A 57671-nucleotide genomic window follows, 5' to 3' on the forward strand; every position below is an offset into this window, starting at 1 on the left:
GCCGGATGAGAAGCCGGAGGAGGAACTCTTGGGCGGTTCGGGCAGGGTGGAGGCGATGGTGGAGGCCATGGACGAGGAGAAGCCGCCGATGCGGCCGCCGAAATCGCCGGGATGGGAGCCGTGGTACCAGACCGGCTCGTAAGCAGCAGCGCCCGCCGCGGCCGTTGCCAGCCAAGTCTCGAACGTGTGGGTCCAGGGTTTTTCGACGCCGAGCGCCACGGCATAGGGCAGCAGCTTTTCGAAATGCTGCGGCGACATGGTGGGGGCACCGGCCATGTTCATGCGGTCTTTTTCGGCCAGCGTCAGATAGGTACGCAGGCCTTCGATGCCGTCCATCAGCTTGCGGCCGAGCGGCGTCGGGGCGCCCATCAGGAAGAAGAACAGGCCATTCAGGAAGACCACGCCTCCGACGGCGATCGGCACCGACAGCGGCTGATTGCCCTCCAGCTCGACCAGCATCAGGACGACGAAGACGCCGACCACCGTGACCAGCACGAAACCGAAGAAGGCGACCGCGATGATAGACCCGATGCGCGCCACAAGCGATGCACCGCGGCGGATCTTCTTGCCGATGCCGACCACTACGACCGTCAGGACCACGGCCATGACGGCGGGGATCAGCATGAAGGGCACCATGCCGGCATCGACATCGCCAAACACCATCAGGCAAAACAGCAGGACCAGGCTCAAGACCACACCGCCGGCGATGTAGCCGGCATTGCCGCGGTAATATTTGCCGCGATGCTCCTTCTCGATCGCCTGGCGGAAGGCCGTGCCGGCGGACTGGACGCGCACGCCATTGGCCTTGTCGATGGTGAGGTCCTCACCCGGGCCGCCGACCGCGGCCAGGAGGCTTGCTTCGCCGGCCGGCAGCGTGGCCGGCAGGGCCTTGTCGGTGCGACGGATGATGATCGAATCGTCGAGATCGTCAAGCACCACGTAGCCCTTGACCGCCAAGTCGAGGGCGGTTGCCGACAGGGCCGTCCAGCCGGCGCCTGAAAAGCCCTTGTTGTCGATATAATTGACAAGCGCTGGCGAAATACCGTCCGGCGCATCCCAGCGCGGCACCATGACGCCGGCATCGGGATCGCGCCCGACACGCAGCCAGGAGCGCAGATAATAGAGGAAGACGGCGGCAAGGCCGCCATAGCCGAGAATGGCGTTGATATTGTCGCGCAGGAACCACCAGACGCTCTGATCGCTGGAGGGCGCGACGACAGCGCCCTTCGGCATGCCGACGACGATCGTCAGGCCCTCGCCGGCGGCAAGGCGCCGGGTGGTCTCGAAGGTGAGGCCTTCCCCGGTTTCGGTCAGGGTGGCATCCTGACCTGTCTCGCCCAGCGCGCCGGTATAATAGGCCGTGCCGGTCGGCTCGACGCCGGGCGGCAAGGTGACCGTGGCCGAGGCGCTGTTGATCGGAAACAGCCAGCCATTGCCGGTGACGTTCCAGTAGAGTTCGTCGTGGTCCTCGAAATAGCGGATCTGCCGGGCGGTGGTGTAGGTGATGGTGTAGGTGTAGTCGCCGGGTCTAAGATAGACATCGGCAGAGCCGGCATAGATGCGGATGCCGCCGGAAATGCTCTCGGTGTGGTAGGGCTCGGGCTCGCCGTCGCGCTCCACCGAGACGAGGTCGAAATCGACCTTGATGCGGCGGCCATCGGCGTCTTCGGCATAAAGCGGGAAATCGCGGAAAATGCCGCGGCTGATCTGATTTCCTTCGGCGCGCACGGTGATGGTTTCGGCCACCGTCAGCGTGGCATCGGCACCGACCTCGATGGCGGCGTCATAGGAGCGGATCAGTTCCTCGGCCGTGGCGATTCGCCCTGACAGGATGGAGAGGACAAGGGCGACGCCAAGACCGAGGAAGGATTTCATTTATCCGTTGCTTTCCTGATAGCGGACGCCGAGCGAGGCCAGCGCATCCCAATAGCTGGGATAGGTCTTGGCCACGCAGCCGGGATCGAGAATGGTGATGCCGTTGATCTTCAAGCCTGCCAGTGCAAAGCTCATGGCAATGCGGTGATCGGCAAAGGTGTCGATGTCGGCCGGCAGGGTCTGGCCAGAGAGCGCGGGATCGGCATTGACGACCAGATCGTCGCCCTCCTCGCGGGCGAGACCCTCGCGAATGTTGTTGAGCCCGGTCGAGACGGCGCGGATGCGGTCGCATTCCTTGACGCGCAGGTTTGATATGCCGACGAAGCGTACCGGCCTGTTGTTGAAGGCGGCCAGAACGGCAATGGTCGGGATGGCGTCCTGCATCTGGCTGCCGTCGATGACCTCGGGCATATCAGGAAAAGCGGCGATCACCTCATAGGCCTTGGCATCAGGCTGGGTAAATTGCGTCGCCGGCGTGCCGATGTCGATGCTGCCCTTGGTCAACACTTCGGCGCCCCAGAGATAGGTGGCGGCGGAGGCATCCGGCTCGATGTGGAAATCGGCGGCATGATAGCCGGTCGGCTCGACGCGCCAGGTGGCCTGATCGAGCTGTTCGACCCTGGCGCCAAAGGCACGCATGGCGTCGAGCGTCAGGTCGACATAACCGCGCGCGCCGATCTCCGGGCCGGTCAGGGCGACGGTCACCGGCTCGGCATCGGCCGGCGCCAGGGGCGCTGCCATCAGCAAAGCGGAGACATACTGGCTCGACAGGCCGGCGTCGATCTCGACGCGGCCGCTGCCGAAATGGCCATGGCCGCGGATCGTCACCGGCGGGCAGCCGGTCGGGGCCTCGGCATCGATGCCGAGCGATTGCAGAGCCGTTACCAGCGGGCCGATCGGCCGCTTGCGCATATGCTCGTCGCCATCGACGGTGACGGTGCCGTCGACGCTGGCCACGGCCGCCGTCAGGAAGCGCGTCGCCGTGCCGGCATTGCCGAGAAAGAGCGGTGCGGAGGGGGCGGTCAGGCGGCCGGTGCCGGTGACGACGAAGGTGGTGGCATCCGGCTCGTCGATCGAAACGCCCATGGCGCGCAGGGCATCCGCCATGTAGCGGGTGTCGTCGCTTTTGAGCGCGCCGGTCAGCCGGCTGGTGCCCTTGGACAGGCCGGCCAGCAACAGGGCGCGGTTGGTGATCGACTTGGAGCCGGGCGGGCTCACCTTGCCGGACAGCGGATGGCCGGGCGGCAGCAGGGTCAGTTTATCAGTTTTCATGCACTACACTCGTTGGAACAGGCGGTCGCCCATGGCGACCTTAGAATTTGACGGTCGGGACGGCGCGGTCCGCGTCATTGGCGATCTCGAAATAACCGGCTTTGATAAAGCCGAAATTGCGGGCCACCAGGTTGGACGGGAAGCTCTCGACCTTGACGTTCAGATCGCGGGCCGCACCGTTATAGTAGCGGCGCGACATCTGGATTTCGCCTTCGATGCCTTCCAGCGAGCGCTGCAGCTCGAGGAAGTTCTCGTTGGCCTTCAAATCAGGATAGGCTTCGGCCAGCGCCATGACACGGCCCAGCGCCTGGCCGAGCAGGCCTTCGGCGGCAGCACGGCCCTCGATATCGCCGGCCGGCACGCCTTGCGCGCGGTTGCGCAGTTCGACAACCTTTTCCAGCGTTTCGCTCTCGTGCTTGGCATAGCCCTTGACGATCTCGATGAGGTTGGGGATCTGGTCGGCGCGGCGCTTCAGCTGCACGTCGATGCCCGACCAGGCTTCCTCCGTCATCTGCTTGGATTTGACCAGGCCGTTATAAACGATGACCGCATAGGCGGCGGCAAGCGCAAGAATTGCGAGAATGACATACATGGGGATGCTCCGGCCAATGCAAAGATGGCGGGACATTATGCGTTCCCCTGGCGCTTGTCATCAGGCGTTCTGGGGCTGCCCAATTATGGCCAGGGAGGCCGGCTCTTTCGCGGCCTCAAGGGCGGCGAGTTTTGCAAGAGCGATGTCCTGGCCGGGCTTGACCTTCACCAGAAAGGCGAAGGCAACCATCAGCAACAAAATGCCTGTGATCGAATTCACGGCGGCCGTCTGCATCATGGTCTGGGCCGCAGCAAGATCGTTCGTAATGTCATCTGGCATGGACGAGACGATGGGCGACAAACCATACTCTACGACCATCAGGACCATCATGATGCCGGGCAGCCAAGCAAAACCATCCCTCGACGTCTCCTCCTGGACAGCGGAAAATTCCTCAAGGTCGATCAGGGTAAAAAAGGCATCCAGATGACGCACGGCACGAGAAATCCTATCACCGAGACGAAGGCTGTGTAGCGGACGCTGCCCGGCAGCGCCTGCAGGGATAGGCGGACAGACACCCAGACCCAATAGAGAAAGGCAATACCTTCCAGCACGCCGAGCAACAGGACGGAGGCATCGAACGATCGAGCCCCGTCTGCCAACGCAGCAAAGATCGCACTGTCGGCACCGGTGTTGGCGGTGGAACCGGTATGCTCCACGACATAACAAACAAACGCGATATAGAGGTAATAGAGCACCGATGCACAGAGTAAGGGGGCTTCTATGCACGCCAATACCAGCCATAGCCGGCGCGACCTTGCGAGCCTTCGTCCAAGGTAGGCTACCGGACTGGACCGGCCTTGGCTCACGCGGCGTCTTTCTTCCAGTTGGCGCCGCCGGCATCGGTCAGCAGGAAGGCTTCGCCGCAGGCCTTGGCGAGCGTGCGGACGCGCAGGATATAGCTCTGGCGCTCGGTCACCGAGATGACGCCGCGGGCATCGAGCAGGTTGAAGACGTGGGACGCCTTGATGCACTGGTCATAGGCCGGGAAGACGCATTTGTGCAGCATCTGGTTGGCATTGTCGCTCGGTGCGCCGGCGGCCAGGATCGCCTGGCATTCCTTTTCGGCATCCTCGAAATGGCGGTGCAGCATGTCGGTATTGGCGATCTCGAAATTGTGCCGCGAATATTCCTGCTCGGCCTGCAGGAAAACGTCGCCATAGGAGATCTTGTCTTCGCCCTCGCGGCCGTTGAAGTTGAGATCGTAGACATTGTCGACGCCCTGCACATACATGGCAAGGCGCTCGAGGCCATAGGTCAGCTCGCCGGCCACCGGCGAGCATTCGATACCGCAGACCTGCTGGAAGTAGGTGAACTGCGAGACTTCCATGCCGTCGCACCAGCATTCCCAGCCAAGACCCCAGGCGCCGAGCGTCGGGCTTTCCCAGTCGTCCTCGACGAAGCGGATATCGTGCAGCAGCGGATCGAGACCGATGGCCGCGAGAGAGCCGAGATAAAGCTCCTGCAGGTTGGACGGATTGGGCTTCAGGATGACCTGATACTGGTAATAATGCTGCAGGCGGTTGGGGTTTTCGCCATAGCGGCCATCGGACGGGCGGCGCGACGGCTGCACATAGGCGGCCTTCCAGGGTTTTGGCCCAAGTGCTCGCAGCGTCGTTGCCGGATGAAATGTGCCCGCACCCACTTCCATGTCATAAGGCTGCAAAACGGCGCAACCCTTGTCGGCCCAATAGGCATGCAGCGTCAGGATCAGCGCCTGGAAGGAGCGCTTGGGGTCCATATGCGGAGCGAGAGTGGTCATGGCATCAGTCCGGGGTTGAAGTTTGCTGGCCGTCTGGTGCCATGACGGGCTTGAGGGGTCAAGGGGCGGCGCGCAAACGCCGCCCCGCCAGCGGCTAGAGAATGAAGTCGCTGGCACTCAGGGTGAGAGATCCGGTCAGTTCGACCTGGAAATCGGCCACCTTGTCGCCATTGAAGTCGGCACTGACAATAGTGATCTCGTCGTTTTTATTATATCGCAATTCGCCGGCTACACCGCTGAAGCTGCCGGTGCCGAAAAATTTGAAGGCATTGTTTCCGGAAGCCGTCGAGGCGTCGATGGTTGAAAGATCGATCCTGTCTTTCTGGGCATGCGAGAAATCGAGGATCGTATCGCGGCTTGAACGGGTCGATTCCGCTAGGGAATTGAAGTCGAAGACGTCCGCCCCAGAGCCCCCGCTAAGCTTGTCAACTCCCGATCCACCGATGAGCCGGTCGTTTCCGGTACTGCCACTAAGCCCGTCATTGCCGCCGCCGCCGGATAAGATGTCTGAACCGGCAGCACCATTCAGGCTGTTGGAGAGGGCGTTGCCGACCAGATTATCCGCAAAACTCGAGCCGAAAATGCTCTCGATGCTGGCATAGGAATCACCCTTGGCATCGCCGAGATTGGCGGCCACATTGGCGAGATTCGCCGTGACGCCAGCGCCGGCGCCGGCATAGGAAGCCGCATCCCGACCTGCGCCGCCCCAAAGCTGATCCCCGCCTGCGCCGCCGATCAGGGTATCGTTGCCGTCATTGCCTCTAAGGATATCGGCGCCGCCACGGCCATCGAGAACATCATTCCCTTCATTGCCGCGCAATTCATTCGCGACACTACTGCCGCGAATGGTGTCGCCAAGCTGGGTTCCGAAGACATTCTCGACGTTTTTAATCGTCCGGTCGTCCGTGCCCGGGACGCCGGGAGAGCCGTAAATGCCGGAGACCAGATCGACAACCACCCCATAGGTGTAGATATCGCTGAGTTGGAGCCTGTCGACGCCCGCACCGCCGTCTATATCATCGAAGTACCGCCCGGCAGAATAGAACTGGAAAATGTCGTTGCCGGCACCGCCGTTCAGGGTGTCGCGGCCATCGCCGCCATCGAAAAAGTCGTTACCGTCGCCGCCGTTCAGAATATCGTCGCCAAGCCCACCCCACAATTGGTTATTGGCTGCATTGCCGGCGATCCGATCGTTTTCGGATGTACCAACAACATTCTCGACGCCCGATACGGTGTGGGTCCCTTCCTCGCCGCCGACGACATAATATTTCTCGGTTGTCAGATTGACGACCACGCCTCTGCTGAAGGCAAAGAATCCCAACGTGTCCGTGCCGGAGCCGCCATAGACATCGTCGATATAGGTGTCGTAGCGCATCGAGAAGTAGTCATTGCCCGCTTCGCCGTAAAGCGTATCGATGCCGCGGTCGCCGATGATGTCATCATCGCCATCGCCACCGAAAATCGTGTCATTTCCCGTGCCGTTGGTATGAAGCTCGAAATCGCCGAAAATCGTGTCGTTACCGCCGCGACCGTAGATCACGTCGTCGCCGCTATAACCTTCTATGTTGTCATCGCCGTCGGTAACGCCGCTGGTATAGTCGAGCACATCCGGGTTTCCGGTGCCAAAAACATAAGCCATACGTATACTCCCTGTTTGAACAGGGGACATCATCAATTGAAAATTGACAACTTTAAGGCGTATATTATTGATATAGAATACTGAATTTAACGAACATTCACGACGGAATCTGCATTATTCCTTGTCGCGCAGCCGATATTCTCCCGTCTCCGGATCCTTGACCAAAGTCCCGATCGCGCCGGTTTCGCGCTCCTTCTCGGCTGCGCGCGACTTGGCGGCAAGCTTTTCGGCGTCGGAGACGAAACGGCGATAGAGAAGCCAGGCGCCGCCGAGCAGAAGCACCAGAAATAAAAGTTGCGGCATGTTCCCCCCTCGCCTTTTTTCAGAGACCGTATCGGCCCCACATTGCCTTTTCTTCGATCGTTTCGGCAAGGCCGCTGAGCGCTGCTGCGGCGATTTGTTCGCCGCCGCCGGCTGAAAGGCCTACACCCGGCATGCGCCGACCGAAAAAGTCGCGGGCGCCGCTGACCAGTTCCAGCCGCGTGTCGGCGCCATAACGGCGCTTCAGTTCGACCCGCATGTCGCCGAGCCCATCGATCAGGCCAAGATCAAGGCCGCGCTGGCCGGTCCAGAACAGGCCGGAGAAAATCGTCGCGTCATCGGCAAGCTTCGAACCGCGGCGGTCTTTCACCATGTCGATGAAGACTTTGTGGATCTCGAGCTGCAGGGTCTTCAGATATTCGATATCGCCTTCCTTTTCCGGCTGGAACGGATCGAGGATGACCTTGTTCTCGCCGGCGGTATAGACGCGGCGCTCGACGCCCATCTTCTTCAAGAGTTCGGGAAAGCCGAAGCCGCCCGACACGACGCCGATCGAGCCGACGATCGAGGTGGGGTCGGCGAAAATCTCGTCGCCGGCCAGCGCCAGCATGTAGCCGCCGGAGGCCGCCACGTCTTCGACGAAGACCAGAACCGTCTTGTTCTTTTCCTCGGCCAGCGAGCGGATGCGCTGGAAGATCATGCGCGACTGGACCGGCGAGCCGCCCGGCGAATTGATCGACAAGGCAACGGCCGGGCTGTTCTTGCGGGCAAAGGCCTTTTCCAGCATGGGGGCGACGGTTGCCAGATTGAGGGCCGGCTTGAACCGGCTGCCGCCGCTCATGATCTGGCCGTGCAGGCGCACGACGGGGATCACGATGCCTTTCTTGCGAAAGCGTTTAGGGGTCAGCCGTTCCAGAAAATCCGACATCAATGCGTTACCTCTTTGCCATGGTTTACTTGAGCAGAGATGTAAGTTGCGGACCGGCAAACACAATGGCGGGGCTAAAAAAACGGGGGCGGGGCTGAAAAAACGGCGGCAGGGCTGAAAAAGACCGCTCTACCGGCGCCGATAGGCGGCCCGGCCGTTGTTGAGATCGTCGACGAAGGCCGAAAACCTGTGGCTGTCCGGATCGTCATGCATGGTCAGCGGCGCGCGCAATTCCAGCCGGGCGCGCGATCCCTTGATGGCGGTGACCAGGACACGCACGGCACTTTCCCCAGCGCGCGGATAGAGCGGCGTGATTTCCAGACCGCCGAAACGCCGGCCGCAGGCGGCGATAATCTCGGCGATCGACTGCGGCCGGGCGATCAGCGACAATTGCCCACCTGGTACCATGATGGCGCCGGCGGTGCGGATCCAGCTTTCGAACAGGCCATCGGTCATGGCATGGGCTTCGGCCTTCAGCGCATCGGGCGTGCGGCGATCGCCGGCATCGTTGAAGGGCGGGTTCATGATCACATGGTCGAAACTGTCATCGGCAAGGCCGGCGGCGACGCGAGCCCGGCCGGTCAGGGTGACATCGGCCTCGATCACGCCGATGCGGGCCGACAGGTGGGCATTGTCGGCGAGCGCCAGGCTCTTGCGCGCGTAGTCAGCCATCTCAGCCGAGCGTTCGACGAGCGTCACCGCGGCGCCCTCCAGCCGTGCCGCGACCGCCAGGCCCGCCGCACCGGCACCGGCACCGAGATCGGCGAGGCGAAAGGGACCCTGCGCATCGACCAGGCTTGCCAGCAGCATGGCATCCATGCCGGCGCGGTGGCCGCGCCCCTTCGGCTGGACCAGATGGAAGCGGCCGCGATGGAAGGCGTCGACGGTCTCTGAACTCGGCGTAGACATCAACCGCCTCAGTCCTTCGGATCGCACAATTCGTCGGCAAGGCCAGCATCGGAGAGGATCGTGCGGGCCTCGTCCAAGCGGCTCTCCTCCACCAGAAAACGACGCGGCAGCATGCCGAGCGAGCCTTCCATGATGCTCATCGCCTGATCGGCAATCAGGCAGTGAATGCCGGCATCTTTCATCAGGCTTTCGGCAAAGGAGAGCAGAACCGGATCATTTGTGCGAATAAGCTCGTGCATTTGCTGTTAAATCCCATCAAATTGACCGAACGAGACAATTCGCCTCTTGCCGTGTCCTCAGGCCCTTTTTATGGTCGGAACTGACGAATGAACAGGAGTCCGGTGCGTTGGGCGTAGTGATACCGCTTGAGGAAAGCAAAAACAAACAGGCTTCCGTTAAGCCGTTGGTGAACCTTACCAAGGCCGGCATGGAGCGGGTGAACCAGCTTATCCTGTCCAAGGCCGGTTCCGACGTGCAGATGATCCCGGAAGTGGCAAACCATCTGATCTCGTCCGGCGGCAAGCGCCTGCGGCCGATGCTGACGATCGCCTCGGCGGCGATGTTCGGCTACGAAGGCGAGGCCCATATCAAGCTTGCGACCAGCGTCGAGTTCATGCACACGGCCACACTGCTGCATGACGACGTGGTGGACGAAAGCGACCTTCGGCGCGGTAAGTCAACGGCGCGGATGATCTGGGGCAACCAGGCCAGCGTGCTGGTCGGCGACTTCCTGCTCGGCCAGGCCTTTCGCCTGATGGTCGAGGTCGGTTCGCTCGATGCGCTGGACGTGCTGTCTTCCGCAGCCTCGGTCATTGCCGAGGGCGAGGTGCTGCAGCTTTCCGTCGCCAAGAACATGGAGACCACCGAGGACGACTATCTCTCGGTGATCCGCGCCAAGACGGCGGCGCTGTTTGCGGCGGCCTCCGAAGTCGGGCCGATCGTGGCCGGCACCGACAAAGCCAGCCGCAATGCGCTGAAATCCTACGGCATGAATCTCGGCCTCGCCTTCCAGCTGGTCGACGATGCGCTCGATTACGGCGGCAAGGCGTCCGATCTCGGCAAGAATACCGGCGACGATTTTCGCGAGGGCAAGATCACGCTGCCCGTCATTCTGGCCTATCGCCGCGGCACCGAACCGGAACGCGCCTTCTGGCGCGAGGCGATCGAGGGCGGGAAAAGCGACGATGCCAATCTCGACAAGGCGATCGGCCTGATCACCAAGTATAACGGGCTGAACGATACGATCGCCCGGGCCCTGCATTACGGCATGATTGCCCGCGATGCGCTGGCACCCCTTCCCGAAAGCCCGTGGAAGGACGCCCTGATGGAAGTGATCGACTTCTCGATCGCCCGGGTCAGCTGAGCTTGAAAGACCGGCGCTGCTTCAAAAAAGCCATGCTGTTGCCTTTAGGTGGGCAGGCGGACACAGCAGGGAAGACGCGCGGGCGATTCTCATAGGTGGTCCGCCCCGCTTGCTCGAATCGGCTATTCGGTGTTTTTCGTTGGTTGAATGCGAAATCATTGCTATCCGGTAATATCCAACGGCAGTATGGCCGGCACCCCTTGTTGAAAGGCTCCTTCATGCGGCAGACATTTGCCATCGGCTCACTCACCGGCACCGCCCTGATGGTCATGGCCACGTTCGGCATCGGCTATTTCGGCAGCATGGGCGCCGGTTTTGCCCAGGCAACAACGACCGCTGCGCCTGAGACGACCGAGCGTTTCGACGCCAACAGCGTCGATACGTTCTCCGGCGCCTATCTGAGCGGCCGTACCGCCAATGCCGACCGCGATTTCGATACCGCCATCGCCCTTTACAAGAAGGCGCTGGCCATCGAGCCCGGCAATGTCGAAATCCGCCAGAGCCTGATGCTGTCGCTGTTCATGAACGGCCAGTTCGATGAGGGCGTGAAATACGCCCATGAGCTGAAGTCGGATCCGGCCGTCGAGCGGGTGACGTCGATCGCCAGGGGTCTCGATGCGATCCGCAACCGCGAATATGCGTCGGCCGAGAAGCTTTTGGCCTACAAGGGACCGAACGACCTCGACCGGCTGACCAATTCGCTGCTGATCGCCTGGGCCAAGATGGGCGCCGGCCAGGGCAAGGAAGCACTTGCCATGATCGACGGCCTGCAGGGCCCGGAATGGTACGGGGTGTTCAAGAACTACAATGCCGGCGCCATAGCGGCGGCGATCGGCGACGTGGATGCGGCGCGCACGTATTTCAGCAATGCCGTGACCGACCAGGAAGGGGGTGCCACCGCGCCTGACACCTTCCTGCGGGCGGTCTTTGCGCTGGCCGTTCTGGAAGCAGGACAAGGCAACAAGCAGAAAGCCTATGATGCGATTGCCACCGGCGACACGCTGATCAACAACTATGCACCCTTCAAGGCGCTGCGCGAGCGCATCGAAAAGGACAACGTTCCCAAGCAGCAGGTGACCAATGCGCAGGAAGGCGCGGCCGCGGTGCTGTTTGCCATCGGCGGCGCACTCAACCGCGAAGGCGCCCAGGATACCGTGACGCTTTATCTGCAGCTGTCCCATGCGCTCGACGCCAACAGCGCCGACACGCTGATCCTGCTCGGCGGGCTTGCCGAGAATGCCAAGCAGACCGACCGCGCCATCGCCTTCTACGGCAAGGTGCCGGCAACCTCGCCGATGCGGCGCATCTCCGAGCTGCAGCTTGGCCTGGCGCTGGCCCAGACCGGCAAGGTGGACGATGCCCGTAAACATCTCAAAGCGCTGATCGCCTCCGACCCCGCCGATATCCGCAGCTATCTGGCCTATGGCAGCGTGCTGTCGGATGCCAAGGATTATGTGGAAATGGCCGACAATTACGACCGGGCCGTCGACGTGATCGGACCGACGCCGGCCCGCAGCCACTGGTCGGTGTTCTTCCAGCGCGGCATCGCCTATGAGCGGCTGAAGAAATGGGACATTGCCGAGCCGAGCTTCCGCAAGGCGCTGGAGCTCAACCCGGACCAGCCGCAGGTGCTGAACTATCTCGGCTATTCCTGGGTGGACATGAACCGCAACCTCGACGAAGGGCTCGACATGATCCGCAAGGCGGTCGAGCTTCGTCCCGACGACGGCTATATCGTCGATTCGCTCGGCTGGGCCTATTTCCGACTCGGCCGTTTCGACGAGGCAGTCGACGAGCTGGAGCGGGCCGTGCAGCTGAAGGCCGGCGATGCGACGATCAACGATCACCTCGGCGATGCCTACTGGCGCGTCGGTCGCAAACTGGAGGCCACCTACCAGTGGAAGCGGGCGCTGATCTCCGAGCCTGAGAAGGACACAATCCCGAAGATCGAGATGAAGATTGCCGAGGGGCTGCCACCGCTGGAAGCCGGCGCCGGCACAGGCAATGCCGAGGCTGCACCGACGGCGGGCGGCGCCAAGCCGCAGGCCCAGGCCGCCGATGACAAGAAGACCTGACGGCGCGCTCTTGCGCCGAGGACTACCGGACACCGCGATCACCGAGACAGCGCCAGCCAAGATCAATCTGGCGCTGCATGTCACCGGCCAGCGGGCCGATGGCTACCATCTGCTCGACAGTCTCGTAACCTTTGCCCGCGACGGCGACCGGCTGACAATGGCTCGGTCGCCGACCGACCGGTTCAGCGTCTCGGGCCGGTTCAGTGCCCTGCTCTCAACCGAAACCCATGACGGGCCGGCCGACAATCTGGTGGTGAAGGCGCGGGACCTGCTGCGCCAGGCGCTGACGGAGCGGGGCGTGGCGACGCCGCCGGTTGCCATTCATCTGGAGAAGAACCTGCCGATCGCCTCGGGCATCGGCGGCGGATCGGCGGATGCGGCAGCGACCCTGCGCGGTCTCTGCCGGCTCTGGGACCATGCAATGCCGGAGGCCGATCTGCAGGCGATCGCCCTGACGCTCGGCGCCGACGTGCCGATGTGCCTGCGCTCACAGCCGTTGCGGGCCGCGGGGATTGGCGAGGACATCACACCACTTACCACACTGCCGGCCTTCGCGCTGGTGCTGGGCAATCCGCTCAAGGGCGTTTCGACGCCCGAGATTTTCCGCCGGCTATCGACCAAGGCCAATCCGCCGATCGGCGCCCTGCCAGACACGACAGATCGAACGCAGTGGCTCGACACGCTGTCGGGCCTGCGCAACGATCTGCAGCCCCCTGCCCGCGCGCTCTGCACCGAGATTGCGGAACTATCGGGCCTGCTGGAGCAAGCCGGGGCGCGGCTGGTGCGGATGTCCGGCTCAGGCGCCACCTGCTTCGGTATTTTCGACGATCTGGACGCGGCGCGGCATGCCGCCGCAGGCCTTCTCAAGCAGCGGCCCGACTGGTACTTTCACGCCACCGAAACGATGGGCGGAGCGCATTTATGACACCGGCTGGCGAACCACGCCCCTTCATCCCGGTCGGCATCGCGGTGCTGACCGTGTCCGACACGCGCACGCTTGCCGACGACAAATCCGGCGATACGCTTGTCGCACGCATCCTGGAAGCCGGCCACCAGCTGGTTGACCGCGCTATCGTCACCGACGACCGCGACCGCATCTACAATCAGGTCAAGGCCTGGACGCTGTCGGACGAGATCGACGTGGTGATCACCACCGGCGGCACCGGCTTTACCGGCCGTGACGTGACGCCCGAGGCGCTGGAGCCGCTGTTCGAAAAGCGCATGGACGGGTTTTCCGAAGTGTTCCACCGCATCTCCTACGACAAGATCGGCACCTCGACCATCCAGTCTCGCGCCACCGGCGGCGTGGCCAATGCGACGTTCATCTTCGTGCTGCCGGGCTCGCCCGGCGCCTGCAAGGACGCCTGGGACGGCATTTTGAAAGGCCAGCTGGACTATCGCCACATGCCCTGCAATTTCGTGGAAATCATGCCGCGGCTGGACGAACACCTGAAGCGCGGCTGATGCCTGCGTCCCCAGTACCGGATTGACCTCTTTTGACAGGACCCAAGCGGTGTGACGCGCGACAATTGCCGCCGCTCAGCATTGCCTTAAGTTCCATCTTGTCATTCAGGAGATGGACATCATGGGCCAGACATTTCGCGGAACCGCCAATGCCGATCGCTTTGTGCAGGGCACCAACAACGCCAATACGGTGGAGGTGCGGCTTTTCACCCTCGGCGGCAATGATACGATCATCCTCAATCGGGACGACAATCTCGGTGGAGGAAACTTCGTCGACGCCGGGACCGGAAACGACGGCATCAGCAATGTCATCGAGGCCGGCAGCGAGATCCGCCTCGGTGCTGGCAACGACACCTATGTCGGCACCGGCTTCGGTTCGTTCGGCAGCGATATCGGCGATCTCGTGCGCGGCGGCGACGGCAACGACCTGATCGCCGTCACGACCTTCAAGAGCCGCTATTTCGGCGATGCCGGCGATGACCAGTTTGCCTCAGAAGGCTGGCAGAACGTGTTCAACGGCGGCGCCGGCCGCGACCGCATCACCTATGAACCGCGCGACGATTCCTCGACGCTTAGCGGCAGCGGCGTGACGATCGACCTTTTGACCGGGCTGGCGCAGACCGGCGCCAACCGGTTCGAGACCCTGGTCAGCATCGAGGACGCGGCCGGAACAAATGTCAATGACAGCATCAACGGCACCAACGGCACCAATAAGCTGGAGGGGTTGAACGGCAATGACCTGCTGCTCGGCCTTGGCGGCAACGACCAGCTGTTCGGCGGTCTTGGCATTGATCGTCTTGAAGGCAATGAAGGCGCCGATGTCCTGACCGGTGGCCGGAGCCGGGACCTGCTGACCGGCGGCAGCGGCGCCGACCGGTTCGACTTCAATGCCTTCAACGAGAGCGGCAACGGCGCCAACAATCGCGATGTCATCGCCGATTTCAGCCATAGCCAGGGCGACAAGGTCGACCTTTCGACGCTGGACGCCAACGCGGCGCGCGGCGGCAACCAGGCCTTCAGCTTCATCGGCGACGGCGTCTTTACCGCTGCCGGGCAGCTGCGCTTTTCCGACGGCATCGTCAGCGGCGACGTCAATGGCGACGGCCGCTCGGATTTTCAGATCGCCATGAACGACCTGGCCGACATGGTGCGGTCCGACTTCATTCTGTGAACTCGGCGCTGGCCTTACGGGCGACCCGGGCCGGCACCAGTTCGGCCGTCAGCGATTGCATGCGCAGCCCCTTTGGCAAGTCGCCCAGCCGCATGCCGCTCTTGACGATGGCCAGCGCCTGACGCTTGGAAACGAGCAGGCCATCCTCCAGCGGCGCGCTCCTGCGGCCGATTCGGCGGTAGAACGGCAGCCGGTGGTGGCGAGACGGCGAGAACTGCGCCGGCGCCGTGTTGCGCATGACATATTCGGCAATGGCATCGATCCAGCCGCCGGCCGGCCGGGCGCCGGGCTCAACCAGCAGAAGCCATTCACCTCTGGCGGCCCGGACGATATCTTTCAGGTCCCATTGCCCATGAAAGCGGCAACCGGCCGCATCCGCCAGCCGCGAGGTGCCATCCCGCGAGCCGTGATCGAGCACCACGACATCGCAGACAATCCCTTCCACCGCCCCGGAAACCAATGCCGCAAGGGTCTGCGCCAATTCGGTTTCCTGATCCAAGCATTCGATAATCACTGTCAGCATTGCCTATGATTATCGCATTGCACAAAGAATTGCCACCATCGCATTTTTCATTTTGTTCTTGCATTGTTCTCATTTTCGGACTAGGAATTTAGTCACGAGAGGGCGGAAGGACGCCCGTCAGGAGCCCATTATGAACTTGCTGTCTCATATGGGGCAGGCTGCGTTTCAGCCTGCCAATACGGCGGATATTGCCGATGCCTTGATCCAGGCCTCCGGCCTGCGGGTCGATGCCGAGCGGCGGCGCGGCCGGGGCGCCGGGCTCAACCCTTCGGGACGCTTCGAGCCGACGGAGCGCACGACCTTCGATGATGGCTGGACGACGCTGGAGGACATGCCGCCGTTTCGCACCGAAGTGCAGGTGGAAAAGCCGCGCAGCATCATTTCGCGCAACGAATCGCCGGACATTCCCTTCGACCGCTCGCTCAACCCCTATCGCGGCTGCGAGCATGGCTGCATCTATTGCTTCGCGCGGCCGACCCACAGCTATATGGGGCTTTCGGCGGGGCTCGATTTCGAGGCCAAGCTGTTTGCCAAGCCCGATGCGCCGAAACTGCTGGAGCGCGAGCTGTCGAAGCCCGGCTACAAGCCGCGCACCCTGGCGATCGGCACCAATACCGACCCTTACCAGCCGATCGAGCGGGAATGGCGAATCATGCGCCAGGTTCTGGAGGTGCTGAACAAGGCCAACCATCCCGTGGCGATCGTGACCAAGTCAGCGCTTGTCATGCGCGATATCGACATCCTGGCCTCGATGGCTGAGCGCGGACTCGCCAAGGTGGCGGTGTCCGTGACGACACTCGACCGCAAGCTGGCACGCACCATGGAACCGCGGGCCTCGACGCCGTCGCGGCGGCTGGAGGCTGTCAAGGCGCTGTCGGAGGCCGGCATTCCGACCGGCGTGCTGATGGCACCGGTGATCCCGGCGCTCAACGACCACGAGATCGAGCGTGTGCTGGATTCGGCCAAGGCGGCAGGCGCCGTCGAGGCCGGCTACGTGATCCTCAGGCTGCCGCTCGAGGTCAGTCCGCTGTTTCGCGACTGGCTGCTGCAGAACTATCCCGATCGCTACCGGCACGTCATGTCGCTGGTGCGCTCGATGCGCGGCGGCAAGGATTACGATGCCGAATTCGGCAAGCGCATGAAAGGCGCCGGCCCCTATGCCTGGCAGATCAGCCGGCGCTTCGAGATGGCGACCAAGCGGCTCGGGTTGGTTCGCCGCAGCATGCAGCTGCGCGACGACCTGTTCGTGCCGCCCAACCATAGCGGCGTACAGCTGTCGCTGCTCTGAGGCGGACCTTTTTTCAAAGAATCCCGGCGCAAATCCCTGTCCCCTTTTGCGCCGGACAAGTCCCCGGCATCCGCCGCCTTGAAAAGGGGCCGGCCTCGCCGCTCCGTTTCAGTCCGGGGACTTGCAGGAAGTCGGGTTGGTGTGCGAACTCAGCCGCATGAGCTCTCGCACACCACCCGATTCTCCGAGCCTTTTCGAAGCAGCACCACTGGTGCCGGATTTCGAGCTGGAGCGGCTTGCCAGGCGCCAAGGCTTCTGGCCGGTGGCTGGAACCGACGAGGCGGGGCGTGGCCCTCTGGCAGGACCGGTGGTGGCGGCTGCGGTGATCCTCGATCCCGACAACATTCCGGACGGACTGAACGATTCCAAAAAACTGACGGCAGCGAGGCGCGCCGTGCTGTTTGATGTCATTCTGGCTTCTGCCCATGTGTCCATCGCCTCCTCCAGCCCGCTGCATATCGATGTCCGTGACATCCGCAAGGCAAGCCTCGACGCCATGCGGCGCGCTGTGGCCGGCTTGCCGGTCAGGGCGGCCTATGTGCTGGCCGACGGCCGCGACGTGCCGGACGGGCTTGCCTGCCCCGGCAAGGCGGTAATCAAGGGCGACGGCCGATCGCTGTCGATTGCCGCGGCCTCGATCATCGCCAAGGTCATGCGCGACCGGATGATGGAGCGGGCCGGCGTCGTGTTTCCCGGCTACGGCTTTGAACTCCATGCCGGCTATGGCACGCAGGTGCACCGCGACGCGATCGAACGGCAAGGTCCCTGCCTCCTGCACCGCATGAGCTTTCGCCCGCTCAAGCGGGAGTGAGGGAGGCGCCTACGGGCAAACCTTTGTCCCCCAATGCAAAAAGGCCGGACAATCGCCCGGCCTTTTTTCAGATGATATCGCGACAGCGCGCTGCTGCTTAGTTCAACCGGCCCTTGACCTCGCCCAGCGAGGCGGAAAACAGGGTCTGCTGGACATCGGCGCCGGCCTTCTTGACCAGAACCTTTTCGGCCGCGGCAATGGCCAGATCGACGGCGGCGGAGCGAACGGCGTTGACCGCTTCGGCTTCGGCGCGCTTGATCTTCTGTTCGGACAGCGCATTGCGGCGGGCCACGAACTCTTCGGTCTTCTGCTTGGCTTCCGCCGTCAGCATGGCCGCTTCGCGTTCGGCTGCGGCGATGATGCCGGCAGCCTCGGTTTCGGCTTCCTTGCGCTTGCGCTGGTATTCGGCCAGCACATGCTGGGCTTCTTCGCGCAGGCGCTTGGCTTCGGCCAGTTCATCACGGATCTTGTCGGCGCGCTCGTCGAGCGACTTTGCCACCATGCCCGGAACCTTGAGGTAGACGATCAGGGCAAGGAACAGGACAAGGCCGACAAAGGCGAAGAATGTTGCATCAAAAGCCATGATCATGCCTCCTGCTTGGGCGTTACGGCCGCAACCGCCGACTTGACGTCGGCAGCGGTTGCCTTGGAGCCGATCAGCTGCTCGACGATGGCGCTCACCGTGTCGCTGGCAATCGTGCCGACTTCGGCAAAGGCCTGGGCCTTGATCTCGGCGATATGGGCTTCTGCGGCAGCAACCTTCTCCGACAGCTGCGCTTCGATGGCGGCGCGCTCGGCGTCGGCCTTGGCCTTGGCGCTGTCGCGGGCCGTCGCTGCGATCTGCCCGGCTTTCGCCTTGGCAGCGCTCAATTCTTTTTCATAAGTCTCGATGGCTGCATCGGCCTCGGACTTGAAACGGGCTGCTTCATCGAGATCCTGGGCAATGCGATCGTGGCGATTTTCGAGGATCCCGCCGACGCGCGGCACGATGACCTTCTGCATCAGCATGTAGAACAGGCCGAATGTCAGCACCAACCACAGCAGCTGCGAGGGATAGGTCGACTGGTCGAACGGCGGGAAAACGCCTCCAGCATGCCCGGTGTCGTGGGCGACGCCGGTTTCCGTATGGGTCTGGCCTTCTACCGGTGTCTCTTCGGCATAGGCGGGGGTAACGAACATGCTCGCCTCCAGGTGTCCTGCAAATGCAAGGGATCACGGTCCGCGCCCGCGAACCGTGATCCCGATCTCAGCTGTGATTAGACAGCGAAGAGGAGGAGGAGAGCGATGAGCAGCGAGAAGATGCCCAGAGCTTCCGTAACGGCGAAGCCGAATACCAGACGGCCGAACTGGCTGTCAGCGGCAGACGGATTGCGCAGAGCGCCGGAGAGGTAGCTGCCGAAGATGTTGCCGAGGCCGAGAGCCGTGCCGGCCATGCCGAGGCAAGCCAAACCTGCGCCGATGTACTTTGCTGCTTCCGCTTCCATGATTGATCTCCTTAGAATGGTTGTTGCGGCGAATGACTGACGCGTTCTGGCGCCAACGTGGTTATCCCCTAAGCGTGATCCCGTCCGAAGACCGCGTCACACTTTCTGGATCTTGCTTTAGTGCCCACCCGGATGGATTGCGTCGTTGAGGTACATGCATGTCAGTACCGCGAAGACGTAAGCCTGCAGGAAGGCGACGAGGAATTCGAGACCGGTCAGAGCGACGGTCATGATCAGCGGAAGAATGGCGCCGCCGATGCCCAGCGCGCCGAGGCTTCCCAGCGAAGCGACGAAGCCCGCGAAAACCTTGAGAGTGATATGGCCGGCCAGCATGTTGGCGAACAGACGAATCGACAGCGAAATCGGGCGCGACAGGAACGAAATGATTTCGATCGGCACCACGAGAAGCAGAAGCGCCGCCGGCACGCCGGACGGCACGAAGAGCTTGAGGAAGCTCAGGCCATGCTTGTAGAAGCCATAGACCAGCACGGTACCGATGACGAAGATCGCCAGCGCGAAGGTGACGATGATCTGGCTGGTGATGGTAAAGAAGTAAGGCATCATGCCGAGCAGGTTCGCGGTCAGCACGAACATGAACAGCGAGAAGACCATCGGGAAGAACTTCATGCCGTGGCTGCCGGCGCCTTCGCGCAGCATGGAGGCGATGAATTCATAGGACATTTCGGCGAGCGACTGCATGCGGGTCGGGATCAGGCCGCGGCTCGATGTCGAGAAGTACAGGAAGGCCGAGGCACAGGTGACGGTTGCCACCATGAACAGCGAGGCATTGGTGAACGAGAAATCGACGCCGCCAAGCTCGATCGGGACAATCTTCTGGATCTGGAACTGATGGGTCGGATCGTTTGACACCTGATTGTCTCTCTCACTTTGCCTGCCAGCCGGCAGAATTCATCCCGTTCGAAACAGGCAGCCTTTCAGGCGCCGTCCCGCTTGTCACTCTTCGTATCCGTTCCACGATCCGCCGGATGCGGCGCAGCCACGACGCCCGCGGATCTCAGAACATTCAGGACCCCCGCACAGAATCCCAATAGCAGCAGTACGATCAGGCCCCAAGGCGACGTACCGACAAAATAGTCGAAAAGATAGCCCAGAAGTGCACCAACCACGATCGCGGAGATGAATTCGCTCGAGAGCTTCATGGCCTGTGCATAACCTTTCCGGCTTTGCTCGGCCCTTTCGTCCCTCGCCGCTTCATCTCCGGACTCGTCCCGGCGGCCGGCCAGTTCGGCCGCCAACCGCTTGCGACGCAATTCCAGGTTCTTCTCGTGGTCGTCCGTCATGATAGCCCCCGTCCGATCCCGCTCCACAACCGGTCTATAAGGCCTGGAACGGACATGCAAACAGCTCGGATTTCACGCCGTCCGGCCCGTTTTGAAGTCGCGCGCACCATAATTTTGAGAGACCGCATAGTCAAGGCGTTGACCGCGGTTGTTTCACCACAAATTAACCCGGAAAAATCATAGACTTAAGTCGTGGTCGGCGATTTTATGACAATGTCGGCGGGCAAAAGCCGCAACCGCCCCGACCAAACCCTGGGTCCTGAAGAGCCAGTTTCAGATCCAGCCGCCGCCATAGGTGCGGTAGAAGACGTGCAGGCCGATCCGTCCGACCTTTTCCATGGTCCGCGCCCAGGCCGGGCGGACATAGAGGGCGTGGTAATGGGTGGCCGAGCCGACCTCCTTCATCCAGATCTTGCCGGCCGTCACCGCCATCGCCACTTCGCGGGCCACTTTCCAGTGCTGCTGCGAATTGACGCGGTCCTTGATATTGTCGCAGGCAAAGGAAAACTGGCAGCGGTTGCGCCAATCCTCGTTCTGGTAGACGACGCCGCAGATCGTATCGGGATAGGCTGGATTGCGGACCCGGTTGAGAATCACCTGGGCGACAGCCGCCTGGCCCTTCACCGATTCGCCGCGCGCCTCGAAATAGATGCCGGATGCCAGGCATTGCTGCTCGCGGGCCGAAAACACGGTCGCCGGCAGGACGCTCGCCGCCCAGGCATGATCCTTGGGATCGATGCTCGGCACGAAGCGGCCACTCTCCGGCTTGTCGGCCAGGATGGCATCGAAGGGCGACACCTTGGCGAAATCGGGCGCCGCCGGCGCATAGGCGGTGGCCAGCACATCGGCGTCGGGATTGGTAACCAGCCCGGCCAGCATGGCGGGAACCGATGGGTCGACCTTCGGCGCGGTCTTCTTGAAGAAGAACATGGCGAGTTCGACATCCCGCGCCTTGCCCTTCGGCCGGACGAAGGCCGTCTGGTCCTTGGCATTGTCGGGATGGTCGAAGAGCGAACTGGTGCGCTGCAGGATGGAACCGGCGCTGAAGGCTTTTGGCGGTTGCATCTGTTCGATGGCGATCACCCGGCTCTTCTTCTGGCTGCGGGTGACCCTCTCCTCGTCGGGTGTGTAGTTCTTGACCATCTTGTCGTCCATGAAGGCGATCTTGCGGCCATCCGGCAGAACCATGCCCGTGTCGCCGGAAAGGCTTGCCGGTTCAGCCGCGTCGCCGAAATTGAGTTCGGCCGCATGGATTGAGCCGGCAGGCGAAGCGGTCAGCACCATGCGCCACTGGTCGGCGCCGCGATCAAGCCCTGCAATCAGGCCGGCGAGATCGGCATGGGCCGCCATGGACGGAAAGATCAGCCAGGACGCCAGTCCAAACACGAGGGGCGAAGTCCATTTCTCGAAACGGGAAACGGCTTTAGGACGCAAACGGGATCTGGACGGCAAAACCGGCACTCCATACGCAACAAGGCTACATTAGCGAACTATCGCCTGTTAACCTTGATGGATGGTTAATGCCGCAGCGGGATCTGCAACCGCCGGAGGAAATCCAGCGGCCGGCCCGTTCAGATGATCACGTGCGAGCCCAGTTCGACCACCCGGTTGGCCGGCAGGCGGAAATAGTCGGAGGGGTCGGCGGCCGAATTGGCCAGCGTGATGAACAGGCGGTCCTGCCAGTAGGGCATGCCGGACTTGGCGTCAGGCACCAGCTTGCGTCGGCCGAGATAGAAGGAAGTCGACATGATGTCGAACTTCAGGCCGCCGCGGCGCAGCTGGGCCAGCGCCTGGGAAACGTTCTGGCTCTCCATGAAGCCGAAGCGGATCTCGACCCGGCTGAACCGTTCCGACAGGCTTTCGGCGACAAAGCGCTCGGCCGGCGTGGCGCGCGGCCGATTGACCGTCTTGATGGTCAGGATGATGTTGCGCTCGTGCAGCACGTGATTGTGCTTCAGGTTGTGCAGCAGGGCGGCCGGCGCGGTTTCCGGATCGCTGGTCAGGAAGATCGCCGTGCCCGGCACGGAGACCGGCCCATGCTCGCTCTTGCGCTCGATCGAGGTGATGAAGGACTGCAGCGGGATATCCGCATGGCGCGTCTTGGTGAACAGGATGGCGCTGCCGCGCCGCCAGGTCCACATGACGACGGTGAAGCCGCCGGCAAACAGCACCGGGATATAGCCGCCGTCATGCACCTTCAGCAGGTTGGCGCCGAGGAAGACCATTTCCAGCACCAGCAGCGGCAGAAGGAAAACCAGCGACAGCAGCACCGACCAACGCCAGCGGCTGCGCACGAACTGATAGGCCATCACGGTGGTGACCACCATGGCGCCGGTGACGGATATGCCATAGGCGGTGGCCAGCGCCTCGGAACTCTGGAACAGCAGCACCAGGCTGAGCACGCCGAACAGAAGCAGCGTGTTGACCGACGGCAGGTAGATCTGGCCGGTATTGGTCTCGGAGGTGAACAGGATCTCCATGCGCGGCAGGAAGCCGAGGTGAATGCCCTGCCGGACCAGCGAAAAGGCGCCGGTGATCACGGCCTGGCTGGCAATGATGGTGGCTGCGGTGGCGAGGATGACGACCGGCAGCAAGGCCCATTCCGGGAACATCAGGAAGAACGGATCGGAGGCTGCTTCCGGATGCTTCATGACAAGGGCGCCCTGCCCCAGATAGTTCAGCACCAGCGCCGGGAAGACGAGCACGAACCAGGCCCACTGGATCGGCCGGCGACCGAAATGGCCGAGATCGGCGTAAAGCGCTTCGGCACCGGTAACCGTAAGGAAAACCGCGCCCAGCACGACGATGCCGAGAAAGCCTTCGCGCAGCATGAAGCTGATGGCGTACCAGGGATTGAAGGCGGCGAAGATGCCGAAATCATCGGCGATATGCACGATGCCACCGAGTGCCATGACGATGAACCAGACGGCAGTGATCGGCCCGAAGAAATTGGCGACCGCCCCGGTGCCGCGCGACTGCACGGCGAAGATGGCGATCAGGATGACCACGGCGATCGGCACGATGTAATCCGTCAATTGCGGTGCCACGAGCTTCAGCCCCTCGACCGCCGACAGCACGGACAGCGCGGGCGTGATCATTGCATCGCCAAGGAAAAGTGCGGCACCCACCAGGCCCATGACCGTCAGGATCGTCGTGTAACGGCCAGCATTTTTCATCAATAGAGCCAGAAGAGACAGTGTGCCGCCCTCGCCGTCATTGTCGGCGCGCAGCAGAAAAAGGACATATTTGAACGTGACGATGATGGTCAGCGCCCAGATCATCAGGGATATCAACCCGATGATTTCGACGCGTTCGATACCGTCATGACCGATCGGCTTCAGCGCTTCGCGAAACGCATAGAGCGGGCTGGTGCCGATATCGCCATAGACGACACCGACCGAGCCAAGCGCCAGCAGGAAGAGGCTGCGAACGGTTTTCTGTGGTGCAGGCGTGTCACTGTGTTCTTGGGGCATGGGGACCTACAGGCTCGTCAGAGCCAGCCTTTCCAACGGAAAAACAGGAAGGGGATGATCGCCGACAGCAGCATGCCGACCAGCGCGAAGGCATAACCATAGGTCCATGCCAGTTCCGGCATGAAATCAAAATTCATGCCATAGACCGACGCGACCAGTGTCGGCGGCAGGAAGACCACGGAAGCGATAGAGAATATCTTGATGATGGCGTTCTGCTCGACATTGATCAGGCCGAGCGAGGCGTCCAGCAGGAAGGTGATGTTGTTGGAGACGAAACCGGCATGCTCCGACAGCGACTGAACATCGCGCGTGACGATGCGGCAGAGTTCTTCGGCCTCGTAATCCTTGCGCACATCCGGCAGCGACATCAGGAATGTCATCAGACGGGAGAGCGTCACCAGACTGTCGCGGGCCTTGCTGACCAGGCGATGGTGGCTGGCAATGTCGATCAGCTTGTCTTCCAGAAAACGCGGCGGCCGGCGCTTGGCGGCCTTGCGGTCGACGAAGACCTCGGCGGAGAGGGCATCCACCCGCGCCACGGCCACTTCCAGCACTTCGGCCGTGCGGTCGACGATGGTTTCCAGCAGCCGCGCCATCAGCTCCGAGCCGGTCTTGTATTTGCCGGGGATGCGCAACAGGGCGGCGCTGAACAGGGCGAAGGCCTTGGGTTCGCCATAGCGGATGGTGACAAGCCGATTGCCGACCAGAATGAAGGCGATGTCGGTCAGCTCCGGCAGGTCGCTTTCGACCTTGTAGACCAGCGACGCCGTCATGTAGACCCCACCGTTTTCGACGTAGAGGCGGCTGGAGGGCTCGATATCCTTCAAGTCGTCACGGGTCGGGATCGGAATGCACAGCAGGCTCTCGGCCAGATGTTCCTCCGCCCGGTCCGGAATGACGAGGTCTAGCCAGAGAATATCGTCATCCAGTGATGCCGGCGGCTGCCCAGGCAGAATGATCTCCGCGCTCCCGTTGAGCCGATACGCCCTGATCAAATTTAAAACACCTTCAAACGCGTTCGGCCAAGGCGATCTCGCACCAATTGCGATCCAAATAGCATTTGCCGCCGAAATGGCAAGAGTTTGCGGTGGCATCCCCCTTGTACAGAGGGGGTGATCGGACCAGCCTGTTGACACAGGTCAATGCAGCGGCATGCCGCCATCATAATGTGAGACTGGGGTCTAGGGGCCAACACGATGGAGGATCAAATGACTGAGCAGCCGTCAAAGTTACTTCCCAGCCTGTGGTCCGACAGTCCTTTCGCAGCCCTGCGGAAGGAGATGGATCAGGCACTGGAAACATTCTTCAACAATCGCAATCCCTTCTCGGACATCACAGCCGCTGCCGGCGGAGTGATGGCGCCGTCGGTGGATATCGCCGAGAACGATGGCGCCATCACGATGACGGCGGAATTGCCGGGACTTTCGGAGACGGATGTGGACCTGTCGATCCACAACGGACTTCTCATTCTGAAGGGTGAGAAGAAAATGGAAAAAACCGACGAGAAGGACAATTACCATGTCACCGAACGGCGTTATGGCAGCTTTCAGCGGTCGATGCGCCTGCCGCCATCGGTGGATGAGGCCGCCGTCAGTGCCACATTCGACAAGGGTGTGCTGACAATCAGCATGCCGAAGAAACCGGGCACCGCGCCGGTCGAACGCAAGATTGCGATCCAAAAACAATAAGCGATCGCGTCATCCCGCCGTCCCCGGTCCGCCCGGAGGCGGCGGTCGATCTCCGGGTACCGTTTACTCGAAAACGATGGAAGGCGCCGCGCGGCCCGAACGCAGGCCGACCTGCTGCCAGACCTTTTCTGCAATCTCGCGATAGACCTTTGCTTGCGGGCCATCCGGATCGGACACCACGACCGGCGTGCCGGCATCCGACGTTTCGCGGATCGAGATGGTCAGCGGCACTTCGCCGAGGAAGGGAACGCCGATGGCGTCCGCCTCCGCCCTGGCGCCGCCATGGCCAAAAATATCGTAGCGATTGCCGGTATCGGGCGCGATGAAATAGCTCATGTTCTCGACGATGCCGAGCACCGGCACCTCGACCTTCTTGAACATGTTGATGCCTTTGCGCGCATCGATCAGCGCCAGATCCTGCGGCGTCGAAACGATGACGGCGCCCGACAGCGGCACCTGCTGGGCCATGGTCAGCTGCGCATCGCCGGTGCCCGGCGGCATGTCGACGATCAGCACGTCGAGATTGCCCCAGGCGACTTCGCGCAGCATCTGCATCAGCGCCGACTGGACCATCGGCCCGCGCCAGATCATCGCCGTGCCTTCATCGACCAGAAAGCCCATGGACATGGCCTTCAGCCCGTAATTTTCCATGGGCACGATGATGCGGCCGTCGATCTGCTGCGGCCGACCTGATATGCCGAGCAGGCGCGGCATGGAGGGACCGTAGACATCCGCATCGAGAATGCCGACCTTCAGGCCGTTTGCCATCATGGCGAGCGCCAGATTGACCGCCGTGGTCGACTTGCCGACACCGCCCTTGCCGGAGGCCACGGCAACGATGGCGCCGATGCCGGGAATATCGGCTTTTGCAGCGCGCTGGCCGGAGGGGGCCGGCGCCGCCGGCGCGTGGGAATGGCCGGCGTGGCCGTGACCGTGGGAATGGGGGGCCGCGGCCGGCGGCGGGGCCGACTGGCCGGCAGCACCGGCCTTCTTCTCGGCCGTCAGGCTGACCAGTGCCCCCTTGATGCCGGGAATGGCCTTGACGGTGCGCTCGGCGGCCTGGCGCAGGGGCTCCAGCTCACGAGCCCGCTCGGCCGGCACGGTGATCGCGAAATAGGCCTTGCCATCGGAGATGAACACATCCGAAACCATGCCGCTATCGACAATATTGCCGTTTAGATCCGGGCTGCGGACCGACTTCAGCGCTTCCAGTACCTGTTGCCGCGTGACTTCCGCCATGACTACCTCACTGCATTATCCAGACCCGGTAGATAATGGAGCCGCACGCCTTCGCCAACTATAAAAGGGTTGAGATGTCACAATAGGTTGCGACCAATCAGCCAAACGCTGCGCGCGGGACCGCCATGGCACGTTGCCGCCGGGCTCCGAACGCATTGCCGATGCCGATCAGCACCGGTTCATCGACGCCGATCGTCTGCATGGCAGACGGCAGGCCGGCCAGCGTGCCCTGCCAGCGGGTCTCGTTGGCGCGGGTGACCGCCGCCATGACGACGACGGGCGTGTCGTCGCCCATGCCATGCTCGACGAGAGCCGCGCGGATGCGCGCCGCCATGCGGCCGCCCATGTAGAAGACGGTGGTGACGGAGGCATCGGCCAGGCTTTTCCAATCGGTGTTTTCCGGCAGGTCGCCATGGCGCGAATGGCCGGTGACGAAGCGCACCGATTGGGCATGGTCGCGATGGGTGAGCGACAGGCCGAGACGCGAGGCCATGGCGCTGGCCGCCGTAATGCCCGGCACGACATCGACGGCAATGCCTTCCGCCTCCAGCCGGGCGATCTCCTCGCCGGCCCTGCCGAAGATCATCGGATCGCCCGACTTCAACCGTACGACGCGCTTGCCTGATTTGGCCAGCGACACCATCATGTCGTTGATATCCTGCTGCTTGCAGCTCTCCCGGCCGCCACGCTTGCCCACCAGCATACGTTTGGCCTCGCGGCGTGCCAGTTCCAGCACCTCGTCGGAGACCAGATCATCGAACAGGATGACATCGGCCGATTGCAGGGCGCGCACGGCTTTGAGCGTCAGCAGTTCGGCATCGCCCGGACCGGCGCCAACCAGCGTCACCCGCCCGGTAGCGGGCGCTCCACCCAGCTTTTCCGCCTCGCTGAGGAGCGCCCGCGCGGCACCCTCCTCCGGTGCCGTATTGCCCTGGAATGTGCGATCGACGAAACGCTCCCAGAAAGCGCGGCGGGATGCGCCGGGCGACAGCACTTCGTTGACCCGCTCGCGCAGCGACTGGGCAAGCTCCGCCCATTGCTTCAGCGCCGGCGGCAGCAGGGTCTCGATGCGACGACGGATCGCCTGGGCCAGGATCGGTGCGGCGCCATCGGTGGAAATCGACACGATAACCGGCGAACGGTTGACGATCGAACCGAACTGGAACTGGCAGAAGGCCGGCTTGTCGATGACATTGACCGGCACCCCGGCCGCCACAGCGGCGTCGAAGAAGGCCTGGGCGTCGTCATCGGTTTCGCAATCGGCCAAGGCCAGAGCGGCGCCCTGGAAACTGACGTCCGACCAAACCGCGTCATGGTGCACGACGGCGCCGCGCGACGTAGCGTCGCTGCCCCTCATCCGGCTGCCGCCACCTTCTCCCCGTTTTGACGGGGAGAAGGAACCCGTGGCACGGGCGGCGCTCCATACGCCTTCTCCCCGCCCGCGGGGAGAAGGTCCCGGCAGGGGGATGAGGGGCGCGCTACGCCCCTGCCCGATCAAACCCCGCATGACCTCCGACATCTCGTCCTCGGCGCAATAGACATGCACTTCGGCCCCGCAGGCGGCCAGAAGCTCGGCCTTCCAGGCGGCGCCGTCCGAGCCGCCGGCGACGACGACGCGTTTGCCGTCCAGCGACCAGAAAACGGGCAGCTTGGCGAGCGGCGCCATGCGGGCCGGGGCGTGGCTGGATGAGGCTTGGCGGGCCGGTTCACTCAGCAGCAGCGACTTGGCATCCATCGATGATCCCCCTGATTTCGGCGCGGCAGGAGCCGCAATTGGTTCCGGCAGACAAGGTGGCGCCGATCGCCTCGACCGTGCCGCAACCGGCGCGGACGGCGCTGACGATCTGGTTGACGCCGACGGAAAAACACGAGCAGACGGTGGCGCCCGGATCGGCGCGGCCGGCACCCGGACGGCCGGCCACCACGGCAAAGCGGGTGCGGCTGTCGGCATGGGGTTCGGACAGCTGCCCGATCGCCCAGTTGCGCGACACCGCCACCGGCTGGCTGGCCACGAACAGGGCCAGCAGCAGTTGCTCGCCGACGAAGAAGGCGATGCGGGCATCGCCGCTCATGCGGTCGCTATAGCCAAGGCTCTCGGCCTCGGCCGGCAGGGCGAAATGGGTGCGGCACCAGGCTTCGATATCGTCCAGCGGCGTCTCGAAGGCCAGTTCGACCCGCCATCCACCGTTTGCCTTGGCGAGCGCCCAATAGGGCGTGTCGAGGCCCTGCGGCTTCAAGGTGCTGACGGCAAAACCATAGGCTCCGGCGGCAAAGCGCCTGGCACTGACCGCGACATGTTTGGAGGCCGGTTGGCCCGATACCGGATCGGTGAACGACGGCACCAGCGTGTCGACGCGGGCCCGGGCGGCAAACTCGTCCGTCCAGTGCATCGGCACGAACAGGCCGCCTCTGGCCTGGCGCGGGGTGAGCAGGGCCCGCACGATGACGCGGCCGGTCGGGCTGCCGATCTCGACCAGATCGGCATCGCGAATATCGAGAGCGCGGGCATCGTCCGGGTGGATTTCGGCAAACGGCTCGGCCAGATGGCCGGACAGGCGGGCGCTTTTGCCGGTGCGGGTCAGCGTATGCCAGTGATCGCGCACCCGGCCGGTGTTGAGCACCAAGGGATGGGCTTCAGTCACGCGCACCGGCACCGCGGCATCGACCGCCACGAAGCGCGCCTTGCCATCGGCATGATAGAAGCGGCCATCGGCGAAGAAGCGGGTCTCTTGTGGTCCGGCGCCTGACGGCTGCGGCCATTGGAAGGGGGTGAGCGCCGCAAAGCCGGCGGCATCGATCGCCCCATGGGCGCCGATGTCAAAATCGCGGGTGCCATCATTCTCGAAACCCGACAGAGCGGCATGTTCGGCGAAGATCTCGGCCGGCACGCCGTAGGCGAAGGCCTCGGCAAAGCCCAAACGACGGCCGACCTCGGCCAGCTGCCACCAGTCCGGACGCGCCTCGCCGGGCGCGGGCAGAAAGGCGCGCTGGCGCGAGATGCGGCGCTCGGAATTGGTGACGGTACCGTCCTTCTCGCCCCAGCCGGTGGCCGGCAGCAGCACATGGGCGAGCCGCGTCGTGTCGGTGTCGCGCATGATGTCGGAGACGACGACGAAGGGGCAGGCCGCGATGGCTGCCTTCACGGCATCGGCATCCGGCATCGAGACGACCGGATTGGTGGACATGATCCACAGCGCCTTGATGCGGCCATCGGCGACGGCTTTGAACATCTCGACGGCCTTCAGACCCGGTTTGTCGGCGATCACAGGCGCCTGCCAGAAGCGCTGCACCCGGTCGCGATGCTCGGGGTTATCGAGAGCCATGTGTGCTGCCAGCATATTGGCCAGCCCACCGACCTCGCGTCCGCCCATGGCATTGGGCTGGCCGGTCAGCGAGAATGGCCCCATGCCGGGACGGCCGACGCGGCCGGTGGCCAGATGGCAATTGATGATGGCATTGACTTTGTCGGAGCCGCTCGACGACTGGTTGACGCCCTGGCTGTAGCAGGTCACCACCTTTTCCGTCGTCTCGAACAGCTGAAAGAACTGGCGGATCTGCATGGCCGGCAGGCCTGTCGCCTCGATCAGCTCCACCATGGAGAGCGATGCTGCCGCAAAGGCATCGGCAAAACCCTGGGTATGGGTAGCGATATAGGACTGGTCGAGGGCCGGGCTGGCGGCCAGATGGGCGAGCAAGCCGTTGAACAAGGCGACATCGCCATCGGCTGCCACTGCCAGATGCAGGTCGGCGATATCGCAGGTCATGGTGCGGCGCGGGTCGATGACGACGATCTTCATGGCCGGGCGGGCGGCCTTGGCGGCGGCAATGCGCTGGTACAGTACCGGATGGCACCAGGCGAGATTGGAGCCGGTCAGCACGATCAGATCGGCCAGTTCCAGGTCCTCGTAACAGCCCGGCACCGTGTCAGACCCGAAGGCACGGCGATGGCCGGCGACCGAGGAGGCCATGCAGAGGCGCGAATTGGTGTCGATATTGGCCGAGCCGATAAAACCTTTCATCAGCTTGTTGGCGACGTAATAATCCTCGGTGAGCAATTGGCCCGAGACATAGAAGGTGACCGAATCCGGTCCATGTTCGGCAATGGTCTCGGCAAAACGGGTGGCGACCAGATCCAACGCCTCGTCCCAGCCGACCGGCTGCCCGGCGATTTCCGGGGTCAGCACCCGGCCATCGAGATCGATCGTCTCGGCCAGCGCCGATCCCTTGGAACAGAGCCTGCCGAAATTGGCCGGATGATCCGGGTCGCCCTTGACGGACACGGTGCCCGCATTACCGACGCTGGCAATCACGCCACAGCCGACACCGCAATACGGACAGGTGGTTTTGACCTCAATGGACATGGTTGCTCCGGGTTCAAAGTTCCCCCTCTCCCCGCCTGCGGGGAGAGGGCTGGGGTGAGGGGCGAGCCAGAGGCTCCTCATCCGCCCTTCGGGCACCTTCTCCCCGCAAGCGGGGAGAAGGAACTACTCCGCCGCCTGCAGCAGGCTTTCCAGCGCAATCGACAGCATGCCGCCCTCGTTGCGGACGGGGATGGTGCGGACCGCGCCTTCGTCGGCGCCGAGGGCCTTGCCGGTTTCCAGCGAGATCACCCAGTTGTGCAGCGGACAGGTGACCGATGCGCCGTGGACGATGCCTTGGCTCAGCGGCCCGCCCTTGTGGGGGCAATGGTCCTCTATGGCGAAGACCGCGTTGTCGGCGGTGCGGAACACCGCCATCTTGCCCTCCGGCGTCTTGACGCAGCGTGCACCGCGCAGCGGGATGTCGTCGATATGGCCGATTGCGATCCAATTCATGGGGCTGTCCTTTTTTCGAAAACTGTTCCGGGTGGCCACCCTCCCCTTGAGGGGGAGGGTCGGACCGCAGGTCCGGGGTGGGGTGACGGCCGTGTGCGCCAAGGTCACCCCCACCCGCGCGTTCCGCGCGACCTCCCCCCTCAAGGGGGAGGTAAGAATCACTCCGCCGCCGCCGAATAGCCGACGGTGGCCATGGGCTTGAACTCGTGCTTGTCCTTGCCCGAGACACGTTCCGACCAGGGGTCGACCTGGGCAAACTTCTGGGAGAAGACGAAGCGCTCGTAATAGCCCCGGCGCTTCACCTCGTCGGTCATGATCTGGCGGCGGATCTCGTCCAAGCCGACGCGTTTCGCCCATTTGTAGATGCGCTCGAGATAGCGGGCCTGCTCGCGGTACATCTGGGTGAGCGCGACGATATATTCGAGCGCCTCGTCCTCGGTCTTGACCAGGCCCAGCACTTCCGTGCCCTTGATGTCGAGGCCGGCGGCGCCGGCGAAGTGGATCTCGAAGCCGCTGTCCACGCAGATCACGCCGATATCCTTGCAGGTCGCTTCGGCGCAGTTGCGCGGACAGCCCGAGACGGCGAGCTTCAGCTTGGCCGGCGTCCAGGAACCCCACATGAACTTTTCGATGCGGATGCCGAGGCCGGTCGAATCCTGCGTGCCGAAGCGGCACCAGTCGGAACCGACGCAGGTCTTCACGGTGCGCAGGCCTTTGGCATAGGCCTGGCCCGAGACGAAGCCGGCCTTGCCGAGATCGGCCCAGACGGCGGGCAGGTCTTCCTTCTCGATGCCGAGAAGGTCGATGCGCTGGCCGCCGGTGACTTTCACCATCGGGATCTCGAACTTGTCGACGACATCGGCGATGGCGCGCAGTTCGCTCGCATTGGTCACGCCGCCCCACATGCGCGGCACGACCGAATAGGTGCCGTCCTTCTGGATATTGGCGTGGACGCGCTCGTTGATGAAGCGAGACTGGTAGTCGTCGGCATATTCGTTCGGCCAGTCGCAGACGAGATAATAGTTGAGCGCCGGGCGGCACTTGGCGCAGCCGCAGGAGGTCTTCCATTCCAGTTCCTGCATAACGGCCGGGATGGTCTTCAGGCCCTTGGCCTTGATCAGCCGGCGCACGTCGTCATGGCCAAGCTCGGTGCAACCACACATCGGCTGGACGGCGGCGGGATTGTAGGCATCGCCCAGCGTGATGGTCATCAGCTGTTCGACAAGGCCGGTGCAGGAGCCGCAGGAAGCCGACGCCTTGGTATGGGCGCGGACATCGTCGAGCGAGGTCAGGCCCTTGGAGGTGATGGTCGTGACGATCTTGCCCTTGCAGACGCCGTTGCAGCCGCAGATTTCTGCATCATCCGGCAAGGCTGCAACGGCCGCCATAGGGTCCAGCGGGCTGCCCCCCTGATAGGCCTGGCCGAAAATAAGCGTGTCGCGCATGGCCGCGACATCGGTTCCCCGCTTCATCAGGTCGAAGAACCAGGAGCCGTCCGCCGTCTCACCATAGAGCACTGCACCGATGATGCGGTTTTCTTTCAGGATCAGGCGCTTGTAGACGCCGGCCGTGGCGTCGCGCAGCACGATTTCCTCGCGGCCCTCGCCTTCGGCAAAATCGCCGGCCGAGAACAGGTTGATGCCGGTGACCTTGAGCTTGGTATTGACCACCGAGCCATGATACTCGGCCTGGCCGCCGGTCAGCCGGTCGGCGAGAACCCGGGCCGCCTCATAGAGCGGCGCCACCAGGCCGTAGCAGGTGCCGCGATGCTCGGCGCATTCGCCGAGCGCATAGACGCTCGGGTCAGAGGTCATCATGCCGTCATCGACGACGATGCCGCGATTGACTGCAATGCCCGCCTCCTTGGCAAGGCTCGATGCCGGGCGGATGCCGACCGCCATGACCACCATGTCGGCGGAGATCTGGCGGCCATCCTCCAGTTCGATGCCTTCGACCTTGTCGGTCCCGAGGATCGCCTTGGTATTGGCCTTGGTGATGATCTCGATGCCGCGTTCGGTCAGCGCTTTTTCCAGGAGGTAAGCGGCGGCCGGGTCGAGTTGGCGCTCCATGATCGTCGGCATCAGGTGGATGACGGTGACCTCCATGCCCTGGCGCTTCAGGCCGTAGGCGGCTTCAAGGCCCAGCAGGCCGGCGCCGATGACGATGGCGCGGCCCTTGCCCTCGGCGATTTTCAGCATGTTATCGACATCGTCGAGATCGCGGTAAGCCAGCACGCCCGGCAGTTGATGGCCGGGAACGGGGATGATGAAGGGCAGCGATCCCGTGGCGATCACCAGCCGGTCATAGGAAACGGTGATGCCATTGGCCGAGGTGACGGTCTTGGCAACACGGTCGATGCCGGTGACCTTTGCACCCTTGTGCAGGGTCACGCCGTGGGCGGCATACCAGTCATCATTGTGGATGACGATATCCTCATACGCCTTTTCGCCGGACAGCACCGGCGAGAGCATGATGCGGTCATAGTTGACGCGCGGCTCGGCGTTGAAGATCGTGACCTCGAACAGGCCAGGCGCCCGTTCGAACAGCTCTTCCAGCATGCGGCCCGGGGCCATGCCATTGCCGATGATGACGAGTTTTTCGACCATCAGACTTACTCCGCGGCTTCGACGAAGCGGTGACGTTCGTAGAGGAACTTCAGCACGGCTTCGCGGGATTTGAGATAGGTGCGGTCGGAAGCGAGCGCGATGCGGTCGCGCGGGCGGGCGATCGGCACGTCGAGCACTTCGCCGATCTTGGCGGCCGGGCCGTTGGTCATCATGACGATGCGGTCGGAGAGCAGCACGGCCTCGTCGACGTCATGGGTGATCATGATCATGGTATTGCCGAGACGGGCATGGATTTCCATGACCGCATCCTGCAAATGGGCGCGGGTCAGGGCATCGAGTGCGCCGAAGGGCTCGTCGAGCAGCAGGATTTTCGGCTCCATGGCGAGAGCCCTTGCAATGCCGACGCGCTGCTTCATGCCGCCGGAGATTTCGGCCGGGCGCTTGTCTTTCGCATGCCCCATCTGCACCAGATCGAGATTGCGCATCACCCAGTCGTGGCGCTCGGCCTTCGTCTTGGTGGAACCGAACACTTTGGTGACGCCGATATTGACGTTTTCATAGACGGTGAGCCAGGGCAGCAGAGAATGGTTCTGGAAGACCACCGCGCGTTCGGGACCCGGCGCATTGACCTCGCGGTTTTCCAGAAGCACCACGCCGGAGGATACTTTGGTGAGGCCGGCGATGAGGTTGAGCAGCGTGGACTTGCCGCAGCCGGAATGGCCGATGATCGAGACGAATTCGCCTTTGTCGATGGTGAGGTTGATGTCTTTGAGCACTTCGGCGCGCACACCTGCCCGGTCGAAATGCTTGTCGATATGGTCGAGCTTGAGATAGGCGGTCATATGCTCGTCTCCTCAGTTGGCCGCGGTGCCGCGGGTGATGAAACTGCCGACCGCTGCCACCAGCTTGTCGAGCGCGAAGCCGACGATGCCGATATAGGCGAGAGCGACGATGATGTCGGAGAGCCGCGAGGAATTCCACGCATCCCAGATGAAGAAGCCGATGCCGACGCCGCCGGTCAGCATTTCGGCCGCGACGATGGCCAGCCACGACAAGCCGATGCCGATCCTGAGGCCGGTGAAGATATAAGGGGCTGCCGAGGGCAGCATGATCTTCCAGAAGAACTCGACCTGGTTGAGCCGCAGCACCTGAGCGACGTTGCGGTAATCCTGCGGGATGTTGCGTACGCCGACGGCGGTGTTGATGATGACGGGCCAGATCGAGGTGATGAAGATCACGAAGATGGCCGAGGGATTGGAATTCTGGAAGGCGGCGAGCGACAGCGGCAACCAGGCGAGCGGCGGCACGGTGCGGAGAATCTGGAAGATCGGATCGAGACCGCGCATGGCCCAGACCGACTGGCCGATGACGGCGCCCATCAGCACGCCGCAAATGGCGGCAAGCCCGAAGCCGTAGGCCACGCGTTCCAGCGAGATCAGCACGCGCCAGGCAAGGCCGATATCCTGCGAGCCGTAGTTGAAGAAGGGATAGGCGATCAGATCGAAGCTATCGATCCAGACCTGGCTCGGCGGCGGCAGGCTGGAGCCAGCTTGCGAACAGGTCAACTGCCAGATGCCGAGAAGAGCCATGAGAACCACCAGCGGCGGCAGGACATTGCGGGCGATGGCGGCGGCGATCTTACGGGCATCGTATTTGGCGACCGGGCGGGTCGTCATGCGCACCACCTGGCCTTGCGATGTCGGCATCGGCGCGACGGCGACTGTCTGCGTACGTGCTGTTGCGGGCATGGTTTTGTCCTTAAGGTTCTAGTCATTCGTTGGTATTGGCACCCTCCCCTTGAGGGGGGAGGTGGGTTCGTCGGCAAGATCGGGGCTTTGCCTGGCCCGCCCCTCATCCGGCTGCCGCCACCTTCTCCCCGTGAACGGGGAGAAGGGATTTGCCGCTCCGTGTCCGTCCCCTCGCCCCGCTTGCGGGGAGAGGGTCAGGGTGAGGGGCAATCTTCCCTTACGACGCCGCCTTGATGGTCAGGCTGTCGAGATAGGCGGACGGGTTTTCCGGGTCGAAGACCTTGCCGTCGAAGAAGGTTTCCGGCCCGCGCGACTTGGAGGCCGGGATGTCGGCAGCGGCAACGCCGAGATCGGCGGCGGCAGCGCGCCACAAGTCCTCGCGGTTGACCTGGCCGACCAGCGCCTTGATGTCGGTGTCCGGCGCGAACTTGCCCCAGCGGATGTTTTCGGCGATGAACCAGCTGTCATGGCTCTGGAAGGGATAAGACACGCCGTTGGCCCAGAATTTCATCTCAAGGCCGGTTGCCGTCTCGACGCGGCCGTTGCCGTAGTTGATGTCGCCCTTCAGGCGACCGACGACATCCTTCGGCGGCACGTTGAACCATTGGCGCTTGCCGAGGATGGCGGCCATCTCTTCCTTGTTGTCCATGCTGTCGCACCACATCTGGGCTTCCATCACGGCCATCAGCAGCGCCTTGGCGGCATTGGGGTTCTTCTCGACCCAATCGGCGCGCATGCCGAGCGCCTTTTCCGGGTGACCCTTCCAGATTTCGCCTGTGGTGCAGGCGGTAAAGCCGATGCCCTGGTTGACCAGCTGTTCGTTCCACGGCTCGCCGACGCAGAAGGCGTCCATGTTGCCGACCTTCATATTGGCCACCATCTGCGGCGGCGGCACGACGATGGTGGAGACGTCCTTGTCGGGGTCGATGCCGCCGGCGGCCAGCCAGTAGCGCATCCACAGGTCATGAGTGCCGCCCGGGAAGGTCACGGCGACCTTGACCTCGGTGCCCGCAGCCTTCTTGGCGGCAAAGGCTTCCTTCAGCTTGGAGGAATCGATGCCGACACCGGTCGCGGCATATTCCTTGGCAACCGAAATCGCCTGGCTGTCGTAATTGAGGCGCGCCAGCATGGCCATCGGCACGGGAACGTTGTTCTGGGTGACCTTGCCGGTGTGCATCAGATACGGCATGGGCGACAGGATATGGGCGCCGTCAATACCGTTCGACGCACCGCCGAGCACGAGATTGTCGCGCGTCGCGCCCCAGGAGGCCTGCTTCAGGACTTCGACATCCGGCATGCCGTGCTTGGCGAACAGGCCCTTTTCGGCGGCGATCACCAGCGGCGCAGCATCGGTCAGTGCGATATAGCCGAGCTTGGCGCCGGTGACCTCGGGCGAGGCCACGGCGGCATAGGCGCCGGAGGGCAGCAGCGTGCGGGCGGCAGTGATGACGGCGGCCGTTGCCACCGTCTTGCGCAGGAATTCGCGGCGGGTTGCCAGACAGTCGGTGGCGGCAATCGAAATCGGCTTCATGCTCGGTTCTCCTTCAGAGGGACGGCTCTTGGGTGGCCGTCCGGGTGGCAAGATGTCCGAGGGGAAAAACGAAAAAAGCCGCCAAACTAATCCCGGCCCTTGTTCAGGCTTCGGATATCAGTTTGGCGGCTTTGCCTTGAGCGCCCTTCGTTGGACGCGTCTTATTTGGTAGTCCCCTCTGGACTTGCCTATTAACATGCATAAATCGTGCCAAGATGGCAATAGTTTTTATTATCTTATATTTTCAATGACTTGTGGATTTTGATCATTCTTTGTGCAGTCAGAACTCTCCCGCAGGCGCACAGAAATTGTGCGGCGCCTATATTGTGGGCGCAAGACTGTTCATCCGTTAGGCGATCGCCTGGCTGGCTATATAATCATCAATCCGGTCCGGATCGAAAATCCGGCCATCGAAAAAGCCGTCGGGACCCAACATCAGCCGACCAACCGTGGCGCCGATATATTGCGGGGCGGCGAGCGCACCCTCGACCTTGAGATTGGCACCGGGCATGGCCGCGAAAATCGGCTTCAAGGCCTGGCGGTAGATATCGGGACGATAGGAATCGCGGGCAATCAGCACATTGTTAGGCGAATGGCTGCAATGACCCCAGCGCACCATCTGGCTGTAGAACCACAGGGCATGGCTCTGCCAGGGGAAATTGGCCGCCTTGCGGTCGAGCACGAGGAAATCCTCGACCTCCACCGTCACGTCGGGCGAAACCAGGATGCGGCCGGTCAGTTCGGGCAGCAGAAGCCGGCCCTCGACACCCAGATATTGCCGCGCCGCCATGATGCCGGCCAGTTCCTCGATGTTTTCCGGATTGCCGCACCATTGGGCGGCACGATAGCAGGCTCTCAGCAGCGCATCGAGCGCCGGGCGGTTGGCTTCGCCCCAGCGCTTGGAGACACCCAGCACCTTTTCCGGGCTGTTGCGCCAGATCTTGGACTTGACGGTGACGATGCGGCCGATGTTGCGGTCGACGGATACGGTGTTCCAGGGTTCGCCGACGCAATAGCCGTCGATGCGGTCCATCATCAGCGCGTCCGGCATCAGCGGCGGCGGCACCGCGGCAATCTCGACGTCATGGTCGGGAGAGATGCCGCAGGCGGACAGCCAATAGCGAAGCTCGTAATTGTGGCCCGAATGGAAATGCACGACGGCAAAGCGCAGCATCGGCAGCCCCAAGCGCTTGCGGGCTTCGACCACGGCCTTCAACGCCGCGCCTGCGCCGCGCGGCTCCAGATCGGCCACAAGCCCCTCGCCCAGCATCGCGTCGTAGAGTGCTGTCGACACCGTGATGGCATTGCCGCCGAGATTCAGCGCCATCGGCGTGATGAGCGGCGTCGACAAGGGCGACAGGCCGAGATTGGAGGCGATCGGCATCGGCGCCAGCATATGGGCCGCCTGGAAATGGCCGACGGCGATGCGGTCGCGGATATTGGCCCAGGAGGTTTCCCGGACCAGCTTCAGATCGATTCCTTCATCGCTGGCAAAACCTTTCTCGGCTGCCGTCACGACGACGGCGCTGTCGAACAGCGGCATGAAGCCCAGGGTGATGTCCATCCGGTCCGGCATGGGCCTCAATCCTCCAGCAGGCCGGCCGCCAGAACGAGGCTCTGGGCGATTTCGGCAATCTTGCGGTTCTGTTTCATGGCCGACGAGCGCAGCAGCTTGTAGGCTTCGTCCTCGTTGATCTTCTTGGATTTCATCAGGATGCCCTTGGCCCGCTCGATCAGCTTGCGGTTTTCGAGTTCGGTGCGGGCCTCATCCAGTTCACGAGCCATGCGGGAATAGGCATTGAACCGGCTGATCGCCATATCGAGGATCGGCTTGACCCGTTCCTGCCGCAATCCGTCCACGACGTAGGCCGACACACCCGCTTCGACGGCCGCCTCGATCATGCCCTGGTCGGAGCGATCGACGAACATGGCAATCGGCCGCTTCACCGAGCGGGACAGCTGGAACATGCTTTCCAGCATGTCGCGATTGGGGTTTTCCAGCGAAATGACGATGACGTCAGGAGCCAGCCGCTCGATCTGCCGGGCGACACCGAGCACGTCGCGGATGATGGTGACGTTCAGATGGCCAGCGGCATGCAGGCCCGCCTCGATGATCGACGCGCGCAGAGCATTTTCATCAATCACCAGGATTGTCAGATCAGGGCTCGCCATGGCGCATTCATGGCCGAAATGCTCAGGCCGCGCAACGGGCAAGTTGCGGCCTGCCGTTGTTGATTTCAAGGAGAGGACAAGACATGCAGCGCCGGCGACAAGTGCGTCAGAGCTACTTGATCAGGCCGAGCCGCAGCGCCTTGGCGACCGCCTGGGTGCGATTCACCGTGTCCAGCTTCTTGGTGGCGCGATTCAGGTAGTGGTTGATCGTATGTTCGGACAGCCCGAGGATCTCGGCGATCTCGACGCTGGTCTTGCCGGCTGCCGTCCAGTTGAGGCAGTCGATCTCGCGCTCGGTCAGCGTATCGGTGGCGCGTGTATCAAGGTCGCGGATTTCGGCCAGGCGGTTGTAGATATGGGCCGAGACATAGGTCAGCTCCATCATCTCGATCAGCGTGAACTGCGGGCGATCTCCGGAAAAAGACACCGCGCCACGGGTGCCGGCGGCATCGTGCACCGGGAAATAGGCGCCGTGCGGCATCCTGAAACGATAAAACAGCGTCTTTGATGCCTCCACGGTGCTCGGATCCCGTTCCCGGGCGACGGATTCGACATCGAATTGAAAGGGCGCCGTCGAATTGCGAAGTCGCGTGAGGATGGGACTGCTCGCAAACAACGGGATTTGATCGTATTCAGCCAGCATTTCCGCCGGCCAATTGGTGATGATGGAACTGCTGGACAGGTTGAGCGAGGTCGCCGACGGCAGGTTCATCACCATGAAGGCCCGGGCTCCGAAGGCTTCCGTCAGCCGCTTCATCAACCGAAAGACATCGAACTGCGTCTTGAAGCCGTTTATCTCGGCAATAAAATCTCCAACGGAAGACACCGAGACGGTACTCTCACCTGTCGACATTGACACTTTCCCCAGATCATCACCCACGTTTCATTCGCCTTACATTCTGCGGAAGTTCGCCGCCGCGCCGGCCGAATATAGGTTTCTCCAGCGCGACGCCTCAAAGCGCTTCGACAAGTGTGCATTTCCACTATCGACAGACAGACAGCCTGATTCGCCTTTTAAAGGCCATGACGAATCGGAGATCGTTACTTAAATGACCGTTCGCCGGACGGCTCTAATATTCACAATTTCAAATTCGATATTTTTCCGCCTATTCCTATTCAAAAAATCAGATTCAACACTTGCCGTCCATGATGACGGGAGCAAGGAACGGACCAACTTCTTGATAGACGGGAACAATAGACGGATAATTCGCCGACCGTCCAGCGACCTTATGGATTTTACGGTAAACCCTTGCCAGCTATGATGGCGGTATGGCACGAGCTTTGCGTTGGCATGGCAAGGGGAGATCGCAAGCATGGGTTCGACATTCGCATTTTCGGGACACGTTCTCCTCGACACACGGCACATGCTCGCCGAAGGCCCGACCTATGATTCAGCCACCGACACCGCCTGGTGGTTCGACATCCTCGGCAGGACCCTCACCGAACACGAACTGACCACGGGCCGGACCACGGTTCACCCCCTGCCCGTGATGGGAAGCGTGCTGGCCTTCATCGACCCCGGCCGGCAGTTGCTCGCCAGCGACCAGGGACTGTTCCTGCGCGATGCGGCGACCGGCGAACTGACACTGCATACGGTCCTCGAGCCGGACCGGCCGGACAACCGCTCGAATGACGGGCGGGTTCACCCCAGCGGCGCCTTGTGGATCGGCACGATGGGCCGCACCGCGGCTACGGGCGCCGGCGCGATCTATCATGTTGCCGGAACCACCGTCACCAAGCTCTATGACGCGGTGTCGATTCCGAATTCGATCTGCTTTTCGCCGGACGGCACGATCGGCTATTTCACCGATACCCGCGTCAACAAACTGATGCAGGTGGCACTCGACCCCACCTCGGGCCTGCCGATCGCTCCGCCAAGCGTGCTGGTCGATGGAACGGGCGAGGACGGCGGCTTCGACGGATCGGTCTGCGATGGCGAAGGCACGATCTGGAACGCCCGCTGGGGCGTCGGCGCCGTCGACCGCTACGATGCGTCGGGGCAGCATATGGCGCGCTATCTGGTGCCGGCCCGGCAGACCACCTGCCCGGCCTTCATCGGCCGCGACGCCGGCCGGATGCTCGTCACCTCGGCGACGGAGAATCTCGACGAGGCCGGTCTTGCCGCCGATCCGCTGGGCGGCCGGGTGTTTGATCTGGGAATTTCCGTCAAAGGTAAATTCGACCCGAAATTTCGCCTTTAGGGCTGTTTTCATCCAACCATAAGGTCCTCAAACACCGACAGGCGCCCGAAATGTTCCTTCGGCGCGCAAAAATATATTATGCGTCTTTTTCGGAACGAATGCGCCGCCCGAGCATTTTCCCCTCGAACCGACGCTGCAGGCTCCTTACAGATCCATTGCCAGTCGCGTCATTTCGCAACGCCAATCACCCTTGAAAGGTAGGTTCGAGATGAACAAGACCATTAACACTTTCGCAGCAGCCATTCTGCTCGGCTCCACTGCCATCGCTCCCTTTGCTTATGCTCAGGACGCCACCACCCCGGCCGCTCCGACGACGGAAGCTCCGGCGGCAAAGGGCGTCGCTCCGTCGACCGACACCATGGCACCGGCTGCCACGACGGGTGCGATGAACGACACCTATCTGACCGAACAGAGCACCACGCAGGTCAGCGCCAATGACTTTATCGGCCAGCCGGTCTACAATTCGGCCAACGAGAGCATCGGCGACATCAACGACCTGATCATTGAAGAACAGGGCGGCATCGTCGCAGCGGTTGTCGGCGTCGGCGGCTTCATCGGCATCGGCGAGAAGAACGTCGCCGTTCCGATGTCCAAGCTGACCGTGACCCGTGAAGCCGAAGGCAATGACGTCAAGCTGACGACCATGGAAACGGCCGAAACACTGAAGGCCGCTCCGGAGTTCAAGACGCTGGACGACCAGGCCGATGCTTCGGGTGCCATGACGACACCGACGGACAGCACCACCACCTCGTCGACGGTTACCAAGTAACCTGGAACGCGGGACGTGCATCGGTCCCAAACAGGGCGGCGCTTCGGCGCCGCCTTTGTTCGTTATGAAAACGGCCCGTCATAACAGCACGCAAAAACGCAGCGCGTCGTAGATGCCGGCATGGATATTCCGGCTTTCCACGGCATCGCCGATCCGCACCAGATCGAATGCCGCCTCGGCATTCCTGACCGGCAGCGGTTGCCGCCGGGCGATGAGCGCGGTGTAATCCACCGCTCCCAGATTGCGCGACAGCGGTTTCAGCTCGCGATAGAGATCGTCATTGGCAAGCGTTCCATGTTCGACCACGACCTGTGCCACCCGCCGCTCGACGCGCGTCTGCGCGGAAAAATCCGATCCGAGCGTCGCCACCAGACCGTTGCCCTCCCGCCGCACGGCGACGAGCCGGGTGTTGATCGTGACCCGGACATTGTGTTCGGCAAAAATCCTGGCATAGGGCACATGGTTCATGCCACCCATTTCCGGCGCAAAGAACCGTTCCGGCGACACCACTTCAAGCTCCACCCCGGCCTTGGCCATAAGTTCGGCCGCACTCATGCCCGGATGACCGCCATTGTCGTCGAAGAGGAGTGCCGGGCCTTCCGGCTTGACGGCGCCGGCCAGGATATCCCAGCTCGACGTCACCAGCTCCTCGCCGGCTTCCAGCTCCGGCAACTGGGCGATGCCGCCGGTGGCGATCACCACCAGATCGGGGCTTTCCGCCAGAATATCCTCGGCACCGGCATAGGTGTTGTAGCGGATCGTGACGCCGAGACGCTCCAGCTCAGCCAGCCGCCAGTCGACGATGCCTACCATTTCCTTGCGGCGCGGATTACGGATCAGAAGATTGATCTGGCCACCCGCCTCGCCCGTCGCCTCCAGCACCTCGACCGCATGGCCGCGCTCCGCCAGCACACGGGCAGCCTCGAGCCCCGCCGGGCCGGCGCCGACAACGACCGCCTTGCGCGGCCTTTCCGCCTTGGGAAGGTCGTGCGGGATCAGCGCCTCGCGGCTGGTCGCCGCATTGTGGATACAGAGCGCCTCGCCGCCCTCATAGATGCGATCAAGACAGTAGGTCGCACCGACGCAGGGGCGGATCTCGGCCTCGCGGCCGGCAATGATCTTCTTGACGATATGCGGGTCGGCAATATGGGCGCGGGTCATGCCGACCATGTCGAGCTTGCCCTCGGCAATGGCATGACGGGCCGTAGCAACATCGGCGATGCGGGCGGCATGGAAGACCGGGAATTTGGTGGCGGCGCGGACCTCACCGGCGAAATCGAGATGGGGGGACGCCGCCATGCCCTGGATCGGGATGACGTTGTTGAGCGCCGCATCGTGTTCGATATGGCCGCGGATGATGTTGAGGAAGTCGATATCCCCTGAGGCGGCCAGTCGCCGGGCAATCTCCACGCCCTCCTCTTTCGACAGGCCCTTGTCCCAATCCTCGTCCGCCACCATGCGGATGCCGACGATGAAATCGGCGCCGACCGCCTTGCGCACGGCATCGATGACCATGGTGGAAAAGCGCATGCGGTTTTCGAGACTGCCGCCGAACGCGTCATCACGGCGGTTTGTGGCCGGCGACCAGAAGCCGTCCATCAAATGGCCATAGGCCTCGAACTCGATGCCGTCGAGGCCGGCCGCCTGCATGCGGCTCGCGGCACTGGCATAATCGCCGACGATGCGCTCGATGTCCCAGTCCTCGATCTCCTTGGGAAAATGCCGATGGGCCGGCTCGCGGATCGCCGAGGGCGACAGAACCGGCAACCAGTCGCCCTTGTTCCAGTTGGTGCGCCGGCCGAGATGGGTGAGCTGGATCATCACGGCGGTGCCGTGCTCGTGACAGTCGTCGGCCAGCTTCTTCAGCCATGGCACGATCTCGTCCTTGTAGGCGTGCAGGTTACCGAAGGCGGCCGGGCTATCGTGGGAGACGATGGCAGAACCCGCCGTCATGGTCAGCGCGATACCGCCCTTGGCCTTTTCCACGTGATACAGCCTATATCGATCCGTCGGCATGCCGCCTTCCGAATAGGCCGGCTCATGGGCCGTCGACATGACGCGGTTCTTGAGCGTCAGGTGCTTCAGCTGAAACGGCTGCAGAAGAGGGTCGCGCGACAGATCCATGGTCATTCCTTTTCCAGGCAACCCATGATCGGTCAGGGTGCGCCGTTCAAAAGCGCATCATCGGGCACGTGCCGGCCTCTGGCTATATCCAGAGGCGGCGAGGCCTGTCCGGTCCGCGTCGTTTTTTGAAGAGCGTGTCTGCGTTGCAGCAGCGGCGATCGTGAAGGGTGCGATGCGCCGCGGGATGACAGGTTCAGGCGCTGGCCCGGTCGACCACGGCGAATTCGTGGTAGTGGTTGCTGAGGTAGCGCAAGGTTGCTGCCGCATCGACCGGCTTGCCGTAGTAATAGCCCTGCCCCATGCCGCAGCCAAGCGCCTTCAGCTTTTCCGCCTCGGCGGCCGTCTCGATGCCTTCAGCCACGACCTCCAGTTCGAGGCCGTCGCACATGGTGACGATCGCCTTGATGATATGCTCGGAGGCGCGATCCTTGGTGATCGCCGAGACGAAGGCACGATCGATCTTGACCTTGTCGAAGGCGAAGTCGCGCAGCCGGCCAAGGCTCGACTGGCCGGTGCCGAAATCGTCGAGCGAAATCCGCACGCCAGCGGCGCGCAATTCCGAGATGATGCGCGAGGCCGTCTCGGCCGAGGTCATCACGGCGGTCTCCGTAATCTCCAGCTCCAGCCGCCGCGGATCGAAGCCGACGCCATTGAGGATTGCCAGGGTATTGGCCGTCGTGCAGGGGTCCATCAGCTGCGCCGATGAGAGATTGAAGGACAGGAACAGCTCGCGCGGCCAGGCCAGTGTCGCTTCGGCGGCCTTGCGTAGCAGCGTCTCGGAGAGAGTATCGATGAAGCCGCGCTCTTCAGCCAGCGGCACGAACACCGCAGGCGATACCGACCCGAGATCGGGATCGATCCAGCGGGCCAGCGCCTCGAAGCCGACGACCCGGCCATCGCGCAATTGCACGATGGGCTGGAAATGCACATCGACGGCATCGGCAATGATGGCGTTGCGCAGGGCCTGCTCGATCTGGGTCGCCCGTTTCATTTCCTGGGCGATCTCGCGGGAATAAATGGTGATCTGGCCGCGTCCGCGGCGCTTCGAGCGATAGAGAGCCGTTTCGGCACTCTTCATCAGCTCATCGAAATCGGCACCGGCAAACGGATAGATCGAAAAGCCAAGCGACGCCGACAGGCGCACATTGCGGTCGCCGAGATCATAAGGCGCAGACAGCACGTCCTTGATCATCTGACCGATGCGCTCGGCGCCGACGCGCTCGAACACCAAGGGCAGGATGATGGCGAATTCGTCGCCGTCATGGCGGGTGACGGTGGCGCCATCGGGAATGCAGGCCTTCAGGCGATGAGCGACCTGGCAGAGGATTTCATCGCCGGCCATCGTGCCGAACAGGTCATTGATCGGCTTGAAACCATCGAGATTGGCCAAGGCGACAGTGAAGGGAGCGGGGTCGCTGGCGCGCTCTGCGGCCAGCGAGCGGATCTTGTCGCGCAGGCGATAGCGATTGCCGAGTCCGGTGAGCTGATCGGTATAGGCCATTGCCTGCAGCTCATTCTGGCTGGCTGGCGGCACTGTCGATTCAGCGGGGCCCATTCATCAATCCTAAAAATAAATCAATATCTCATGGATGAAGGATGGGCATGAAATCTTAAAAAAATCATAGCAATTCCGTAGCCTTGACTACAGGTTCTAACCCGTGAATTAGGGGGTTGACAGTGTTTTGTCAGGGCGCGAGGCCGAAACCTTCGGCCTGCAGGAACCGGTCGAGAAGGATTTCGATGGCGTCCGGGCTCAGCGGCTTCAGGATGACATCGTTCATTCCGGCCGCCAGGCATCTGGCCCGATCGTGATCGAAAGCCGGAACGAGCACGCCGACGATCGGGGTTTGACGCCCGGTGTGCTTCTCCTGCTCGCGAATGGTGCGGCAGACCTCCATGCCGTTGATATCGGGCAAGGAGACATCGAGCAGCATCAGGGGCGGCTGAAGCTCTTCCCAAAGCCGCAGGGCCTCGCTACCCGTTGCGGCGATCCGGTAACGGCGGCCGAGGCCTTCGAGGATCTGCGAGAAGACGATCTGGTTGATCTCGTTGTCCTCGACCACCAGCACCTCGATACCCTCCGCCCCTGCCGGGGCCGGCGTGTCGGCACCGGTGGAGATTTCCCAGTCATCGGCCGTCGGCAGTTGGGTCCCTTCGGTCTTGCTCAGGTGTTCGCTGACCAGGAAGGCAAGATCCGTGTCGAGCTGAAAGGCGTCCAGCGTCAGGACGTCGATACCATATTGTTCGGCAAGCTCAAGGCAGGCGAGGTCCATCTGATTGTCGACGACCACGAGATCGAGAGCGACATCGACGGACTTGGCGACGCTTAAGAAGGCCTGCTGCTCGACTTCGCTGCGCACCGAACAGGAATCGATGCCAAGGCGGGTCAGGACCTTGAGGCTCTTGGCTTCAAAATCGGCATCGGCGGTGACAAGCAGCACCTTGCGCCCGGAAAAGCCCATGGACGGCCGCGGCAATCTGCGTTCGTCCATGGCACGGACCGGTGAGAGGTCCTGCAGCGACGGATTGGCGATCGAGGATGGGACAGCAGGGCGGCCATCGGCAGACGAATGCTCCCTGACCTCGTCGATGCTGGTGACCAGGAAATACCGGCCCGGCTTGCCGACGCGCTGGCTGCGCACGATGACCTGTCTTTGCCCGCCGTCGCGACCCCTCAGATGCTCGATCGACAGGGCCGGCACGCCGGTATCGAGAACATGCCGGTCGGCCATCTCAAGCCGGGCGGCGAGATCCGCATCGAACACTTCGGCGCCGGAGCGACCGAGAATGGCCTCGGCACCGGCGCCCAGCAGGGTGCAGAGCAGCTTGTTGACGGCAACCATGTTGAAGTTGCGATCCTTGACGAAGATCGGATGCGGAAGATTGTCGAGGATCTCCTCGGTCAGCTGGACGCGCTCCAGATCGGCGCGCCATTGCTCCTCGCGCTTCTTCTGATCGCTAATGTCGGTGACCACGCAAATGCCGTAGCCGGATGGCAGGCGCCGCTTGGCGAGCCGGATCCAGCGGCCGCGCTGGTCGCGCTCCTGCGTCTCGGACCGTTCGCGCCAATGGGCGGCAATGCGCTCGGCCAGCCATTCCTCGCGGCCGGGCAAAGGGTTGCCCGAGGCGGCGAAGCTCTTGCGGATGGCGTGATCGTAGACGGCGCCCAGAAAATCGCGCAGGCGCGTACCGGCCGTCAGGAAGGCTGCGGGAACCGGAAAATAATGGAGGGCGAGGCGATTGGCGTAGAGGATCTGGTCGTTCTTGTCATAGACGATGATGGCCGAGGAGAGCGCATCGCAAACCGCATCCAGCAGAGCCGGTTGGATGGCTGTGTCGATTGACGGCGTTTCATCCATCAACAGGCTCCCGTCAAGCCTTCCCTCTGCCGAGGCCGGTGCAAATTCTCTCACAATACCGCCTCAAACGACCCGTGCAGGCGCGTTACCGCTTGCAGCCCCATGCATAGCTTGCAGACCAGAAAACATGCTGGATGCCGAACTTGATGCAACAAAGCGGCTGTCAATTTGCGTGACGGCTTCCAGCCTGCCGTCACAAACCACCGGTTATCAGCTTCAATTACATGATCATTTCAAGTTAAGGGTCAAATTAGCGGGTTTCCCTTAAGGCGATCTTAATGGCAAACAACCGGAATTTGCAGCGCGAATAAATACCAGCCTGCCTCAGTTCGCCCTTTCCATGGCGGGCCGAATCCGGGAAAATGGCGGGATGAACATCAAACAACTGCCCGAGACCCTGATCAACCAGATCGCTGCCGGCGAGGTCATCGAACGACCGGCCAGCGCAGTGAAGGAATTGATCGAAAACGCCATAGACGCCGGCGCCAGCCGTATCGAGATCGCCACGTCAGGCGGGGGCAAAAGCCTGCTGCGGGTGATCGACAACGGATCGGGCATGAGCGAGGCGGACCTTGAACTGTCGGTCCGGCGCCATTGCACGTCGAAACTCTCGTCCTCGCTCAGCGATATCAGGAGCCTCGGTTTTCGTGGCGAGGCCCTGCCCTCGATCGGTTCCGTCGCCAAGCTGTCCATTTCTACCCGCCGTGCCGACAGTGCCGGCGGGGCGCAGATCGCCGTCGAAGGCGGCCGGCTGACGCCGGTTCGGCCGGTGGCGGCCAATCCCGGCACCATGGTCGAGGTGCGCGACCTGTTCTTCGCGACGCCGGCGCGGCTGAAATTCCTGAAAACCGAAAAGGCGGAAAGTGCGGCGATCACCGAAGTGGTCAAGCGCATGGCGATCGCCTTTCCGCAGATCCGTTTCGTGCTGTCGGGCAGCGACCGCTCGACGCTGGAATTCCCGGCAACCGGCGACGATCACCTGGCCCGCATCGCGCAGGTGCTGGGCGCCGATTTCCGCGACAATGCGATCGCGCTCGATGCGGTGCGCGAGGATGTGGCGCTCGGCGGCTTTGCCGGCATTCCGACCTTCAACCGCGGCAATTCGGCCCATCAATATGCCTTCGTCAACGGCCGGCCGGTGCAGGACAAGCTGATCCTCTCGGCGCTGCGCGGCGCCTATGCCGAGACCGTGCCGCACGGGCGCTTTCCGGTCGCGGTGCTGTCGATCACGCTTGATCCGGCGCTGGTCGACGTCAACGTGCACCCGGCCAAATCGGATGTCCGGTTTCGCGACCCCGGCCTCATTCGCGGCCTGATCGTCGGCGCGGTGCGCGAGGCGCTCAACCGCGAAGGCGACCGCGCCTCGACCACCGGCGCCGGCGGCATGCTGCGCGCCTTCCGCCCCGGCTTCCAGCCGAGTGCGCGACCGGACGCGGCAGGCTGGAATGCCGCCACGTCACCCTACCGACCGTTTTCCGCCACGCCGACTGCGGGCTTCGGTGAGGCGCAGCAGGCCGGCTTCGAGACCATGGCGATGCCGACGGCGCGCACCGAGAGCGTGACGAGCCCCGAGCCGTCGCGCAGCGAGCCGGGACAGCAGTATCCGCTGGGGGCTGCCCGCGCGCAGGTTCATTCCAACTATATCGTCGCGCAGACCGGCGACGGCCTTGTCATCGTCGACCAGCATGCCGCCCACGAACGGTTGGTGTTCGAGGACATGCGCAAGGCGCTGACCGGACGGCGGCTGCCGTCGCAGGGATTGCTGATCCCCGAGATCGTCGACTTGGCCGAGGAGGATTGCGACCGGCTGATGGGTCATGCCGAGAGCTTCGAGCAGATGGGGCTTGCCATCGAGCGGTTCGGTCCCGGCGCCATTGCCGTTCGCGAGACGCCGGCCATGCTGGGCGAGGTCGACGTGCAGGGCCTGCTGCGGCAACTGGCCGACGAGATTGCCGAATGGGATACGGCGGGCGGCCTGTCGGCCAAGCTCGAATATGTCGCCGCCACCATGGCCTGCCACGGCTCGGTGCGCTCCGGCCGCATCCTGCGGGTCGAGGAGATGAACGCGCTGCTGCGGCAGATGGAGCAGACGCCGGGCTCCGGCCAGTGCAACCACGGCCGGCCGACCTATGTGGAGCTGAAGCTGTCCGACATCGAGCGGCTGTTCGGCCGCAGCTGAAATTTCTGGAAATCCGCAGCGCCAACGTTTATTGCAGTCTGATGACGGCAGCAGGAGCAAGATATGAACCGGTTTGAAGGCGGCGGCAACCGCGAGGCGAAGGTCAGGTATCTCGATGCCGACTTCCAGATCCTGTCGCCCGGCTCCTATGTCGTCTGCGCCATGACCGGCAAGCCGATCCTGATCGACGAGCTGAAATACTGGAGCGTCGCCCGCCAGGAACCCTATGCCGACGCCTTGGCCTCGTTCGAGGCGGAAAAACGCGCCGGCGCCCTGCCCTCGCAACAGCCGCGCTGATCGGCGGCTGGGGTCTGGTCGAGTCCTGAGCTAGGGCAAAGCGGCTTGGCTGTTGACCAGAAAATCCCCTCCCAAACACTCCCCACAAGGGGAAGGGCTTAACCCAGCCGCACCTTCTATGGATAAAAGCGAGTGGGTTCGTCCGGGTCTTCTCGCCCCTTGTGAGGGTTGAGGAACGGTCCGCGCAGCGGAGCAATCGATCCAGTGAATCGATTTCAGTGACGAACGCCGGCAGGCCAGAGAGGGTCTTTTTTCATGCCGTTGCCCTGCCTCTAAGATCAGCCGATCAACTGGAAACTTTGGCAGACGTCCGCAGGCGGCGGGCGCGACAGGCTTCGATGGCGCGGTCGAGAATGGCGTCCGGCGCGTGGCGATCGTCAAAGACCATCTCCACCTCGACCACCCGGCAGCGGGCGATGAGTTCACCGGCGCGGCCATGGGCGCCCTTGAGACGCACGAAATCCTTGGCGGTGGTCACCAGCGTCAGGTCGTGCTCGGCGGAATAGTCCAGAAGCTCGGCGATCTCGTCCTCGCTCAGATGCTGATGATCGCCGAACGAGCGATGGGCGGCGATATCGGCACCGAGGCTTTCCAGGGTGCGGTGGAACTTGGCCGGATCGGCAATGCCGGCGAAGGCCATGACCCTGACGCCCTTAAGGTCGGCGCTGTCGCGCGGCTCAAGGGTGGCGACGAACACCGTCTTGCCGGCCCTTGCCGCCTGGCGCACCAGTTTGTCGGCGGCATTGCCGTTGCCGACCTTCAGAATGGCCGACAGGCAAGCCATCTGGCGGCGCAGCGGGGCGCGCACCGGGCCGCCCGGGACGATATGGCCATTGCCGATACCGCGCATGGTGTCGATCACCACCAGGGCATAATCGATCACCAGCCGGGCGCTCTGAAAGCCATCATCCATGATGATGATATCGGCGCCTTCCTTGACGAGGCGGTCAGCGCCGGCGGTGCGGCGGCGGGAAATGACGGTGAGCGCCTCTCGGGCGAGCAACAGCGGCTCATCGCCGACATCCGCAGCGCGGTGATGATCAGGGTCGACGACGGTCGTGACATCCAGAAGACCGCCGTAGCCGCGGCTGAGGAAACCGGGCTTCAGGCCTTTGGCCTTGGCGGCGCGGGCCAGCGTCAGTGCGGTGGGCGTCTTGCCGGCACCGCCGACGGTGAAATTGCCGACGCAGACGACCGGCACGCTAACCGCATGGCGATTGCCTTTCACCATCCGGTAACCGGCGACCCGCCCGTAGACGAAGGAGAGCGGCGACAGCAGCCAGGCGCGCCAGTCCGCCTTTCTCCACCAGAACGGCGGCGCTTCCGAAATCATCGCTTGGCATCCCCTCCGGCCAGTATTCGGTCAGTGTCATATAACGGAACAGGCAGCTGATCCACCCTTCCAACAGAGGGTAGCCGCCGGCCCTGGGCAATTCGGGACGCAAACCGCACCGCACCGTTTCTGGAATGACCCTATCGCAGGACCCGCTCAAGCTCGGTGATATCGTTCAGGCAGAAGTCGCTGGCCGGTTCCAGCGTCAGGCGGGAGCCGGTGCCGGTCAGCACCGCAACGGTCAGGCCGGCGCCGGCATTGCGGCCCATGTGCAGATCGTGATTGTTGTCGCCGACCACCGCCACCTGGTGCGGCTCCAGCCCCGTCGCCCGGCAGAAGGCCAGGACCATGCCTGGCTCCGGCTTGACGCCGTGGCCGCTGTCGTAACCGGCGACGAACTCGACGAAGCTCTCCAGCCCGAAGCGCCGGACGATGTTGCGGATCGACCGCTCATTGTCGCTGGAGGCAATGCCGAGCCGAAACCCGAGGCCGGTCAGCCGCTCGAACAGCACGGCCAGATCGGTGACGGGCACGGACATGTCGGAAGCGGACGCAAAGATATGGTCGAGCCGCTCGGCCAGGGTCTCGGCATCAAACGGCGAACCGGCCGAGGCCAGGCCTTCGGCGATCTCGCGCGAATTGCCGGCGGCCAGCAGGCTGTCGGGCACGACATAGCCGCTTTCCGGGTCCATGCCGCAGGCCGACAGCAGGCGGTCGGCCAGCACCGTATCGCCATCGGCCGCCATCAGCGCCAGTTGGCGGTTCACCGGCGCCCAGCTCTCGTCGTAGTCGAGCAGCGTGCCGTCCTTGTCGAAGAGAATTCCGGCGATAGCAGGAGTTGAGCGGTCGGCGCTCTGCTCGATGCCGCTCATCCGCGCGCGGCCCTCGGTTCCAGCCGGGCCTTGACGGTCAGCGGGTTGATATAGGGCTCAAGGCCCTTGATCGTGGCCGACAGGGCGCCGCGCATCTGCTGGACGCTTTCGACGCCGGCATCGACCATTTTCTGGCGGGCCAGGTGGTTACCGGTCAGGAAATGCACGGCCTTGGCCAGCATTTCCGCATCGCGCACGACGCGGGCACTGCCGCCCTTGACGAGCTTCTGATAGCTCTCGCGGAAATTCTCGACATTCGGCCCGGTCAGCACGGCACAGCCAAGCATGGCGGGCTCCAGCGGGTTCTGGCCACCCTTGCCGTGCATCGAGCGGCCAACGAAGGCGATTTCCGTCAGGCGCAGATAAAGTCCCATTTCGCCGATCGTGTCGCCGAGCAGGATGTCGGTCTCCGGGGTGATCGGATCGTTGCGGGTGCGGCGCGCCACCTTCAAGCCCTTTTCAATCATCATCGCCTCGATCTCGTCGCAACGCTCGGGATGGCGCGGCACGACGATGGTCAGCATGCCGGTATGGGCCTTGACGGCGCGATGCACCATCATCGCCACCTTTTCCTCACCCTCGAAGGTGGAGATGGCCGCCCAGGTGTTGCGATCGCCGATCTGCCGGCGGTACTGGGTCAGGACAGCCGCGTCGCAGGGCGGCGCATCGGTATCGACCTTGATATTGCCCGACACGATCACCGGCCAGGCGCCAAGATCGCGGAACCGTTCCGCGTCGAGATCCGACTGGGCAACGACCAGTGCCAGCTTGCCGAACAGAGCCTCGGCGATCGACAGGTGACCACGCCAGCGATCGTAGGAGCGGTCCGAGATGCGGGCATTGACCAGGATATGGGGAATGTGGCGATCGCGAAGCTCCATCAGCGTCGCCGGCCAGATTTCCGATTCCACCGTGATGGCGATATCGGGCTGCCAATAGGCGAGAAAACGGCTGATCGCCGGCTTCACGTCGATCGGCACATATTGATGGATGATGTCGCCATCCAGGCGGAAGCGCACCAGTTCGGCCGACGTCACCGTGCCGGTGGTCAACAGGACATTGATGTCGCGGCGGCGCAGTTCGCGCATCAGCGGGATCACGGCAATCATCTCGCCGACGCTGGCGGCATGCACCCAGACGAGCGGCCCCTGCGGGCGATCGGCGGCCGGATGGCCGAAGCGCTCGAGCCTTCGGGCACGGTCTTCCTTGCCCTTGGCGGCGCGGATCGCCAAAAACGGCACCGCAAGAGGGTATGCCACCAGACCCGCCCAGCGATATGTCGCAAGAGCAACCCGTGCCAATCCGCTCATTTTGCTCCGGTCCGGTTCTTCATGTTGTTTATCAACGCCCTTTGCCCTTTCGATCAGGCTGGCAGATTAAAATCGTTTTTGCTTCATAAATGCGTTCAAAATAATACCGCGACCGTGCTGCCAGCATGCCGTCACCGGGGCCGAGGCCTCGATCAATCCTTGACGATGGTCTGTTCGCCGGGAGTCAGCAGGCGGTGCATGTGGACGATGAAATAGCGCATATGCGCGTTGTCCACGGTCTGCTGGGCCTTACTTTTCCAAGCCACCAGGGCGCTGGCATAATCGGGATACATGCCGACGAGATCGAGCTTGCTGACATCGCGGAACTGGACGTCTTCCAGGCTGGAAAGCTCACCGCCGAAGACCAGATGAAGAAGCTGCTTTTTATCGCTGGAATCGGTCATTTCATTGCGTTCCGTATAAATTCTATCCAAGCTTTCATCTGCTTGATTTCGGTGAAAAGGTCAACCGGCGGCGGCCGACATGTGCTGCAACAGATCCGGCAGGACGGATGCGGCACAGGCGCACAGCAGGCCGTGCTGCACGGTCGGGCGATTGTAGGACAGGGCTTGCCCGTCCATGTCGACGAGGCTTCCACCGGCCTGCTCAAGGATCAGGTCGGCAGCGGCCAGGTCCCAGTCATGGGAGTTCTGCTTGACCAGCGTCGCATCGATGCGGCCATCGGCGACCATGGCCAGCCGGTAGGCGAGCGACGGTACATGCTTCACCCGGTCGAGCCGATCGCGATAGGGCTTTTCCAGCACATCGATCAGATCCATGGGGGTGGCGAGCCGTAGGCGGTCGTCCGGCGCCGGCTTCGACACGGAAATCGGCGCGCCATTCTTCAAAACCGCGCCGCCGACCACCGCCGCAAAGACTTCGTGCAGCGCCGGCGCCACGAGCACGCCGGCCACCGGCCGGCCCTTGTGCACGACCGCGACGCTGACGCACCAGGTCTTTTCCCCGGCGATGAACGCCCGCGTGCCATCGATCGGATCGACCACGAACAATGTCTCGCAAGCGAGCCGTGACGGATCGTCATCGGTTTCCTCCGACAGCCAGCCGTAGCCGGGCCGGGCCATGCGCAGGCGTTCTTCAAGGCTCTTGTTGGCGGCATAATCCGCCGCACTGACGGGCGAACGGCCTTCGTTTTTCCACCAGACTTCCGGAGATTGGCCAAAAAAAGTCAAGGCGATATCGCCCGCAACCCGTGCCGCATCGGCGATCAGTTCGAGATCACTCTGCCAATCGAAGGGTGAGTCTGCCGACATCCGCTGTTACGAGACCTTTCTGTTCACGTCGCCGCGGCCTTAACGACCGGCGAGCGTCATTCCTTCGATGGCGATGGTGGGCGCTGCCACGCCATACTTGCGGTCGATGTCACTGGCAGGCGTCATCTGCAGGAACATCTCCTTCAGATTCGAGGCGATGGTGACTTCCGACACGGGATAGGCAAGCTCGCCGTTCTCGATCCAGAAGCCGGAAGCGCCGCGGCTATAGTCGCCGGTGATCATGTCGACGCCGTGGCCGATCAGCTCGGTGACGTAAAAGCCGGTGCCGATGCTGCGGATCAACTCTTCCGGCGTTACTGTGCCGGGTTCCAGCTCCAGGTTGGTCGAAGACGGCGAGACGGAGGTGCCGCCGCGGGCGCCGCGGCCGTTGGTTTTCAGGCCAAGCTCACGGGCCGCGGACGACGACAGGAACCAATGGTTCAGCACGCCATCCTCGATCATCGCCAACTTGTGGCCGGAAACGCCTTCGCCGTCGAAGGGACGAGACGAGGAGCCGCGGACCTTCAGCGGATCGTCGGTCACGTTGAGGCCAGCCTTCAGCACCTGTGTGCCCATGCGGTCGCGCAGGAACGACGTCTTGCGGGCGACGGACGCGCCGTTGATCGCACCGGCGATATGGCCGACAAAGCCGCGCGACACGCGGGGGTCGAAGACCACCGTCACGTTGCGGCCGGTTTCCGCCTGGCGCGGGTTGAGCCGGCGCACGGCCCGTTCGCCGGCGCGGCGGCCGATATCCTCTGATGCATCGAGGTCGGCGAAGAACAGGCGGCTGTCGTAATCGTGGTCGCGCTCCATGCGCGTGCCCTCGCCGGCAATGACGCCGGCCGAACGGCCGAAACGCGAGCCGGCATAGCTGCCGGCAAAGCCGTGCGAGGTGACCAGAACCATTCCGCCCATGCCGGCGGAGGCACCGGCGCCGGCCGAATTGGTGACGCCAGACACGGCAAGCGCTGCGGCTTCGGCTGCCAAGGCGGCCTCGCGCAGCTGGTCGCTCGAGACTTCGGTGGCATCGTAGAGGTCGAGATCGGGATAGGTCTGCGCAAGGTCGGCTTCATCGGCCAGCCCGGCATAGGGATCTTCCGGTGAGGCCTTGGCCATGGCGACGGCCCGTTCGGCCAGCACCTTGAGATCGAAGCCCGGATTGGCCGAGACGCTGGCGACCTGGTTGCCGATGAACACCCGCAGCGAAAAGTCGTCGCTTTCCGAGGCGTCGGTCGACTCGACCTTGCCGAGACGGACGCTGACGGAATGGGAGCGCGACCGCACCACCACGGCATCGGCGCGATCGGCACCGGCCTTGCGGGCCAGCTCGACCAATTCATTGGCACGGGATAAAAGATTGGCGGAATCGATTTGTGAAGACATGGCTTGGCCTTTCATTCCGGCTCCATTTATTGTGCATTACACAATGCATCAAGGGCAGGCCCGCCGATTCCCGGCAATCCCCGCCAGAAACGCCAAAGGGAGGGCATTTTCGCGATGACCACGCCGAATCTGCTTTACGCCGAGACATTGCTGCTGCTGGGCGGCGCCGTGGTCGCGGCACCGATTTTCCGCAAGCTGGGGCTGGGAACGGTGCTGGGCTATCTGGCCGCCGGCGTGATCATCGGCCCGATTCTCAATCTCATCACCGATGGCGAGGAGATCCTGTCGGTTGCCGAACTGGGCGTGGTGTTCCTGCTGTTCGTCATCGGGCTGGAGCTGAAACCATCAAGGCTCTGGCACATGCGGGCCGATATTTTCGGGCTGGGAACCGCGCAGGTCGTGCTGAGCGGGCTTGCCCTGACCGGTGCTGCGGTGGCGACCGGCCTTGCCGACTGGCGCAGCGGACTGGTGGCCGGCTTCGGCCTGGCGCTGTCGTCGACGGCCTTTGCCCTGCAGATCCTCAACGACCGGGCCGACCTCAACAGCCGCTATGGCCAGCGCTCGTTTTCCATCCTGCTGCTGCAGGATCTCGCCATCGTGCCGCTTCTGGCCATGGTGACTAT

Annotated in this window: 53 protein-coding genes (1 of these 53 running past the window's edge); 13 read left to right on the forward strand and 40 right to left on the reverse strand. The window is 63.0% G+C overall.

All coding sequences use genetic code 11. From position 1 onward, the window contains the following. The 11 genes from HFC70_RS19345 to HFC70_RS19395 all read right to left on the reverse strand — a co-directional run. Window positions 1-1875 (reverse strand): DUF2207 domain-containing protein (locus HFC70_RS19345; protein WP_168474936.1); only part of this gene is annotated, 1875 nt, incomplete at its 3' end. Then, window positions 1876-3147 carry a 3-phosphoshikimate 1-carboxyvinyltransferase gene (locus tag HFC70_RS19350; protein WP_168474937.1) on the reverse strand — a complete coding sequence of 424 codons (1272 nt, stop codon included), beginning with the start codon at window positions 3145-3147 and terminating at the stop codon, window positions 1876-1878. Window positions 3148-3187: 40 nt separating this feature from the next. Beyond that, the gene (locus HFC70_RS19355) at window positions 3188-3739 is read right to left on the reverse strand and encodes a LemA family protein (RefSeq protein WP_168474938.1); all 552 of its coding nucleotides are present in this window, start codon (window positions 3737-3739) and stop codon (window positions 3188-3190) included. A gap of 60 nt (window positions 3740-3799) precedes the next feature. Then, window positions 3800-4171: a hypothetical protein gene (locus HFC70_RS19360; protein ID WP_168474939.1), complete on the reverse strand. Its 372-nt coding sequence runs from the start codon at window positions 4169-4171 to the stop codon at window positions 3800-3802. After that, window positions 4141-4434 carry a hypothetical protein gene (locus HFC70_RS19365; RefSeq protein WP_168474940.1) on the reverse strand — a complete coding sequence of 98 codons (294 nt, stop codon included), beginning with the start codon at window positions 4432-4434 and terminating at the stop codon, window positions 4141-4143. The genes HFC70_RS19360 and HFC70_RS19365 overlap by 31 nt, the downstream gene beginning before the upstream one ends. A gap of 107 nt (window positions 4435-4541) precedes the next feature. Continuing rightward, the gene (locus tag HFC70_RS19370; RefSeq protein ID WP_168474941.1) at window positions 4542-5498 is read right to left on the reverse strand and encodes a glycine--tRNA ligase subunit alpha; all 957 of its coding nucleotides are present in this window, start codon (window positions 5496-5498) and stop codon (window positions 4542-4544) included. A gap of 94 nt (window positions 5499-5592) precedes the next feature. Then, complete coding sequence (locus tag HFC70_RS27205) at window positions 5593-7170, reverse strand: calcium-binding protein (RefSeq protein WP_168474942.1); 1578 nt, start codon at window positions 7168-7170, stop codon at window positions 5593-5595. 81 nt (window positions 7171-7251) lie between these two features. Further along, a complete protein-coding gene (locus tag HFC70_RS19380) occupies window positions 7252-7440 on the reverse strand; it encodes a hypothetical protein (RefSeq protein WP_168474943.1) in 189 nt (62 codons plus the stop codon). 19 nt (window positions 7441-7459) lie between these two features. Further along, a complete protein-coding gene (locus tag HFC70_RS19385; RefSeq protein ID WP_168474944.1) occupies window positions 7460-8326 on the reverse strand; it encodes a S49 family peptidase in 867 nt (288 codons plus the stop codon). A 129-nt stretch (window positions 8327-8455) separates the two neighbouring features. After that, a complete protein-coding gene (locus HFC70_RS19390; RefSeq protein ID WP_168474945.1) occupies window positions 8456-9235 on the reverse strand; it encodes a tRNA1(Val) (adenine(37)-N6)-methyltransferase in 780 nt (259 codons plus the stop codon). 8 nt (window positions 9236-9243) lie between these two features. Then, complete coding sequence (locus tag HFC70_RS19395) at window positions 9244-9474, reverse strand: DUF2007 domain-containing protein (RefSeq protein WP_168474946.1); 231 nt, start codon at window positions 9472-9474, stop codon at window positions 9244-9246. Window positions 9475-9581: 107 nt separating this feature from the next. Between HFC70_RS19395 and HFC70_RS19400 the strand changes: the two genes are divergently transcribed. The 5 genes from HFC70_RS19400 (at window position 9582) to HFC70_RS19420 (ending at window position 15308) form a co-directional block, all read left to right on the forward strand. Then, window positions 9582-10598: a polyprenyl synthetase family protein gene (locus HFC70_RS19400; RefSeq protein WP_168474947.1), complete on the forward strand. Its 1017-nt coding sequence runs from the start codon at window positions 9582-9584 to the stop codon at window positions 10596-10598. A 218-nt stretch (window positions 10599-10816) separates the two neighbouring features. Further along, the gene (locus HFC70_RS19405; protein ID WP_168474948.1) at window positions 10817-12673 is read left to right on the forward strand and encodes a tetratricopeptide repeat protein; all 1857 of its coding nucleotides are present in this window, start codon (window positions 10817-10819) and stop codon (window positions 12671-12673) included. Continuing rightward, window positions 12657-13598, forward strand: coding sequence for a 4-(cytidine 5'-diphospho)-2-C-methyl-D-erythritol kinase (locus HFC70_RS19410; protein ID WP_168474949.1), 942 nt, complete (start codon window positions 12657-12659; stop codon window positions 13596-13598). Before HFC70_RS19405 ends, HFC70_RS19410 begins: the two co-directional genes overlap by 17 nt. Next, window positions 13595-14137, forward strand: a complete 543-nt coding sequence (moaB, locus tag HFC70_RS19415; RefSeq protein ID WP_168474950.1) for a molybdenum cofactor biosynthesis protein B — start codon at window positions 13595-13597, stop codon at window positions 14135-14137. The genes HFC70_RS19410 and moaB overlap by 4 nt, the downstream gene beginning before the upstream one ends. 121 nt (window positions 14138-14258) lie before the next feature. After that, the gene (locus HFC70_RS19420) at window positions 14259-15308 is read left to right on the forward strand and encodes a calcium-binding protein (protein WP_168474951.1); all 1050 of its coding nucleotides are present in this window, start codon (window positions 14259-14261) and stop codon (window positions 15306-15308) included. On the opposite strand, the gene HFC70_RS19425 is transcribed toward HFC70_RS19420, so the two are convergent. Next, a complete protein-coding gene (locus HFC70_RS19425; RefSeq protein ID WP_168474952.1) occupies window positions 15298-15831 on the reverse strand; it encodes a glycosyl transferase in 534 nt (177 codons plus the stop codon). The two genes, HFC70_RS19420 and HFC70_RS19425, sit on opposite strands and share 11 nt — an antisense overlap. Window positions 15832-15961: 130 nt before the next feature. Here HFC70_RS19425 and HFC70_RS19430 point away from each other — a divergent pair, with 130 nt between their 5' ends. Both HFC70_RS19430 and HFC70_RS19435 read left to right on the forward strand, forming a co-directional pair. After that, window positions 15962-17119, forward strand: a complete 1158-nt coding sequence (locus tag HFC70_RS19430; protein ID WP_168474953.1) for a PA0069 family radical SAM protein — start codon at window positions 15962-15964, stop codon at window positions 17117-17119. Between the two features lie 157 nt (window positions 17120-17276). Further along, the gene (locus HFC70_RS19435) at window positions 17277-17930 is read left to right on the forward strand and encodes a ribonuclease HII (RefSeq protein WP_168474954.1); all 654 of its coding nucleotides are present in this window, start codon (window positions 17277-17279) and stop codon (window positions 17928-17930) included. Window positions 17931-18027: 97 nt separating this feature from the next. Here the strand turns inward: HFC70_RS19435 and HFC70_RS19440 are convergent, their stop codons facing one another. From HFC70_RS19440 to HFC70_RS19475, 8 genes are all read right to left on the reverse strand, one after another. Next, complete coding sequence (locus tag HFC70_RS19440) at window positions 18028-18513, reverse strand: F0F1 ATP synthase subunit B (RefSeq protein WP_210259347.1); 486 nt, start codon at window positions 18511-18513, stop codon at window positions 18028-18030. A gap of 2 nt (window positions 18514-18515) precedes the next feature. Beyond that, complete coding sequence (locus HFC70_RS19445) at window positions 18516-19109, reverse strand: F0F1 ATP synthase subunit B (protein ID WP_168474956.1); 594 nt, start codon at window positions 19107-19109, stop codon at window positions 18516-18518. A 77-nt stretch (window positions 19110-19186) separates the two neighbouring features. Continuing rightward, window positions 19187-19414, reverse strand: a complete 228-nt coding sequence (locus tag HFC70_RS19450) for a F0F1 ATP synthase subunit C (RefSeq protein ID WP_037161651.1) — start codon at window positions 19412-19414, stop codon at window positions 19187-19189. 117 nt (window positions 19415-19531) lie between these two features. Continuing rightward, window positions 19532-20284, reverse strand: a complete 753-nt coding sequence (locus HFC70_RS19455) for a F0F1 ATP synthase subunit A (protein ID WP_168474957.1) — start codon at window positions 20282-20284, stop codon at window positions 19532-19534. A 65-nt stretch (window positions 20285-20349) separates the two neighbouring features. Further along, window positions 20350-20715, reverse strand: a complete 366-nt coding sequence (locus HFC70_RS19460; protein WP_168474958.1) for an AtpZ/AtpI family protein — start codon at window positions 20713-20715, stop codon at window positions 20350-20352. Between the two features lie 273 nt (window positions 20716-20988). Beyond that, the gene (locus tag HFC70_RS19465; protein ID WP_168475086.1) at window positions 20989-22065 is read right to left on the reverse strand and encodes a cell wall hydrolase; all 1077 of its coding nucleotides are present in this window, start codon (window positions 22063-22065) and stop codon (window positions 20989-20991) included. Between the two features lie 221 nt (window positions 22066-22286). After that, window positions 22287-24188 carry a potassium transporter Kup gene (locus tag HFC70_RS19470; protein WP_168474959.1) on the reverse strand — a complete coding sequence of 634 codons (1902 nt, stop codon included), beginning with the start codon at window positions 24186-24188 and terminating at the stop codon, window positions 22287-22289. A 17-nt stretch (window positions 24189-24205) separates the two neighbouring features. After that, entirely contained in the window at window positions 24206-25183 is a 978-nt protein-coding gene (locus HFC70_RS19475; protein WP_246735879.1) for a magnesium transporter CorA family protein, read from the reverse strand. Window positions 25184-25468: 285 nt separating this feature from the next. On the opposite strand from HFC70_RS19475, the gene HFC70_RS19480 reads away from it, so the two are divergent. After that, window positions 25469-25876 carry an Hsp20/alpha crystallin family protein gene (locus HFC70_RS19480; RefSeq protein ID WP_210259348.1) on the forward strand — a complete coding sequence of 136 codons (408 nt, stop codon included), beginning with the start codon at window positions 25469-25471 and terminating at the stop codon, window positions 25874-25876. Between the two features lie 63 nt (window positions 25877-25939). On the opposite strand, the gene apbC is transcribed toward HFC70_RS19480, so the two are convergent. The 11 genes from apbC to HFC70_RS19535 form a co-directional block, all read right to left on the reverse strand. Then, window positions 25940-27115, reverse strand: coding sequence for an iron-sulfur cluster carrier protein ApbC (gene apbC / locus HFC70_RS19485; RefSeq protein ID WP_168474962.1), 1176 nt, complete (start codon window positions 27113-27115; stop codon window positions 25940-25942). A gap of 97 nt (window positions 27116-27212) precedes the next feature. Continuing rightward, on the reverse strand, window positions 27213-28781 hold the full coding sequence (gene cysG, locus HFC70_RS19490) for a siroheme synthase CysG (protein ID WP_168475087.1): 1569 nt from the start codon (window positions 28779-28781) through the stop codon (window positions 27213-27215). 40 nt (window positions 28782-28821) lie between these two features. Continuing rightward, on the reverse strand, window positions 28822-31476 hold the full coding sequence (locus tag HFC70_RS19495; protein WP_168474963.1) for a nitrate reductase: 2655 nt from the start codon (window positions 31474-31476) through the stop codon (window positions 28822-28824). 123 nt (window positions 31477-31599) lie between these two features. Then, a complete protein-coding gene (gene nirD, locus HFC70_RS19500) occupies window positions 31600-31929 on the reverse strand; it encodes a nitrite reductase small subunit NirD (protein WP_168474964.1) in 330 nt (109 codons plus the stop codon). Window positions 31930-32087: 158 nt separating this feature from the next. Next, window positions 32088-34535 (reverse strand): nitrite reductase large subunit NirB, encoded by a 2448-nt coding sequence (gene nirB / locus HFC70_RS19505; protein WP_168474965.1) that lies wholly within the window; start codon window positions 34533-34535, stop codon window positions 32088-32090. 5 nt (window positions 34536-34540) lie between these two features. Further along, window positions 34541-35338 carry an ABC transporter ATP-binding protein gene (locus HFC70_RS19510; protein WP_168474966.1) on the reverse strand — a complete coding sequence of 266 codons (798 nt, stop codon included), beginning with the start codon at window positions 35336-35338 and terminating at the stop codon, window positions 34541-34543. Window positions 35339-35350: 12 nt separating this feature from the next. Then, a complete protein-coding gene (ntrB, locus tag HFC70_RS19515) occupies window positions 35351-36244 on the reverse strand; it encodes a nitrate ABC transporter permease (protein ID WP_168474967.1) in 894 nt (297 codons plus the stop codon). Between the two features lie 217 nt (window positions 36245-36461). Further along, window positions 36462-37775: a CmpA/NrtA family ABC transporter substrate-binding protein gene (locus HFC70_RS19520; RefSeq protein WP_168474968.1), complete on the reverse strand. Its 1314-nt coding sequence runs from the start codon at window positions 37773-37775 to the stop codon at window positions 36462-36464. A 349-nt stretch (window positions 37776-38124) separates the two neighbouring features. Next, complete coding sequence (locus HFC70_RS19525; RefSeq protein WP_168474969.1) at window positions 38125-39351, reverse strand: CmpA/NrtA family ABC transporter substrate-binding protein; 1227 nt, start codon at window positions 39349-39351, stop codon at window positions 38125-38127. A 5-nt stretch (window positions 39352-39356) separates the two neighbouring features. Beyond that, window positions 39357-39947: an ANTAR domain-containing response regulator gene (locus tag HFC70_RS19530; protein WP_168474970.1), complete on the reverse strand. Its 591-nt coding sequence runs from the start codon at window positions 39945-39947 to the stop codon at window positions 39357-39359. 112 nt (window positions 39948-40059) lie between these two features. After that, a complete protein-coding gene (locus HFC70_RS19535) occupies window positions 40060-40800 on the reverse strand; it encodes an autoinducer binding domain-containing protein (RefSeq protein ID WP_168474971.1) in 741 nt (246 codons plus the stop codon). 460 nt (window positions 40801-41260) lie between these two features. Between HFC70_RS19535 and HFC70_RS19540 the strand changes: the two genes are divergently transcribed. Continuing rightward, window positions 41261-42148, forward strand: a complete 888-nt coding sequence (locus HFC70_RS19540) for an SMP-30/gluconolactonase/LRE family protein (protein WP_168474972.1) — start codon at window positions 41261-41263, stop codon at window positions 42146-42148. A gap of 208 nt (window positions 42149-42356) precedes the next feature. Further along, window positions 42357-42917 (forward strand): PRC-barrel domain-containing protein, encoded by a 561-nt coding sequence (locus tag HFC70_RS19545; protein WP_168474973.1) that lies wholly within the window; start codon window positions 42357-42359, stop codon window positions 42915-42917. A 78-nt stretch (window positions 42918-42995) separates the two neighbouring features. Here the strand turns inward: HFC70_RS19545 and HFC70_RS19550 are convergent, their stop codons facing one another. The 3 genes from HFC70_RS19550 to HFC70_RS19560 all read right to left on the reverse strand — a co-directional run bounded on the left by HFC70_RS19550 (window position 42996) and on the right by HFC70_RS19560 (window position 48400). Beyond that, window positions 42996-45047, reverse strand: coding sequence for an NADH:flavin oxidoreductase (locus HFC70_RS19550; protein WP_168474974.1), 2052 nt, complete (start codon window positions 45045-45047; stop codon window positions 42996-42998). Window positions 45048-45234: 187 nt separating this feature from the next. Next, window positions 45235-46596 (reverse strand): bifunctional diguanylate cyclase/phosphodiesterase, encoded by a 1362-nt coding sequence (locus HFC70_RS19555; protein WP_168474975.1) that lies wholly within the window; start codon window positions 46594-46596, stop codon window positions 45235-45237. Window positions 46597-46726: 130 nt separating this feature from the next. Beyond that, a complete protein-coding gene (locus HFC70_RS19560; protein WP_168474976.1) occupies window positions 46727-48400 on the reverse strand; it encodes a response regulator in 1674 nt (557 codons plus the stop codon). A gap of 370 nt (window positions 48401-48770) precedes the next feature. Here HFC70_RS19560 and mutL point away from each other — a divergent pair, with 370 nt between their 5' ends. Further along, window positions 48771-50579 (forward strand): DNA mismatch repair endonuclease MutL, encoded by a 1809-nt coding sequence (gene mutL, locus HFC70_RS19565; RefSeq protein ID WP_168474977.1) that lies wholly within the window; start codon window positions 48771-48773, stop codon window positions 50577-50579. Between the two features lie 63 nt (window positions 50580-50642). Next, entirely contained in the window at window positions 50643-50876 is a 234-nt protein-coding gene (locus HFC70_RS19570) for a DUF2093 domain-containing protein (RefSeq protein ID WP_168474978.1), read from the forward strand. A gap of 286 nt (window positions 50877-51162) precedes the next feature. On the opposite strand, the gene lpxK is transcribed toward HFC70_RS19570, so the two are convergent. The 6 genes from lpxK to HFC70_RS19600 form a co-directional block, all read right to left on the reverse strand. Next, window positions 51163-52209, reverse strand: a complete 1047-nt coding sequence (gene lpxK / locus HFC70_RS19575) for a tetraacyldisaccharide 4'-kinase (protein ID WP_168474979.1) — start codon at window positions 52207-52209, stop codon at window positions 51163-51165. Window positions 52210-52349: 140 nt separating this feature from the next. Continuing rightward, window positions 52350-53081: an HAD family hydrolase gene (locus HFC70_RS19580; protein WP_168474980.1), complete on the reverse strand. Its 732-nt coding sequence runs from the start codon at window positions 53079-53081 to the stop codon at window positions 52350-52352. After that, window positions 53078-54391, reverse strand: coding sequence for a lipid IV(A) 3-deoxy-D-manno-octulosonic acid transferase (gene waaA, locus HFC70_RS19585; RefSeq protein ID WP_168474981.1), 1314 nt, complete (start codon window positions 54389-54391; stop codon window positions 53078-53080). The genes HFC70_RS19580 and waaA overlap by 4 nt, the downstream gene beginning before the upstream one ends. Before the next feature lie 152 nt (window positions 54392-54543). Continuing rightward, the gene (locus HFC70_RS19590) at window positions 54544-54795 is read right to left on the reverse strand and encodes a DUF4170 domain-containing protein (RefSeq protein WP_168474982.1); all 252 of its coding nucleotides are present in this window, start codon (window positions 54793-54795) and stop codon (window positions 54544-54546) included. A gap of 60 nt (window positions 54796-54855) precedes the next feature. Further along, window positions 54856-55662: a 3'(2'),5'-bisphosphate nucleotidase CysQ gene (locus HFC70_RS19595; protein WP_168474983.1), complete on the reverse strand. Its 807-nt coding sequence runs from the start codon at window positions 55660-55662 to the stop codon at window positions 54856-54858. 39 nt (window positions 55663-55701) lie between these two features. Continuing rightward, window positions 55702-57048 (reverse strand): TldD/PmbA family protein, encoded by a 1347-nt coding sequence (locus tag HFC70_RS19600; protein ID WP_168474984.1) that lies wholly within the window; start codon window positions 57046-57048, stop codon window positions 55702-55704. 114 nt (window positions 57049-57162) lie between these two features. Between HFC70_RS19600 and HFC70_RS19605 the strand changes: the two genes are divergently transcribed. Continuing rightward, window positions 57163-57671: the 5' end (the start) of a monovalent cation:proton antiporter-2 (CPA2) family protein gene (locus HFC70_RS19605; RefSeq protein WP_168474985.1), read on the forward strand. 1297 nt of this gene lie beyond the right edge of the window; only the first 509 of its 1806 coding nucleotides appear in the window; it begins with the start codon at window positions 57163-57165; its stop codon lies beyond the right edge, outside the window.

This window comes from Agrobacterium sp. a22-2, from assembly GCF_012276985.1.
GTDB lineage: Bacteria > Pseudomonadota > Alphaproteobacteria > Rhizobiales > Rhizobiaceae > Allorhizobium.

What these genes read in the sequence shown, in the direction of transcription:
- HFC70_RS19350 (WP_168474937.1), bottom strand. Translation starts at nt 3,147, where the DNA reads ATGAAAACTGATAAACTGACCCTGCTGCCGCCCGGCCATCCGCTGTCC.
- HFC70_RS19355 (WP_168474938.1), bottom strand. Translation starts at nt 3,739, where the DNA reads ATGTATGTCATTCTCGCAATTCTTGCGCTTGCCGCCGCCTATGCGGTC.
- HFC70_RS19370 (WP_168474941.1), bottom strand. Translation starts at nt 5,498, where the DNA reads ATGACCACTCTCGCTCCGCATATGGACCCCAAGCGCTCCTTCCAGGCG.
- HFC70_RS27205 (WP_168474942.1), bottom strand. Translation starts at nt 7,170, where the DNA reads ATGATGTCCCCTGTTCAAACAGGGAGTATACGTATGGCTTATGTTTTT.
- HFC70_RS19380 (WP_168474943.1), bottom strand. Translation starts at nt 7,440, where the DNA reads ATGCCGCAACTTTTATTTCTGGTGCTTCTGCTCGGCGGCGCCTGGCTT.
- HFC70_RS19385 (WP_168474944.1), bottom strand. Translation starts at nt 8,326, where the DNA reads ATGTCGGATTTTCTGGAACGGCTGACCCCTAAACGCTTTCGCAAGAAA.
- HFC70_RS19390 (WP_168474945.1), bottom strand. Translation starts at nt 9,235, where the DNA reads ATGTCTACGCCGAGTTCAGAGACCGTCGACGCCTTCCATCGCGGCCGC.
- HFC70_RS19395 (WP_168474946.1), bottom strand. Translation starts at nt 9,474, where the DNA reads ATGCACGAGCTTATTCGCACAAATGATCCGGTTCTGCTCTCCTTTGCC.
- HFC70_RS19405 (WP_168474948.1), top strand. Translation starts at nt 10,817, where the DNA reads ATGCGGCAGACATTTGCCATCGGCTCACTCACCGGCACCGCCCTGATG.
- HFC70_RS19410 (WP_168474949.1), top strand. Translation starts at nt 12,657, where the DNA reads ATGACAAGAAGACCTGACGGCGCGCTCTTGCGCCGAGGACTACCGGAC.
- moaB (WP_168474950.1), top strand. Translation starts at nt 13,595, where the DNA reads ATGACACCGGCTGGCGAACCACGCCCCTTCATCCCGGTCGGCATCGCG.
- HFC70_RS19420 (WP_168474951.1), top strand. Translation starts at nt 14,259, where the DNA reads ATGGGCCAGACATTTCGCGGAACCGCCAATGCCGATCGCTTTGTGCAG.
- HFC70_RS19425 (WP_168474952.1), bottom strand. Translation starts at nt 15,831, where the DNA reads ATGCTGACAGTGATTATCGAATGCTTGGATCAGGAAACCGAATTGGCG.
- HFC70_RS19430 (WP_168474953.1), top strand. Translation starts at nt 15,962, where the DNA reads ATGAACTTGCTGTCTCATATGGGGCAGGCTGCGTTTCAGCCTGCCAAT.
- HFC70_RS19435 (WP_168474954.1), top strand. Translation starts at nt 17,277, where the DNA reads ATGAGCTCTCGCACACCACCCGATTCTCCGAGCCTTTTCGAAGCAGCA.
- HFC70_RS19440 (WP_210259347.1), bottom strand. Translation starts at nt 18,513, where the DNA reads ATGGCTTTTGATGCAACATTCTTCGCCTTTGTCGGCCTTGTCCTGTTC.
- HFC70_RS19445 (WP_168474956.1), bottom strand. Translation starts at nt 19,109, where the DNA reads ATGTTCGTTACCCCCGCCTATGCCGAAGAGACACCGGTAGAAGGCCAG.
- HFC70_RS19450 (WP_037161651.1), bottom strand. Translation starts at nt 19,414, where the DNA reads ATGGAAGCGGAAGCAGCAAAGTACATCGGCGCAGGTTTGGCTTGCCTC.
- HFC70_RS19460 (WP_168474958.1), bottom strand. Translation starts at nt 20,715, where the DNA reads ATGACGGACGACCACGAGAAGAACCTGGAATTGCGTCGCAAGCGGTTG.
- HFC70_RS19465 (WP_168475086.1), bottom strand. Translation starts at nt 22,065, where the DNA reads ATGGCGGCCCATGCCGATCTCGCCGGCCTGATTGCAGGGCTTGATCGC.
- HFC70_RS19470 (WP_168474959.1), bottom strand. Translation starts at nt 24,188, where the DNA reads ATGCCCCAAGAACACAGTGACACGCCTGCACCACAGAAAACCGTTCGC.
- HFC70_RS19480 (WP_210259348.1), top strand. Translation starts at nt 25,469, where the DNA reads ATGGATCAGGCACTGGAAACATTCTTCAACAATCGCAATCCCTTCTCG.
- apbC (WP_168474962.1), bottom strand. Translation starts at nt 27,115, where the DNA reads ATGGCGGAAGTCACGCGGCAACAGGTACTGGAAGCGCTGAAGTCGGTC.
- cysG (WP_168475087.1), bottom strand. Translation starts at nt 28,781, where the DNA reads ATGGCGCCGCTCGCCAAGCTGCCCGTTTTCTGGTCGCTGGACGGCAAA.
- HFC70_RS19495 (WP_168474963.1), bottom strand. Translation starts at nt 31,476, where the DNA reads ATGTCCATTGAGGTCAAAACCACCTGTCCGTATTGCGGTGTCGGCTGT.
- nirD (WP_168474964.1), bottom strand. Translation starts at nt 31,929, where the DNA reads ATGAATTGGATCGCAATCGGCCATATCGACGACATCCCGCTGCGCGGT.
- nirB (WP_168474965.1), bottom strand. Translation starts at nt 34,535, where the DNA reads ATGGTCGAAAAACTCGTCATCATCGGCAATGGCATGGCCCCGGGCCGC.
- HFC70_RS19510 (WP_168474966.1), bottom strand. Translation starts at nt 35,338, where the DNA reads ATGACCGCCTATCTCAAGCTCGACCATATCGACAAGCATTTCGACCGG.
- ntrB (WP_168474967.1), bottom strand. Translation starts at nt 36,244, where the DNA reads ATGCCCGCAACAGCACGTACGCAGACAGTCGCCGTCGCGCCGATGCCG.
- HFC70_RS19520 (WP_168474968.1), bottom strand. Translation starts at nt 37,775, where the DNA reads ATGAAGCCGATTTCGATTGCCGCCACCGACTGTCTGGCAACCCGCCGC.
- HFC70_RS19525 (WP_168474969.1), bottom strand. Translation starts at nt 39,351, where the DNA reads ATGCCGGACCGGATGGACATCACCCTGGGCTTCATGCCGCTGTTCGAC.
- HFC70_RS19530 (WP_168474970.1), bottom strand. Translation starts at nt 39,947, where the DNA reads ATGGCGAGCCCTGATCTGACAATCCTGGTGATTGATGAAAATGCTCTG.
- HFC70_RS19535 (WP_168474971.1), bottom strand. Translation starts at nt 40,800, where the DNA reads ATGTCGACAGGTGAGAGTACCGTCTCGGTGTCTTCCGTTGGAGATTTT.
- HFC70_RS19540 (WP_168474972.1), top strand. Translation starts at nt 41,261, where the DNA reads ATGGGTTCGACATTCGCATTTTCGGGACACGTTCTCCTCGACACACGG.
- HFC70_RS19545 (WP_168474973.1), top strand. Translation starts at nt 42,357, where the DNA reads ATGAACAAGACCATTAACACTTTCGCAGCAGCCATTCTGCTCGGCTCC.
- HFC70_RS19550 (WP_168474974.1), bottom strand. Translation starts at nt 45,047, where the DNA reads ATGACCATGGATCTGTCGCGCGACCCTCTTCTGCAGCCGTTTCAGCTG.
- HFC70_RS19555 (WP_168474975.1), bottom strand. Translation starts at nt 46,596, where the DNA reads ATGGGCCCCGCTGAATCGACAGTGCCGCCAGCCAGCCAGAATGAGCTG.
- HFC70_RS19560 (WP_168474976.1), bottom strand. Translation starts at nt 48,400, where the DNA reads ATGGATGAAACGCCGTCAATCGACACAGCCATCCAACCGGCTCTGCTG.
- mutL (WP_168474977.1), top strand. Translation starts at nt 48,771, where the DNA reads ATGAACATCAAACAACTGCCCGAGACCCTGATCAACCAGATCGCTGCC.
- HFC70_RS19570 (WP_168474978.1), top strand. Translation starts at nt 50,643, where the DNA reads ATGAACCGGTTTGAAGGCGGCGGCAACCGCGAGGCGAAGGTCAGGTAT.
- lpxK (WP_168474979.1), bottom strand. Translation starts at nt 52,209, where the DNA reads ATGATTTCGGAAGCGCCGCCGTTCTGGTGGAGAAAGGCGGACTGGCGC.
- HFC70_RS19580 (WP_168474980.1), bottom strand. Translation starts at nt 53,081, where the DNA reads ATGAGCGGCATCGAGCAGAGCGCCGACCGCTCAACTCCTGCTATCGCC.
- waaA (WP_168474981.1), bottom strand. Translation starts at nt 54,391, where the DNA reads ATGAGCGGATTGGCACGGGTTGCTCTTGCGACATATCGCTGGGCGGGT.
- HFC70_RS19590 (WP_168474982.1), bottom strand. Translation starts at nt 54,795, where the DNA reads ATGACCGATTCCAGCGATAAAAAGCAGCTTCTTCATCTGGTCTTCGGC.
- HFC70_RS19595 (WP_168474983.1), bottom strand. Translation starts at nt 55,662, where the DNA reads ATGTCGGCAGACTCACCCTTCGATTGGCAGAGTGATCTCGAACTGATC.
- HFC70_RS19600 (WP_168474984.1), bottom strand. Translation starts at nt 57,048, where the DNA reads ATGTCTTCACAAATCGATTCCGCCAATCTTTTATCCCGTGCCAATGAA.